At 65.5% G+C, this 56,252-nt stretch carries 52 protein-coding genes (2 of these 52 running past the window's edge); 18 read left to right on the plus strand and 34 right to left on the minus strand.

What is annotated here, in order from left to right:
* Positions 1-192, plus strand: the end of a protein-coding gene (locus tag P8T11_RS24145; RefSeq protein WP_268079679.1) for an acyl-CoA dehydrogenase. The gene continues 2,163 nt to the left of window position 1, outside the view; only the last 192 of its 2,355 coding nucleotides appear in the window; its start codon lies beyond the left edge, outside the window; the stop codon is at positions 190-192.
* Here the strand turns inward: P8T11_RS24145 and def are convergent.
* The 7 genes from def to glyQ form a co-directional block, all read right to left on the minus strand.
* Complete coding sequence (gene def, locus P8T11_RS24150; protein ID WP_259252438.1) at positions 189-722, minus strand: peptide deformylase; 534 nt, start codon at positions 720-722, stop codon at positions 189-191. The genes P8T11_RS24145 and def overlap by 4 nt on opposite strands.
* 15 nt (positions 723-737) lie before the next feature.
* Positions 738-1,133 (minus strand): lactoylglutathione lyase, encoded by a 396-nt coding sequence (gene gloA / locus P8T11_RS24155; protein WP_268079678.1) that lies wholly within the window; start codon positions 1,131-1,133, stop codon positions 738-740.
* Positions 1,134-1,206: 73 nt separating this feature from the next.
* Positions 1,207-2,244, minus strand: a complete 1,038-nt coding sequence (locus P8T11_RS24160; RefSeq protein ID WP_268079677.1) for a YgjP-like metallopeptidase domain-containing protein — start codon at positions 2,242-2,244, stop codon at positions 1,207-1,209.
* Complete coding sequence (locus P8T11_RS24165; RefSeq protein WP_264616598.1) at positions 2,237-2,959, minus strand: lysophospholipid acyltransferase family protein; 723 nt, start codon at positions 2,957-2,959, stop codon at positions 2,237-2,239. Before P8T11_RS24165 ends, P8T11_RS24160 begins: the two co-directional genes overlap by 8 nt.
* 4 nt (positions 2,960-2,963) lie before the next feature.
* Positions 2,964-3,503 (minus strand): D-glycero-beta-D-manno-heptose 1,7-bisphosphate 7-phosphatase, encoded by a 540-nt coding sequence (gmhB, locus tag P8T11_RS24170; RefSeq protein WP_268079676.1) that lies wholly within the window; start codon positions 3,501-3,503, stop codon positions 2,964-2,966.
* On the minus strand, positions 3,500-5,638 hold the full coding sequence (gene glyS / locus P8T11_RS24175; RefSeq protein WP_268079675.1) for a glycine--tRNA ligase subunit beta: 2,139 nt from the start codon (positions 5,636-5,638) through the stop codon (positions 3,500-3,502). Before glyS ends, gmhB begins: the two co-directional genes overlap by 4 nt.
* Positions 5,639-6,550 (minus strand): glycine--tRNA ligase subunit alpha, encoded by a 912-nt coding sequence (gene glyQ / locus P8T11_RS24180; protein WP_006217557.1) that lies wholly within the window; start codon positions 6,548-6,550, stop codon positions 5,639-5,641. It abuts the gene before it with no gap.
* Between the two features lie 279 nt (positions 6,551-6,829).
* Between glyQ and P8T11_RS24185 the strand changes: the two genes are divergently transcribed.
* Positions 6,830-7,597, plus strand: coding sequence for a crotonase/enoyl-CoA hydratase family protein (locus P8T11_RS24185; protein WP_268079674.1), 768 nt, complete (start codon positions 6,830-6,832; stop codon positions 7,595-7,597).
* Between the two features lie 119 nt (positions 7,598-7,716).
* Positions 7,717-9,240, plus strand: a complete 1,524-nt coding sequence (locus tag P8T11_RS24190; protein WP_006217560.1) for a fumarate hydratase — start codon at positions 7,717-7,719, stop codon at positions 9,238-9,240.
* Positions 9,241-9,694: 454 nt separating this feature from the next.
* On the opposite strand, the gene P8T11_RS24195 is transcribed toward P8T11_RS24190, so the two are convergent.
* The 3 genes from P8T11_RS24195 to P8T11_RS24205 are packed head-to-tail and all read right to left on the minus strand — an operon-like array spanning position 9,695 to position 12,706.
* Complete coding sequence (locus P8T11_RS24195) at positions 9,695-10,927, minus strand: CaiB/BaiF CoA transferase family protein (RefSeq protein WP_268079673.1); 1,233 nt, start codon at positions 10,925-10,927, stop codon at positions 9,695-9,697.
* Complete coding sequence (locus P8T11_RS24200; protein WP_268079672.1) at positions 10,924-11,784, minus strand: MaoC/PaaZ C-terminal domain-containing protein; 861 nt, start codon at positions 11,782-11,784, stop codon at positions 10,924-10,926. Before P8T11_RS24200 ends, P8T11_RS24195 begins: the two co-directional genes overlap by 4 nt.
* A 7-nt stretch (positions 11,785-11,791) precedes the next feature.
* A complete protein-coding gene (locus tag P8T11_RS24205) occupies positions 11,792-12,706 on the minus strand; it encodes an SDR family NAD(P)-dependent oxidoreductase (RefSeq protein ID WP_268079671.1) in 915 nt (304 codons plus the stop codon).
* A 151-nt stretch (positions 12,707-12,857) separates the two neighbouring features.
* Between P8T11_RS24205 and P8T11_RS24210 the strand changes: the two genes are divergently transcribed.
* Together P8T11_RS24210 and P8T11_RS24215 are read left to right on the plus strand one after the other, a co-directional pair.
* Positions 12,858-13,757 carry a LysR family transcriptional regulator gene (locus P8T11_RS24210; protein WP_268079670.1) on the plus strand — a complete coding sequence of 300 codons (900 nt, stop codon included), beginning with the start codon at positions 12,858-12,860 and terminating at the stop codon, positions 13,755-13,757.
* A 257-nt stretch (positions 13,758-14,014) separates the two neighbouring features.
* Entirely contained in the window at positions 14,015-15,010 is a 996-nt protein-coding gene (locus tag P8T11_RS24215) for a Bug family tripartite tricarboxylate transporter substrate binding protein (RefSeq protein ID WP_268079669.1), read from the plus strand.
* A 63-nt stretch (positions 15,011-15,073) separates the two neighbouring features.
* On the opposite strand, the gene P8T11_RS24220 is transcribed toward P8T11_RS24215, so the two are convergent.
* The 5 genes from P8T11_RS24220 to P8T11_RS24240 are packed head-to-tail and all read right to left on the minus strand — an operon-like array spanning position 15,074 to position 20,232.
* Complete coding sequence (locus P8T11_RS24220) at positions 15,074-16,030, minus strand: NAD(P)H-dependent flavin oxidoreductase (RefSeq protein WP_268079668.1); 957 nt, start codon at positions 16,028-16,030, stop codon at positions 15,074-15,076.
* Positions 16,031-16,050: 20 nt separating this feature from the next.
* Positions 16,051-17,025 carry a Bug family tripartite tricarboxylate transporter substrate binding protein gene (locus P8T11_RS24225; RefSeq protein WP_268079667.1) on the minus strand — a complete coding sequence of 325 codons (975 nt, stop codon included), beginning with the start codon at positions 17,023-17,025 and terminating at the stop codon, positions 16,051-16,053.
* A 58-nt stretch (positions 17,026-17,083) separates the two neighbouring features.
* Entirely contained in the window at positions 17,084-18,604 is a 1,521-nt protein-coding gene (locus tag P8T11_RS24230; protein WP_268079666.1) for a class I adenylate-forming enzyme family protein, read from the minus strand.
* 54 nt (positions 18,605-18,658) lie between these two features.
* Entirely contained in the window at positions 18,659-19,831 is a 1,173-nt protein-coding gene (locus P8T11_RS24235; RefSeq protein ID WP_268079665.1) for a thiolase, read from the minus strand.
* Positions 19,828-20,232: a Zn-ribbon domain-containing OB-fold protein gene (locus P8T11_RS24240; RefSeq protein WP_268079664.1), complete on the minus strand. Its 405-nt coding sequence runs from the start codon at positions 20,230-20,232 to the stop codon at positions 19,828-19,830. The genes P8T11_RS24235 and P8T11_RS24240 overlap by 4 nt, the downstream gene beginning before the upstream one ends.
* 272 nt (positions 20,233-20,504) lie before the next feature.
* Between P8T11_RS24240 and P8T11_RS24245 the strand changes: the two genes are divergently transcribed.
* From P8T11_RS24245 to paaG, 3 genes are read left to right on the plus strand one after another with little or no spacing between them, the layout of a single operon-like run.
* Complete coding sequence (locus P8T11_RS24245) at positions 20,505-21,695, plus strand: acyl-CoA dehydrogenase family protein (RefSeq protein WP_268079663.1); 1,191 nt, start codon at positions 20,505-20,507, stop codon at positions 21,693-21,695.
* A 29-nt stretch (positions 21,696-21,724) separates the two neighbouring features.
* Complete coding sequence (locus P8T11_RS24250) at positions 21,725-22,855, plus strand: acyl-CoA dehydrogenase family protein (protein WP_268079662.1); 1,131 nt, start codon at positions 21,725-21,727, stop codon at positions 22,853-22,855.
* A complete protein-coding gene (gene paaG, locus P8T11_RS24255; RefSeq protein ID WP_268079661.1) occupies positions 22,852-23,670 on the plus strand; it encodes a 2-(1,2-epoxy-1,2-dihydrophenyl)acetyl-CoA isomerase PaaG in 819 nt (272 codons plus the stop codon). The genes P8T11_RS24250 and paaG overlap by 4 nt, the downstream gene beginning before the upstream one ends.
* Positions 23,671-23,709: 39 nt before the next feature.
* Here paaG and P8T11_RS24260 read toward each other — a convergent pair whose 3' ends face one another.
* Complete coding sequence (locus P8T11_RS24260; protein WP_268079660.1) at positions 23,710-24,603, minus strand: LysR family transcriptional regulator; 894 nt, start codon at positions 24,601-24,603, stop codon at positions 23,710-23,712.
* Positions 24,604-24,768: 165 nt separating this feature from the next.
* Here P8T11_RS24260 and P8T11_RS24265 point away from each other — a divergent pair, with 165 nt between their 5' ends.
* The 4 genes from P8T11_RS24265 to P8T11_RS24280 are packed head-to-tail and all read left to right on the plus strand — an operon-like array spanning position 24,769 to position 28,512.
* Positions 24,769-25,599, plus strand: coding sequence for an FAS1-like dehydratase domain-containing protein (locus P8T11_RS24265; protein WP_268079659.1), 831 nt, complete (start codon positions 24,769-24,771; stop codon positions 25,597-25,599).
* Positions 25,596-26,789 carry a CaiB/BaiF CoA transferase family protein gene (locus P8T11_RS24270; protein ID WP_268079658.1) on the plus strand — a complete coding sequence of 398 codons (1,194 nt, stop codon included), beginning with the start codon at positions 25,596-25,598 and terminating at the stop codon, positions 26,787-26,789. The genes P8T11_RS24265 and P8T11_RS24270 overlap by 4 nt, the downstream gene beginning before the upstream one ends.
* Positions 26,786-27,619, plus strand: coding sequence for an HpcH/HpaI aldolase/citrate lyase family protein (locus tag P8T11_RS24275; protein WP_268079657.1), 834 nt, complete (start codon positions 26,786-26,788; stop codon positions 27,617-27,619). The genes P8T11_RS24270 and P8T11_RS24275 overlap by 4 nt, the downstream gene beginning before the upstream one ends.
* Entirely contained in the window at positions 27,616-28,512 is an 897-nt protein-coding gene (locus tag P8T11_RS24280) for a sugar kinase (protein ID WP_268079656.1), read from the plus strand. Before P8T11_RS24275 ends, P8T11_RS24280 begins: the two co-directional genes overlap by 4 nt.
* Positions 28,513-29,124: 612 nt before the next feature.
* On the opposite strand, the gene P8T11_RS24285 is transcribed toward P8T11_RS24280, so the two are convergent.
* Genes P8T11_RS24285 through hda form a run of 4 tightly spaced genes read right to left on the minus strand, consistent with a single transcriptional unit; the run spans position 29,125 to position 32,397 of the window.
* The gene (locus P8T11_RS24285) at positions 29,125-29,613 is read right to left on the minus strand and encodes a 2-amino-4-hydroxy-6-hydroxymethyldihydropteridine diphosphokinase (RefSeq protein WP_268079655.1); all 489 of its coding nucleotides are present in this window, start codon (positions 29,611-29,613) and stop codon (positions 29,125-29,127) included.
* A gap of 4 nt (positions 29,614-29,617) precedes the next feature.
* Positions 29,618-31,000 (minus strand): polynucleotide adenylyltransferase PcnB, encoded by a 1,383-nt coding sequence (gene pcnB, locus P8T11_RS24290; protein ID WP_268079654.1) that lies wholly within the window; start codon positions 30,998-31,000, stop codon positions 29,618-29,620.
* Entirely contained in the window at positions 31,001-31,699 is a 699-nt protein-coding gene (locus P8T11_RS24295; RefSeq protein ID WP_100853006.1) for an HAD family hydrolase, read from the minus strand. It abuts the gene before it with no gap.
* Complete coding sequence (gene hda / locus P8T11_RS24300; RefSeq protein ID WP_268079653.1) at positions 31,696-32,397, minus strand: DnaA regulatory inactivator Hda; 702 nt, start codon at positions 32,395-32,397, stop codon at positions 31,696-31,698. Before hda ends, P8T11_RS24295 begins: the two co-directional genes overlap by 4 nt.
* Positions 32,398-32,789: 392 nt before the next feature.
* Between hda and purM the strand changes: the two genes are divergently transcribed.
* Complete coding sequence (purM, locus tag P8T11_RS24305; protein ID WP_268079652.1) at positions 32,790-33,839, plus strand: phosphoribosylformylglycinamidine cyclo-ligase; 1,050 nt, start codon at positions 32,790-32,792, stop codon at positions 33,837-33,839.
* Between the two features lie 73 nt (positions 33,840-33,912).
* Here purM and miaA read toward each other — a convergent pair whose 3' ends face one another.
* A complete protein-coding gene (gene miaA, locus P8T11_RS24310) occupies positions 33,913-34,857 on the minus strand; it encodes a tRNA (adenosine(37)-N6)-dimethylallyltransferase MiaA (protein WP_268082511.1) in 945 nt (314 codons plus the stop codon).
* A 38-nt stretch (positions 34,858-34,895) separates the two neighbouring features.
* Positions 34,896-36,938: a DNA mismatch repair endonuclease MutL gene (gene mutL / locus P8T11_RS24315; RefSeq protein ID WP_268079651.1), complete on the minus strand. Its 2,043-nt coding sequence runs from the start codon at positions 36,936-36,938 to the stop codon at positions 34,896-34,898.
* A 101-nt stretch (positions 36,939-37,039) separates the two neighbouring features.
* Here mutL and P8T11_RS24320 point away from each other — a divergent pair, with 101 nt between their 5' ends.
* Positions 37,040-37,675 carry a VTT domain-containing protein gene (locus P8T11_RS24320; RefSeq protein ID WP_268079650.1) on the plus strand — a complete coding sequence of 212 codons (636 nt, stop codon included), beginning with the start codon at positions 37,040-37,042 and terminating at the stop codon, positions 37,673-37,675.
* Between the two features lie 128 nt (positions 37,676-37,803).
* Here P8T11_RS24320 and P8T11_RS24325 read toward each other — a convergent pair whose 3' ends face one another.
* Positions 37,804-39,174, minus strand: coding sequence for an N-acetylmuramoyl-L-alanine amidase (locus P8T11_RS24325; protein ID WP_268079649.1), 1,371 nt, complete (start codon positions 39,172-39,174; stop codon positions 37,804-37,806).
* A complete protein-coding gene (gene tsaE, locus P8T11_RS24330) occupies positions 39,102-39,641 on the minus strand; it encodes a tRNA (adenosine(37)-N6)-threonylcarbamoyltransferase complex ATPase subunit type 1 TsaE (RefSeq protein ID WP_268079648.1) in 540 nt (179 codons plus the stop codon). The genes P8T11_RS24325 and tsaE overlap by 73 nt, the downstream gene beginning before the upstream one ends.
* Before the next feature lie 162 nt (positions 39,642-39,803).
* On the opposite strand from tsaE, the gene fumC reads away from it, so the two are divergent.
* The gene (fumC, locus tag P8T11_RS24335; protein ID WP_268079647.1) at positions 39,804-41,198 is read left to right on the plus strand and encodes a class II fumarate hydratase; all 1,395 of its coding nucleotides are present in this window, start codon (positions 39,804-39,806) and stop codon (positions 41,196-41,198) included.
* Positions 41,199-41,309: 111 nt separating this feature from the next.
* Here fumC and P8T11_RS24340 read toward each other — a convergent pair whose 3' ends face one another.
* On the minus strand, positions 41,310-42,203 hold the full coding sequence (locus P8T11_RS24340; protein ID WP_268079646.1) for an AEC family transporter: 894 nt from the start codon (positions 42,201-42,203) through the stop codon (positions 41,310-41,312).
* A 244-nt stretch (positions 42,204-42,447) separates the two neighbouring features.
* Here P8T11_RS24340 and P8T11_RS24345 point away from each other — a divergent pair, with 244 nt between their 5' ends.
* Positions 42,448-43,440: a tripartite tricarboxylate transporter substrate binding protein BugE gene (locus P8T11_RS24345; protein WP_268079645.1), complete on the plus strand. Its 993-nt coding sequence runs from the start codon at positions 42,448-42,450 to the stop codon at positions 43,438-43,440.
* 99 nt (positions 43,441-43,539) lie between these two features.
* Here the strand turns inward: P8T11_RS24345 and P8T11_RS24350 are convergent, their stop codons facing one another.
* Positions 43,540-44,445, minus strand: coding sequence for a LysR family transcriptional regulator (locus tag P8T11_RS24350; RefSeq protein ID WP_268079644.1), 906 nt, complete (start codon positions 44,443-44,445; stop codon positions 43,540-43,542).
* A 114-nt stretch (positions 44,446-44,559) separates the two neighbouring features.
* Here P8T11_RS24350 and ggt point away from each other — a divergent pair, with 114 nt between their 5' ends.
* Positions 44,560-46,317, plus strand: a complete 1,758-nt coding sequence (gene ggt / locus P8T11_RS24355; protein ID WP_418910275.1) for a gamma-glutamyltransferase — start codon at positions 44,560-44,562, stop codon at positions 46,315-46,317.
* A 37-nt stretch (positions 46,318-46,354) separates the two neighbouring features.
* Here the strand turns inward: ggt and P8T11_RS24360 are convergent, their stop codons facing one another.
* From P8T11_RS24360 to P8T11_RS24375, 4 genes are all read right to left on the minus strand, one after another.
* Positions 46,355-47,761 carry an APC family permease gene (locus tag P8T11_RS24360; RefSeq protein WP_268079643.1) on the minus strand — a complete coding sequence of 469 codons (1,407 nt, stop codon included), beginning with the start codon at positions 47,759-47,761 and terminating at the stop codon, positions 46,355-46,357.
* A gap of 1,006 nt (positions 47,762-48,767) precedes the next feature.
* The gene (locus P8T11_RS24365; protein ID WP_268079642.1) at positions 48,768-49,880 is read right to left on the minus strand and encodes a CaiB/BaiF CoA transferase family protein; all 1,113 of its coding nucleotides are present in this window, start codon (positions 49,878-49,880) and stop codon (positions 48,768-48,770) included.
* 12 nt (positions 49,881-49,892) lie between these two features.
* Entirely contained in the window at positions 49,893-50,876 is a 984-nt protein-coding gene (locus tag P8T11_RS24370; protein WP_268079641.1) for a Bug family tripartite tricarboxylate transporter substrate binding protein, read from the minus strand.
* A 50-nt stretch (positions 50,877-50,926) separates the two neighbouring features.
* Complete coding sequence (locus tag P8T11_RS24375) at positions 50,927-52,627, minus strand: acyl-CoA dehydrogenase family protein (protein WP_268079640.1); 1,701 nt, start codon at positions 52,625-52,627, stop codon at positions 50,927-50,929.
* A gap of 114 nt (positions 52,628-52,741) precedes the next feature.
* Here P8T11_RS24375 and P8T11_RS24380 point away from each other — a divergent pair, with 114 nt between their 5' ends.
* Positions 52,742-53,653: a LysR family transcriptional regulator gene (locus P8T11_RS24380; protein ID WP_268079639.1), complete on the plus strand. Its 912-nt coding sequence runs from the start codon at positions 52,742-52,744 to the stop codon at positions 53,651-53,653.
* Between the two features lie 11 nt (positions 53,654-53,664).
* Here P8T11_RS24380 and purU read toward each other — a convergent pair whose 3' ends face one another.
* The 4 genes in view from purU to pdxH are tightly spaced (at most 46 nt apart) and all read right to left on the minus strand, a layout consistent with a single transcriptional unit that may run on beyond the window.
* Positions 53,665-54,519, minus strand: a complete 855-nt coding sequence (gene purU, locus P8T11_RS24385; protein ID WP_268079638.1) for a formyltetrahydrofolate deformylase — start codon at positions 54,517-54,519, stop codon at positions 53,665-53,667.
* A 46-nt stretch (positions 54,520-54,565) separates the two neighbouring features.
* The gene (locus P8T11_RS24390; protein WP_268079637.1) at positions 54,566-55,675 is read right to left on the minus strand and encodes an NAD(P)/FAD-dependent oxidoreductase; all 1,110 of its coding nucleotides are present in this window, start codon (positions 55,673-55,675) and stop codon (positions 54,566-54,568) included.
* Entirely contained in the window at positions 55,672-56,196 is a 525-nt protein-coding gene (locus tag P8T11_RS24395) for a flavin reductase family protein (protein ID WP_050448957.1), read from the minus strand. The genes P8T11_RS24390 and P8T11_RS24395 overlap by 4 nt, the downstream gene beginning before the upstream one ends.
* A gap of 39 nt (positions 56,197-56,235) precedes the next feature.
* Positions 56,236-56,252: the final stretch of a pyridoxamine 5'-phosphate oxidase gene (pdxH, locus tag P8T11_RS24400; RefSeq protein ID WP_268079636.1), read on the minus strand. It continues 613 nt past the right edge of the window; 17 of the gene's 630 nt are visible here — the last part of the coding sequence; its start codon lies off the right edge, out of view; it ends in the stop codon at positions 56,236-56,238.

Consider the following 56,252-nt stretch of genomic DNA (forward strand, 5'->3'; position numbering starts at 1 on the left):
ACCGACGCGCAGGCCGCGCAGCTGGAAGCGGCCGAGGCCCTGGTGTTGAAGGTCTTGCAGGTGGATGATTTTGCGCCGGAAGCGCTGTCGCCGCAGACGGCACGCACACCCGATGCGGCCACCGGGGCGCATCCCGGAGCGAACCCCGAAGCAAATCCCAAGACGAACCCCGACCCCGAACCGGATGCTTAATCGTCCGCGTTCGGGTCCATGCCGGGGAACAGGATTTCCGTGAAGCCGAACTTCGAGAAATCCTGGATGCGCGACGGGTACAGGCGGCCAATCAAGTGGTCGCATTCATGCTGCACCACGCGGGCGTGGAAGCCTTCGGCTTCGCGCTCGATCAACTGGCCGTACGGGTCGCGGCCGCTATAGCGGATGTGACGATAGCGCGGCACCAGCCCGCGCAGGCCGGGCACCGACAGGCAGCCTTCCCAGCCGTCCTGCATCTCGTCCGAGAGCGGCGTGATGACCGGGTTGCACAGGATGGTCTGCGGCACGGGCGGTGCGTCCGGATAGCGCTCGTTGCGCTCAAAGCCGAAGATCACCACTTGCAGGTCCACGCCGATCTGTGGCGCGGCCAGCCCCACGCCCTGCGCGGCCGCCATGGTTTCAAACATGTCGTCGATCAGGGCGTGCAGTTCGGGCGTGTCGAAGCGTTCCACCGGCGGGGCCACACGCAAGAGGCGCGGGTCGCCCATTTTCAGGATGGGGTGGATCATGGCGGGCTTTCCTGCTTAGTCCTGACGGTCTTTCTTCTGGATGAACTCGATCTTGTAGCCGTCCGGATCTTCCACGAACGCGATCACGGTCTTGCCGTGCTTCATCGGGCCGGCTTCGCGGGTGACCTTGCCGCCGCGTTCCTTGACCTTGTCACAGGCTTCGTAGGCGTTGTCGACTTCCAGCGCGATGTGGCCGTAGCCGTTGCCCAGGTCGTACTTGTCGGTGTCCCAGTTGTGGGTCAGTTCAATGACCGCGCCTTCGGACTCGTCCTGATAGCCCACGAAGGCCAGCGTGAACTTGCCGTCCGGGTAGTCGTTGCGGCGCAGGACGCGCATGCCGAGCACGTTGGTGTAGAAATCGATGGACTTGTCGAGGTTGCCGACTCGCAGCATGGTGTGGAGCATACGCATGGAAATCTTCCTTAAAGCGATGAGGGGTGGGGGAAAGAACCCGGGGCGTCGGTGCTTTCCAGAATAATGCGTCTTAGAACTGAGGCAGCGAAGCCGGATCGTGACGCCGCAGGATGTTCTTGGCGTCTTCGAAGTCGGGCAGGATCTGGCCCACTTCACGCCAGAAGTCCTGGCTGTGGTTCATCTCGCGCAGATGGGCGAGTTCATGCGCAATGACGTAATCAATGATGCCGGGCGCGAAATGAATCAGGCGCCAGTTCAGCATGATGTTGCCGTCGCTGGTGCAGGAACCCCAGCGCGTGGCCGCGGACGACAGCCGCCAGCGGCGTATCTTCAAACCGCTGATCTGTAAAAAATGCGCCAGCCGCGCGCCAAACCAGGCGCCGGCGCGCTGCTGCAACCAGGCTTGCGCGGCGTCGCGGATGCGGCTCTGATCCGCCGTGGACGGCAGCGCCAGCAACAAGGTGTCGCCGTCTTGCGGCGCGTCGGCATCGCCGGACAAGCGGGACTGGCGGCTGTCGCCACCCACGCCAAGCACAATGCGCTTGCCCAGGTAAGGCAGTTCGCCACCGGTCTGCCAGCGCGTATGCGCGATGGCCAGTTGCTGCTTGCGGGCATGCCATTCGCGCAGCTTGGTGAGGATCCAGCGGGCTTTCTCGCGCACCGCGTCGTCAATCTGTGTCAGCGTGACCCAACTGGGCGCCGTCACCCGCAGGCCGTCGTCGGTAATGACAAAACCAATGCTGCGCCGACGCGAGCGCAGCAGCACGAAGCCAATCGGCTGCTGCTCGGTGGGCACTTCACGCCAGCGCGCGCCGGGCGGCAGCGGGTCCGGACAGGGCGTGGGCACGCGCGACGACGCATTGGGCGACAGCGTCAGCAGCGGCTCGCCCTTGGGCGTGTCGGCCGTGGCGGCGTCGGGAAACAGGTTGGTGGGGGTGACGGGCTGCGGGCTGTCCGCCTGGGGGGAGGGCACGGGCCGCGCGGCAGGCGGCTTCGGCGTGGCGATCAGCGGCGACGCGCCGTGGAGCGCGATCAGTGGCGACGCGCCTTGGGTCGCGTCGTGGTCTTGTACGTCGAACAGGAGTTCGAGCTGATCAGTGCTAGGCATACCTTTCGGGGTTGAGACGCCGCATTTCCCCTTCGATCCAGTCCTGAACCTTCTGGTTCAGTTCGTCGGGGGAGAGTCCTTTGGATTCTATCGCGGGACCGATGGACAGGGTAACCATGCCGGGATATTTGACGAAAGCATTGCGCCGCCAGCACTCGCCGGCGTTATGCGCCACGGGAATGACGACCGCGCCGGTGCGCGACGCCAGCAGCGCCCCGCCCATCTTGAAGCGCGCCGTCTTGCCCGGGGGCACGCGCGTGCCTTCGGGAAACAGCAACGGCCAGCGGCCTTCGTCCATGCGCGTCTGGCCTTGCTTGACCACCTGGTCGAAGGCGTCCCGGCCCTTGGAGCGGTCAATGGCAATCATGCGCAGCAGCGCCAGGCCCCAGCCGAAGAACGGCACCATGTGCAGTTCTTTTTTGTAGACGAAGCAGACTTCGCGCGGCATGTGCGCCGGGAAGAACAGGGTTTCCCAGGCCGATTGGTGCTTGGACAGGATCACGGCCGGGCCGTCGGGCAGGTTTTCCCAGCCCTTGACCTGCCAGCGGATCCCGCAGAACACCTTGGCGCCCCAGATGGCCAGGCGCGGCCAACCCACCGTCAGCTTGTAGCGCCAGTGCAGCGGCAGCGGCGCCCACAGAATGCATAAGAACGCGTAGGGGATGACCGTGATGGCCAGGAACAGGAAATACAGCAGCGAACGTAGCCGGGCCATTGAATCAATTGTCCTGAAGCAGAATGTCGACCACGGCCGACAGGTCTTCGCACACGCGGGTGTTCTCGGGCAGGCCGCCCTTGGCCAGCGTCTTTTTGCCGTTGCCGGTTTGCACCAGCCACGGCGCGCAGCCAACAGCGGACGACGCCTGCAGATCACGCAGCGAATCGCCCACCGCCGGCACGCCGGCCAGGTTGATGTCGTAGCGGTGCCCGATCTGTTCAAACAGCCCCGGACGCGGCTTGCGGCAGGTGCAGTTGTCATCCGGCCCGTGCGGGCACAGGAACACCGCGTCGATCGCGCCGCCCACGGCGGCCAGTTCACGCCGCATCTTGGTGTGGATGGCGGTCAGAGTGTCCATGTCGAACAGGCCGCGCGCCAGGCCGGACTGGTTGGTGGCAACCACCACCTTCCAGTCGGCCTGCGTCAGCCGGGCGATGGCTTGCAGGCTGCCGGGCAGGGCGATCCATTCGTCGGGATTCTTGACGAACGCATCGCTGTCCTGATTGATGACGCCGTCGCGGTCTAGGATGATGAGTTTCACTGTGCCAACCTGGAAATGTCGGCCACCTGGTTCATCAGGCCATGCAACTGGCTCAGCAGAGCCAGTCGGTTGGCGCGCACGGCCGGGTCTTCGGCCATGACCATGACGTCGGCAAAAAAGGCGTCCACCGGTTCGCGAGCTTGCGCCAGCGTGGACAGGCTGCCGGCAAAGTCGCCCGCGGCCAATTGCGCTTCGGCTTGCGGGCGCAGCTGGGCGACGGTGGCGGCCAGCGCTTTTTCCGCGGGTTCGACCAGGGCGGCCTCATTCACCGCGCCGATCTCGCCTTCGGCCTTCTTCAGCAGGTTGCCGATGCGCTTGTTGGCGGCGGCCAGGCTGGCCGCTTCGGGCAGTTGCGCGAACGCGGCGGCGGCGCGCACGCGCTCGGCTACCTGGTGCAGCGGCGGCGTCAGCGCAATCACCGCTTCCACCGCGTTGCGGTCGAAGTCGTTGATGAGCTGGTTGCGGTAGCGCTCGTAGATGAACGTGCGAACTTCAGCCAGCGTGTCGGCCGGGATCTTGCCGGCGGGGAACGTGCCTGCGGCCAAGTCCAACAGGCCGTTGAGCGACAGCGGGCCGTCCTGGCTGACCTTCAGCCAGCCACCAGCCGCCAATTGCTCAAACGCGCTGATCAGGCCAAGCGCCGCGCGGCGCAGGCCGAAGGGGTCGCGTTCGCCCGTGGGCGCCAGGCCGATGGCCCAGATGCCGACCAGCGTTTCCACGCGCTCGGCGATGAACAGCGTGGCGGCGGTCAGGGTGTCTTGCGTGACGGGGGCGTCGTAGCGGTTGCGGTATTGCGTGCGCAGCGCCTCGACGACGCTGGCGGGCTCGCCGTCGCCGGCTGCGTAGTAGGCGCCCATGATGCCTTGCAGCTCGGGGAATTCGCCCACCATGTTCGAACCCAGGTCGGCCTTGGCCAGCATGGCGGCGCGGTCGGCTGCGCTAACGTCGCCGCCCAGTTGCTCGGCCACGCCACGCGCGATGGCGCGCACGCGCTCGACACGTTCAAGCTGGGTGCCCAGCTTGTTGTGATAAACGATGGAACCCAGCTGTTCCACGCGCGAGGCCAGCGGTGTCTTGCGGTCGGTTTCAAAGAAGAACTGCGCATCGGCCAGGCGCGGGCGCACCACGCGCTGGTTGCCTTCAACGATGTTCACCGGCTTGTCCGTGTGCATGTTGCTCACGATCAGGAAGCGGTGCGTCAGGCGGCCGGTGGCCGGGTCGAACAGCGGGAAGTACTTCTGGTTCAAACGCATGGTCAGGATCAGGCATTCCTGCGGCACTTGCAGGAACTGCTCTTCAAACTGACCCACGTAGACGGTGGGGTGTTCGACCAGCGCCGTCACTTCGTCCAGCAGCGCGGCCACTTCTGGGTCGTCGCCCAGCGTGGCCGACAGGCGGCCGGCGTGGTCCAGCAACTGGCGCTGGATGTCATCGCGGCGGCCTTCGAAGGACGCGACGACGCGGCCCTTTTCAGCCAGCGTGGCGGCGTAGGAATCGGCGTCGGTGAACGAGACGGGGCCGGCGCTCATGAAGCGGTGGCCCAGCGTGTCGCGGCCGGCCTGCATGCCCAGCGCGGCGACCGGCACCACGTCGGCGCCAAACAGCGCAACCAGACCGTGGGCGGGGCGCACGAACTTGACGGTGGTGACGCCGTCGGCCAATTGGTAACGCATCACCTTGGGGATCGGCAGGCTGTTCAACGCCGTGTCGATGCCTTCCTGCAAACCGGCGGCCAGCGACGAACCGGGGGCGGTGCCGCGAGCCACCAGGTAGTCCTGCTTGCCATCGGATTCGCGGTCCAGGGTGGCCAGGTCGATATTTTCCAGGCCCTTGGCGGCCAGCTTCTTTTGCAGCGCTGGGGTAGCCTTGCCGTCTTCGGTCAGGCCGATCTTGGCGGGCATCAGCTTTTCGGCATAGGGCTGGTCAGGCGCCTGCGCCAGCACGGCGGACAGGTGCACGGCCAGGCGGCGCGGCGTGGAATACGCGGTGACCGCGCAGCCTTCGGCCAGCAGGCCGTGGCGTTCCAGCGTGGCGCGCACGCCTTCGGCAAAGGCCTGGCCCAGCTTTTGCAGGGCCTTGGGCGGGAGTTCTTCGGTCAGCAGTTCGACCAGCAGGGGGCGGATGTTCGTCGTCATTTATGCAGCCTCCCCGGCGGCCTGATTGCGGCGCAGCATGGGAAAGCCCAGTCGTTCGCGGGAATCGAAATAAGCCTGCGCGACGGCGCGCGACAGGTTGCGGATGCGGCCAATGTAGGCGGCGCGCTCGGTCACGCTGATGGCGCCTCGCGCGTCCAGCATGTTGAAGGTGTGCGCGGCTTTCAGCGCGGCCTCGTAGGCCGGCAGCGCCAGCGGCACGTCCATCAGGCGCTTGGCTTCGGCTTCGTAGTCGTTGAAGTGCGCAAACAGCATGTCGGCCGACGAGTGCTCGAAGTTGTAGGTCGATTGTTCGACTTCGTTCTGGTGGAACACGTCGCGGTACAGCACGCGGTTGCCGTTGGCGCCCTCGGTCCAGACCAGGTCGTACACGCTTTGCACGTCTTGCAGGTACATGGCCAGGCGTTCCAGGCCGTAGGTGATTTCACCCGTGGTCGGCGTGCAATCCAGGCCGCCCACTTGCTGGAAGTAGGTGAACTGCGTGACTTCCATGCCGTTCAGCCAGACTTCCCAGCCCAGGCCCCAAGCGCCCAGCGTGGGATTTTCCCAGTCGTCCTCGACGAAGCGGATGTCGTGCTGGGTGGGGTCGATGCCCAGCGCCTTCAGCGAACCGATGTACAGGTCCAGGATGTCGGGCGGCGCGGGCTTGAGCACCACCTGGTACTGGTAATAGTGCTGCAGGCGGTTGGGGTTTTCGCCGTAGCGGCCATCCTTGGGGCGACGCGACGGCTGCACGTAGGCGGCGCGCCACGGCTCCGGGCCGATCGCGCGCAGGAACGTAGCCGTGTGCGAGGTGCCGGCGCCGACTTCCATGTCGTAGGGTTGCAGCAGGGCGCAACCCTGCTTGTCCCAGTATTCCTGGAGCGTAAGGATGATTTGCTGAAAGGTGAGCATAGGATTCTTGGAATTCGACTCGCCAGGCAGGCCTGCCGTGGGCGTGGGAAACCGGGCATTTTAACTGGCCTGGGGCCGTCCCGTTTGGCGGGCGCCGCCGGGCAGTTACATCTATGCCAGAACGGCATCCCCCGGGCGGGCCGAGTGTGCCCCTGGCGGACGCTCAGGAAGCAGCCCGGCTGCGCCTGGAAACCAATGGTCGTATGATTCCAGGTTACGTCCCAAGTCTTATATAAAACCCGGAACCCGATTCCGAGAAATCCCGGAAGGAGCAGTCCTATGTCAGACCTGATCACGGTGGAAGTCACCGACGGCATCCAGATCATCACGATCAACCGCCCCGAAGCCAAGAACGCCATCAACCTGGAAACCGCCCAGGCCATGGCCGCCGCGCTGGACCAGCTGGACAGCCGCGACGACATCCGCATCGGCATCCTGACGGGTGGCGGCGGCACGTTCTCGTCGGGCATGGACTTGAAGGCATTCGCCAAATCCGGGCAGCGTCCCTATGTTGACGGCCGTGGTTTCGCCGGCCTGAACGAACGCCCGCCCAAGAAGCCGCTGATCGCCGCCGTGGAAGGCTACGCGCTGGCCGGCGGCTGCGAAATGGCCTTGGCGTCCGACCTGATCGTGGCCGCCAACAACGCCAAGTTCGGCCTGCCTGAAGTCAAGCGCGGCCTGGTGGCCGGCGCTGGCGGCATGCTGCGCCTGCCGCGTCGCCTGCCGTACCACATCGCCATGGAAGTGATCCTGACGGGCGAAATGCTGACCGCCGAACGCGCGCATTCGTTTGGCCTGGTCAACCGCCTGACCGAACCGGGCGGTGCGCTGGCCGGTGCGCTGGAGCTGGCGCGCGCCATCGTTGAAAACGGCCCGCTGGCCGTGCAGACCGCCAAGAGCATCGTGTCGCAGGCCGTTGATTGGGAACAGGACGGCATGTTCGACCGCCAACGTCCGTTGATTGCGCATATCTTTTCGTCGGCCGACGCGAAGGAAGGCGCGACCGCTTTCGCTGAAAAGCGCAAGCCGGTCTGGCAGGGTAAGTAATGAGTATCCCCGGCCGCAAGGCGGCCGGGCAGCAATAACGATCTGTGCTCCCTTGTGGTTGGCTTCACCCGCCAGCCGCGTTTTCAATATCCAGTTTTCATCTAGACCCGCAAATCGCCATGTCCGTCATCATTAAAGAAGAAGACTTCATCCAGTCGATAGCCGATGGCATCCAGTTCATCAGCTACTACCACCCCGTCGACTACATCCGCCATCTGGCGCGCGCCTACGAGCGCGAGGAAAGCCCCGCCGCGCGCGACGCGATGGCGCAGATCCTGACCAATTCCCGCATGTGCGCCGAAGGCAAGCGTCCGCTGTGCCAGGACACCGGCATCGTCAACGTCTTCCTGAAGATCGGCATGAGCGTGCGCTTTGACACCAAGCGCACCCTGCAAGAGCTCTGTGACGAAGGCGTGCGCCGTGGCTACCTGAACCCGGACAATCCGCTGCGCGCTTCCGTGCTGGATGACCCGCTGTTCGCGCGCAAGAACACGCGCGACAACACGCCCTGTATCCTGCACGTCGAGCTTGTCCAGGGTGACAAGGTCGACGTGCAAATCGCTTCCAAGGGCGGCGGTTCGGAAAACAAATCCAAGTTCGCCATGCTGAACCCCAGCGATTCGCTGGTGGACTGGGTGCTGAAGACCGTCCCGACCATGGGCGCCGGCTGGTGCCCCCCGGGCATGCTCGGCATCGGCGTCGGCGGCACCGCTGAAAAAGCCATGCTGATGGCCAAGCAGTCGTTGATGGAAGACATCGACATGTACGAACTGCTGGCCCGTGGCCCGCAGAACAAGCTGGAAGAACTGCGCATCGAGCTGTACGAAAAGGTCAACGCGCTGGGTATCGGCGCGCAAGGCCTGGGCGGCCTGACCACCGTGCTGGACGTCAAGATCAGCACCTTCCCCACGCACGCCGCGTCCAAGCCGGTTGCGATGATCCCGAACTGCGCCGCCACGCGCCATGCGCACTTTGAACTGGACGGCACGGGCCCCGCGCGCCTGGATCCGCCGTCGCTGTCCGAATGGCCGGAAGTGCATTGGGCGCCGGACTACAACAAGTCCAAGCAGGTAGACCTGAACACGCTGACCAAGGAAGAAGTGGCCAGCTGGAAGCCGGGCCAGACGCTGCTGCTGTCCGGCAAGATGCTGACCGGCCGCGACGCCGCGCACAAGCGCATCCAGGACATGCTGGCCAAGGGCGAGCCGCTGCCCGTGGACTTCACCAACCGCGTGATCTATTACGTGGGCCCGGTGGATCCGGTGGGCGACGAAGTGGTCGGCCCCGCCGGCCCCACCACCGCCACGCGCATGGACAAGTTCACCGACATGATGTTGGAGAAGACGGGCCTGATCTCGATGATCGGCAAGTCCGAACGCGGCCCGGTCGCGATTGAAGCCATCAAGAAGCACGGCTCGGCGTATCTGATGGCGGTGGGCGGCGCGGCGTATCTGGTATCCAAGGCCATTCGTGGCGCCAAGGTGCTGGGCTTTGCCGACCTGGGCATGGAAGCCATCTACGAATTCGACGTGAAGGACATGCCGGTAACCGTGGCGGTAGACGCCAAGGGCACCTCGGTCCACACGACGGGTCCGAAGGAATGGCAAGCCAAGATCGGGAAGATTCCGGTCGCGGTTGCGTAAACGGTGTTTTTGGTGGGTGGGTATGACCCACCCATTTTTAATTCGGCGATGGACGTGCAGGCCATCGTAGGATGGGTGAAGCGCGCACGGACGCGGAGAAGAACACCGACGTTTAACGCGCGTAACCCATCATGCAACGGCGGTGCTGTGGCTGATTTGGTTAAGGATTCCGGCGGTGCTTGATGGGTTTCGCGCGGCCGGCGGTGGGGTTCTTGTATCGGGTCTGTCGCGCTCCACCCATCCTACGTGCTATCTGCCGATTTTTCGGTAGGGGCAATGTAGGATGGGTGAAGCGCGCACGGATGCGGACAAGAACGCTGATGTCTATCGCGCGGAACCCATCATGCTGCCGTGGTGCTGTGGCTGATTTGGTTAAGGACCCCGGCGCTGCTTGATGGGTTCCGCGCGATCGGCGTTGGGGTTCTTGCCCTGGGCCTGCCGCGCTTCACCCATCCTACGTGCCATCTGTCGGTTTTATTAATTCGGCGATGGCGGTGGGGGATTTGTTCAGTACCTCGCGCAGGACCTCTTCCGTGTGTTCGCCCAACAATGGCGGGGCGCGGCGGTAGACCACCGGTGAATCCGAAAATCGTAACGGGCTGGCCGTGACGGGGGCCGTGCCGCCCAAGGGATGCGGCAAATCGCGGCGCAACTGCCGGGCTTCGGCTTGCGGGTGCGCGAAGGCCTGTGCGATGTTGTTGATCGGGCCGCACGGCACTCCCACCGCTTCCAGCTTCGCAATCCAGTCGTCGCGACGGCCTTCCTGCATGATCCCCGTCAGTATCCCGATCAATTCCTCGCGGTTCGTGACGCGCAAGCGGTTGGTGGCAAAGCGCGGATCATCGCCCAGTTCCGGCACACCGATGGCGCGGCAATACGCGCGGTACTGCGATTCGTTGCCCGTGGCCACGATCAGATGGCCGTCGCTGGCCGCGAACACCTGATAGGGCACCACGTTCTGATGCGCGTTACCCGCGCGCGTGGGTGCCACGCCGGAATTGAAGTAGTTGGAATTCTGGTTTGCCAGCAGCGCCACATGGCTATCCAGCAACGCAATATCCAGATGCTGCCCCAGGCCGCTGCGATGCCGTTCCTGCAGCGCCGCCAGAATCGCGACCGTGGCGTACATGCCGGTGACGATATCCGTCACCGCCACGCCCGCCTTCTGCGGGCCGCCGCCGGGCAGGTCGTCGCGCTCACCGGTAATGCTCATCAGCCCGCCCATGCCCTGGATCATGAAGTCGTACCCAGGGCGTTGCGCAAAGGGCCCGTCCTGCCCGAAGCCTGTCACCGAGCAATAGATCAAACGCGGGTTGATGGCTTTCAGGCTGTCGTAGTCCAGCCCATATTTCTTCAGCCCACCCACCTTGAAGTTCTCGACCAGGATGTCGCTGACAGCCGCCAGTTCGCGAATCAGCGCCGCGCCAGCAGGCGTGGCCATGTCCGCTTCCACCGAACGCTTGTTGCGGTTCGTGCTCAGGTAGTAGGCGGATTCGCTGGTGTCCTGGCCGTTCGCATCCTTCAAATACGGCGGCCCCCAAGCGCGCGTGTCGTCGCCCACGCCCGGGCGTTCGATCTTGATGACGTCGGCACCCAGATCAGCCAGATTTTGCGTGCACCAGGGGCCAGCCAGAATGCGCGACAAGTCCAATACGCGGATGCCGTCCAACGCGGGCGGCCGCGTCATGGTTGCACCGTCGCGGTACCGTGGCTCATCACCACCACATTGCGTTCGCGCGAGCGCGCCAGAAACTGGATCTGCCCGTCCGGCTGTCGCCAGATATCGCATTGCAGCGTTTCACCGGGATACACCGGCGCCGAAAAGCGCGTGTTCAGGCTGGTCAGCCGCGAGGCGTCGTAGTCGCAGCAGCTTTTCACGATGGCGTGCGCGGCCACCCCGTATGAGCACAGCCCGTGCAGGATGGGGCGCGGATACCCCGCCTGATGCGCCACCTCGGGGTCCACATGCAGCGGGTTGGGATCGGCGTTCAAGCGATACAACAGCGCCGCGTTAGGCGCGATGCGCAGTTCGCAGCGCAGGTCCGGTTCGCCATCGGGCGTGGCGGGCAGCGGCTCGGGGCTGGCGTCGCCCTGGCCGAAGCCGCCGTCGCCCCGGCAGAACGTGCTTTGCCGCAAGGTGGCCAGGCAGGCGCCGTCTTCGTCATGCAGCGTGCGTTCATTGATGATGATGGCACCCTTGTCCGCGCCCTTGTCGATCACATGCGTGTTGCGCGTGCGGCTGACGACCATGCCCGACGCCGGCAAGGGCGCGTGCACCGTGAGCCGCTGCTCGCCGTGCACCACCTTTACCCAGTCGATGCCGGTGCGCGGGTCACGCACCCAGAAACCGGGGTAGGCCAGCACCACGCCCATGGTGGGAAACGCCTGCAAGCCCTCTTCGTACACGTAGCGCAACTGGCGGGTGTCCTCGGGGTCTTGGCCCAGCCCGATGCCCAGCGCGTACAGCATGGTGTCTTTCTGGTCGTAGCGCTGACGGACCTCGTCAAAGCGCCAGTCTTTCACGGTGGCGTAATCCAGCGGCATGGCGGTCTCAGATAGGGTCCCAGTCGATCACGTCGGGCGAACGCTCCAACGCGTAGAAATGCTTGCGCATCGCCGGCACGGCAATGTCGGCAATGCGCTCGGGCGTCCAGCCTTCGCTGTGATGCACCGTGCGCAGCGGACGCGGCTGGCTGATCAGCATGATTTCGTTGGCGCGCACCGCGAAGATCTGCGCGGTGATTTCGCTGGCCGCATCACTGGCCAGGTACACGGCCATCGGCGCGACCTTGCCGGCTTCCATCTTCTTCAACTTTTCGACGCGTGCCTTCTCTTCGTCGGTTTCCGCCGGAATGGAACTCGTCATGCGGCTCCAGGCGAAGGGCGCGATGCAGTTCGAGCGCACGTTGTAGCGCGCCATGTCCAGCGCGATGGATTTGGACAGCGCCACGATGCCCAGCTTCGCGGCCGCGTAATTGGCCTGGCCGAAGTTGCCGATCAAGCCCGAGGTGGACGTCATGTGCACGAACGCGCCCGATTCCTGCTCGCGGAAGTACGGCGCCGCCGCGCGGCTCATGAAGAACGAACCGTTCAGGTGCACGTCGATCACCTGGCGCCATTCCTCTTCGCTCATCTTGTGGAAAACGCGGTCGCGCAGATTGCCCGCGTTATTGATGACCGCGTCGATGCGGCCGAAGGCGTCGATGGCCGTCTGCACGACGCGGCTGGCACTGTCGTAGGCCGCCACGCTGTCGGTGTTGGCCACGGCCTGTCCGCCTGCCGCCACGATTTCGCGCACAACCTCTTGCGCCGGGCCTTGCGCGCCGCCTTCGCCCGTGAGCGACACGCCGATGTCGTTCACCACCACCTTGGCGCCCGCTTCGGCCATCGCCAGCGCAATGCTGCGCCCGATGCCGCCGCCCGCGCCGGTGACGACCACTACCTTTCCGGAAACGATGCCGCTCATTGACTCTGACTCCTTTGCTGCGGCGCACGCGCCGTCGTTGGAAAACAGTTCCGCATCAACCGGTCTGGTTCATGGGAATGCCCCATGGTAGATTCGTGACGGCATTCGAAGAATTCAAAATTAGAAATGCCCCCCTTCTGCGTGGTGGAACATGAGACATGATCTGACCGACCTGCGTTTGTTTTTGAACGTGGGCGAAACCCTTAACCTGACCCGGGCGGCGGAACGCACGTTCCTGTCCTTGCCGGCGGCAAGCGCCCGGGTCAAACACATGGAAGAAGCCTTCAAGGCGCGCCTGTTGGTGCGGCTGGCCACGGGTGTGGCGCTGACGCCGGCGGGCGAGGTGCTGCTCAAGCACGCCAACGCCGTCTTCCGTCAACTGGAATGCCTGAACGCTGATCTTCAGCCCTACGCCAGCGGCCTGAAAGGGCGCTTGCGCTTGCTGGCCAACACCACGGCCACCAATTCCTTCCTGGCCGATGCCTTGTCCACGTTCCTGGCGGAAAACCCTGACGTGGATGTCGAACTCGAAGAAAAAATCTCTGGCGACATCGTCATCGCCATCCGCGCGGGCGCGGGCGACCTGGGGCTGGTGGCCGGCAATATCGACGTGGAAGGGCTGGACGTCACGCCGCTGTTTCGCGACGAACTCACTGTGGTCACGGCGCTGGACCACCCGCTGGCCGCCTCCAAGTCCGCGCACTTCGCGGATCTGGTCGACGCCTATCAGTTCGTGGGCATCCACCCGGACAGCGCCATCCAGACCTTCCTGGAAGACATTGCCAGCGGCCTGGGCAAGCGTATCTGCCAGCGCGTGCATGTGGGCAGCTTTGAAGCGGTGTGCCGCATGGTGGAAGCAGGCGCCGGCATTGCCGTGGTGCCACGCGCCTGCGCCGCGCGCTACAGCCGGCCCGATGCGCTGCATGTGCTGAAGCTGGAAGACCCCTGGGCGCTGCGCGACCGGCTGCTGTGCCGGCAGCGCGGCCGAGACCTGCCCAGCTTTGCCGAGTGCTTCATCGAACACGTGCAACGCGCCGCGCGCGGGCAGTAGGCGCAGGGGCGGCAGTCCGACTTGTTTGTCGTCCCTTTGGCCTGCGCCGGATGTCGTATCCGCGCCAGGCCCTAGGGAAAATCCTGTCCGCTCATCGAACATTCAATTCGTGCGAAAGAGGGGCTTTTGAAAATGTGTAGCGGCGAATCCGGGCGCTGGGCAAATAATAAAAAAAGCGCAATCAGCAAGCGCGCATAAATACGGCGGGCGGCAGTACCAAGCTTGACCGTGAATAACACCAAGACCTGGAGACTGCAGTGATTGATCCTCAACGCCGCCGCGTGCTCGCGGGGCTGGGCGCCACGTGTGCCTCGGCCGTACTGCCCACCTTGTTCCCTTCCGTTGCCCGCGCCGCCACCTGGCCCGGCCATGCCGTGACGTTCATCGTGCCGTTCCTCGCCGGCGGCCCGGTGGATACCACCGCGCGCTTCACCACGCAGCCCCTGGGCCAGATGTGGTCCGTGCCCACCGTGGTGGACAACAAGTCAGGAGCGGGCGGCATCGTTGGCGCGCAGTTCGCGGCCAAGGCGGCACCGGACGGCTACAACTTTTTCTTCGCTTCCATCCACCACGCGGTTTTGCCCAGCTTGCGCAACAACCTCACTTACGACATCACTACCGACTTCGTGCCGGTGGGCATGGCGGCGGTGTTTCCCATCGTGCTGGTGGTGAACGCGTCGGTGCCGGTGAACACGGTGAGCGAACTGATCGCCTATGCCAAACAAAACCCCGGCAAGCTGTCGTTCGGCTCATCGGGCACGGGCGGCGGTACGCACCTGGCCGGTGAGCTGTTCAACGCCATGGCCGGCACGCGCATCCAGCACGTGCCCTATCGCGGCAGCGCACCCGCCATGCAGGACTTGCTGGGCGGACAGGTGCAAGTGATGTTCGCGGATGGCCCATCCGCCGTGCCGCACTTGAGCGGTGGCAAGGTGCGCGCGCTGGGCGTGGGCAACCCCACGCGGTCCAGCATGTTGCCCAACGTGCCCACCATCGCCGAGTCGGGCCTGCCCGGCTACGAGGCCTATTCGTGGAGCGGAATGATGGCGCCCAAGGGCACGCCGCCCGACATCGTCAAGCGCATGAACGCCGACATGGTGAAGGTGCTGTCGGACCCGGGCACGGCCAAGGGAATGATCGCCGCCGGCGCCGAACCCAAGCCCGGCACGCCCGAGCAGTTCGGCGAGTTCGTGCGCAACGAAATCGTGAAATGGCGGGACTTGATCAAGACGGCGAATATCAAGCTGGAGTGAATCAGGAAGAAGGCGGCGAGCAAGCGAAAGCAAGCACGCCGCCTTTTTTTTGCGCCCTTCGGGTCAGCGCAACGCCGCCCGCGCACTGCGATATTCTGCTTCCAACTGATCCACCAACGTCGCTATCGACAGGATCTCTTGCGCCGCGCCCACGCCTTGCCCGGCGCTCCAGACGTCCTTCCAGGCCTTGGGCCGTGAGTTCTTGTCCATGTTCGCGGGGGGCGCTTCGCCATTGCGGGACAAGGCCACGGGGTCCAAGCCCGCCGCCAGAATGCTGGCCGACAAGTAGTTCGCGGGCACGCCCGAAAAGTACGGGGTGTAGGTCACGTCGGCCGCTTGGGCTTGCAGCACCATTTCGCGATAGGCGTCGCCCGCCAGTGATTCCTGCGTGGCGATGAAGCGCGTACCCATGTAGGCGAAGTCGCAGCCCAGGACCTCGGCGGCAAGCACGTCCTTGCCGTGGCTGATGCAGCCAGATAGCGCCAAGGGGCCATCGTAGAACGCGCGGATTTCGTTGATGAGCGCGATGGGGTTGATCTGGCCCGCATGGCCGCCCGCGCCCGCCGCCACCAGGATCAGGCCGTCGACACCGGCCTCCAGCGCGCGCTTGGCGTGCCGCACGTTGGTGACGTCGTGATAGACCAGCCCGCCGTAGGGGTGTACGGCTTGCACCACGGCTTCGGGCGCATGCAGCGACGTAATGATGAGCGGCACACGCCGTTCGGCGCAGATGGCCAGGTCGCCCTGCCACCGCGGGTTGCTGGGGTGGATGATCAGGTTCACGCCGTAGGGCGCCACCTTGGCCGTGGGGCGGGCGCGTCGCGTGGCGGCCAGGCCGTCTTCGATGCGGGTGAGCCAGTCTTGCAACTGTTCCTGCGGACGGGCGTTCAGGGAGGGAAACGTGCCGATGATCCCCGCCGCGCATTGCGCCACGACCAGCTCGGGCCCAGAGACCAGAAACATGGGGGCGCCGATGATCGGCAGGCGGGTCTGAGCGCGTAGCGCAAGCGGAGGATGCATCAGTGGGCTCCGGTAAGGGTCTAGTTGGCCTGGATGTTGGCGCTTTGGATAACGTCGGACCACAAGGCGTACTCGCGGTCGATACGGGCTTGCAGGGCTTTGGAATCCCCCGTGTTGATGGCGTAGCCGCCATCGGTCATGGCTTTGCGGAACGCGGGATCTTTCGACACGTCTTGCAGCGCGCGGGTCAGGCGGGCCGAGACCGCGTCAGGCAGTTTCTTCGGGCCGACCAGCGCGTACCAGCCCACGACTTCGTAGTCTTTCATGCCGGCTTCAATCATGGTGGGCACGTCCGGCAATTCCGGGTTGCGGGTCTTGGACGTGACGGCCAGCGCGCGCGCCTTGCCGCTCTTGATGAAGGGAATGGCGGTGCTGGTGATGTCGAACATGAACGTCACCTTGCCGCTGACCACGTCCATCATGGCGGGCGAGTTGCCGCGGTAGGGCACGTGCAGCATGGGCGCGTCGGCCTGCTTTTTCAGCAGCTCGGCCGACAAGTGGTTCGAGGCGCCGATGCCGGCCGATCCGAACGACACGGCATCGGGATGCGCGCGGGCGTAGTTGACCAGGTCGCCGACGTTCTTGGCGGGAATCTGCGGGCCGATCAGCAGCACGTTGGCGTAATCAACCACCAGCCCGATCAGCGAGAAGTCGCTGCGCGGATCGAACAGCTTGCTGCGCTGGACCAAGGGCGACATGGTCAGGGTGGGGCTGGCGGCAAAGCCCAGCAGGTAGCCGTCGGGCGTGGCCTTGGCGGTGGCGTCCGACGCGATCATGCCGCTGGCGCCCGCGCGGTTTTCCACCACGACGGTCTGGCCCAGCTTGTCGCCCAGGTACTTGGCGAAGACGCGGGCCGTGGTGTCGACGGGGCCGCCGGGGGCGTAGCCCACCAACAGGCGGATGGGGCGGTCGGGATACGCTTCTGCACTGGCCGAGGACGCCATGGCGAAGGCCGCCGTGGCGGCGGCCGCGGCAAAGAGGGTCTTGAGTTTCACGCTGTTGTCTCCTTGTGGTTAAGAGGCCGGTCGTGGAGCGGAAACAGCGAGTCCGCGCCTACGCCAGCCTTTCTTTCAGCGGTTGCTTCAGGATTTTTCCGCTGACGGTCGTGGGAATGGTGTCGATGGGAATGATTCGAGCGGGCCGCTTGTACGGCGCCAGTTGCGCGCGCAGGTGCAGCATCAAGAGTTCGGTGTCGACCTTGGCGCCCGGCAGGGGCTCGACAAAGGCGATGACCTCTTCGTTCTGGTCGGCGGTGTCGCGGCCCACCACGGCGGACAGGCGCACGCCGGGGAACGCGTTGATGACCGACTCGACTTCGATGGGATAGACGTTGAAGCCCGAGCGGATGATCAGGTCCTTGGAGCGGCCGGCGATGAACAGCGCGCCGCTGTCGTCGACGTAGCCGATGTCGCCGGTGTTGAGCCAGCCGCCGGGCAGCAGCGCTTGCGCCGTTTGTTCGGGATTGCGGTAGTAGCCCAGCATGACGCCGGGGCCACGGATCAGGATGTCGCCGCGTTCGCCGGGCTTGGGCGCGTCGGCATCGGGGCTGCCCAGGCGTAGCTCGACGCCGTCCACCGCATAGCCCGCCGAGCAGTCGTCGCGCGGTTCGTCGATGCGGGTGATGAACATTGAACCCGCGTATTCGGTGATGCCGTAGCCGTGGTGCATGGCCACGCCGAAGTAGCGTTCGGCATCACGCTTCAGGGTGGGGTCCAGCGCCGCGCCGCCGGTGTACAGGTAGCGCAGGGCGGGGGCGCGCAGGTCGGCGCGGGGTGGGGCCACGGCCATCATGCGGCTGAACATGGTGGGCACGCCCTGCAAGATGCTGACGCCGGGATGTGCCAGGGCCTTGAAGGCGTCTTCCGCGTCGAAGCGGCTGCGCAGCACCAGGCTGGCGCCCGCGTATACAGTCGCCATCAGCACGGTGGCGATGCCGAAAATGTGCGACATGGGCAACGCGGCATAGCCGATGTCGTGCGGCGTCAAGCGCCGTGACGCGGCCGACACGCGCGCGAAATGCAGCAGGCCCCGATGTGGCACCAGCACGCCCTTGGGCGCGCCGGTGGTGCCGGACGTGTAGATCACCGTGGCCACTTCCGATGCCAGCGCATCGGTTTCCGCAAGGGTGGGGGTGGCGGCGCGCGTGGCCTGCACGCCCGGTCCCCAGACGGCTGGGTCCGCATCCACCGCGCCGGTGGTGGCGGCGTGGGCGGCGGCCGCAGGCGATACACCCGTGGTGTAGAGCAGCAGTTCAGGTTGGGCGTGTTGGCGGATGTTGTCGACTTCGCGAGCCGACAGCCGCGCGTTCACGCCCACCGGCCAGGCGCCCGCCACACCGCCTCCGAACAGCGCCGCGATCATCGCCGTGCAGTTTTCCCCGACCATCAGCACGCGATGGCCCGGTTGCACCCCCTGCCCGCGCAGCCATTCGGCCACGGCCTGCACGCGCTGCCACAGTTGCGCGTAGGTCAGGGCGCCGCCGCCTTCTTCGTAAAGCACAACAGCGTCGGGTTGCTGGCGCGCTTGCCGCGCCAGCAGTTCATGGATGCGAGTGTAGGGTTCTGCGTGAGACATCAAGAGTGCCGTGGAGGTCAAGGTGCAATACGTGCAATACGTGCAAATCAAAGATCAAAGCGTGGCCTGGGTGCCCAGGATGGCGGTCGATTGGCTGGACAGCGTGCCGCCGTTGCCGTGCACCAGCGCCAGTTGCGCGTCGGCCACCTGCCGGTCGCCGCATTCCCCGCGCAGTTGTCGCACCGCCTCGATCATGATGAAGACGCCATACATGCCGGGATGCACGCAACACAGCCCGCCGCCGTTGGTGTTGACGGGCAGCCTGCCACCCGGCGCAATGGCGCCGTCCGCGATGAAGTCCTTGGATTCCCCCTTGGCGCAAAAGCCCAGGTCTTCCAGGAACAGCAAGGTGTTGATGGTGAAGGCGTCGTAGAGTTCGACCACGTCGATGTCGCTCGGCGACACGCCCGCCATCTCGAACGCCTGTTTGCCCGATTGCGCGGCGGCGGTAACGGTCAGGTCGTGCATGGACGAGATCTGCCGGTTCCATACGGCGGTGGCGTTGCCCAGCACGTAGACGGGCGGGCGTGGCAGGTCGCGGGCGCGGTCGGCGCGCACCAGCACAAAGGCGCCCGCGCCGTCGGTGACCAGGCAGCAATCGCGCACGCTCAAGGGGTCGGACACCATGCGCGCTGACAAAATCTGGTCCAGCGTGGTGGGTTCACGCAGTTGCGCCTCGGGGTTCAATTGCGCCCATTGGTTGGCCGCCAGCGCCACCTGCGCCAGATGTTCACGGCGCGTGCCGTACTGGTGCATATGGCGCGCGGCCGCCAGCGCATAGGACGACAGCGGGCTTAGCGGGTCGTAGGGCGTTTCATAGGGCTGCGGGTCGAACTGCTTGCGCACGCGGCCCACTTCGGCGCGGCTCAGCGTGGAGGTGCGCTGCGTGCTGCCATAGCAGACCAGCACGGCGTTGCATTGGCCGGAGGCCAGCGCGTGCATGGCCGGCAGCAGGTGCGCCACGAAGCTGGAGCCGCCCAGCATGGTGCTGTCGATGAAGGTGGGGCGGATGCCCAGGTGTTCGATCACCGGCATGGCCCACATCGGCGCGGCGACGCTGGCGGTGCAGAGGCCGTCGATGTCGCGCAGGGTCAGGCCGGCGTCGGCCACGGCGCGCTGCGCCGCCTGCACCAGGATCTCCATTTCGGTAAAGCCGTTGGCCTGCCCCAGGCCGGCATGGCCCACGCCGGCCACGGCGACGGCGCCGCGCAAATCGTTAAGCGTCATGCCGCCTCCTGGGTGGGGTCGAAGACCACAAGGCCGTGGCCGTCTTGTTGGATCACGCGGGCGCGCACAGGCATGCCGATACGCACGTCGGCGGGGGCGACGCCTTCCACGCGGCTCATCAGCCGCACGCCTTCTTGCAGGTCGATCAGCGCCACGTTGTAGTCGCCCCCAGCATCGGGCTTGCGGCGCACGACGGTGGTGGAATAAACAGTGCCGCGTCCGTCGGCGGGTGCAAAAGTCAGTTTGTCGGCGCCGCAGTGCGGGCAGACCATGCGCGGATAGAACACCGCGCGGTCGCAGCCGCCGCAGCGTTGAATAAGAAAACGGCCCTGGTCGAGCGCCTGGCGGTACTGCGCCTCGACGCCCTGCGACACGCTTTCCTTGGGATCGGAAACAGTCATGGTGCGATGGGATTCCAGTGGATGACGGCTGCTAGTGTCGGCACTGCGGCAGCGTTCTGCCATTCTTCATTGCTGAAGCAGGCCTTTTGCGAAGCGATAGTGGGCGCTGGTTGCGCCGGGCGCCGCTTGCGCCGGGCGCCGTTTGCGCCGGGCGCCGTTTGCGCCGGGCGCCGTTTGCGCCGCCCTACATCCAGCGCGAAGCCGGTCTTCGGAAGAGGCAGATTGTCCGGCCGCGCGCGCCATGGCTAGATACCGGGCAAAGGAGGTAGACCATGAACCTGACCTGGACGCCGCAAGAGCGCCAATTCCGCGACGAGGTGCGCGCGTTCGCCACCACCCAGTTGCCCGCCGATATCCGAGACAAGGTGTTGCGCCATCAGCGCCTGGAGCGCGACGATTACGTGCGATGGCACAACATCCTGGCGGACCACGGCTGGGGCGCGCCCAACTGGCCCGTGGAGCATGGCGGCACGGGGTGGAACGCCTTGCAGCGCCTGATCTTCGAAGTGGAATGCTCCAAGGCCGGCGCGCCGCGCCTGCTGCCATTCGGCTTGTCGATGATCGGCCCGGTGCTGATGAAATACGGCAGCGCGGAACAGCAGGCGCGCCTGTTGCCACGCATTCCGCGCGTGCAGGACTGGTGGTGCCAGGGCTATTCCGAACCAGGTTCGGGTTCTGACCTGGCGTCGCTGAAAACGCGCGCCGTGCGCGATGGCGATGACTACATCGTCAATGGCCAGAAGACCTGGACCACGCTGGCGCAGTACGCCGACTGGATGTTCTGCCTGGTCCGCACCGACCCTGACGCCCGCGCGCAGCGCGGCATTTCGATGCTGCTGCTGGACATGCGCGCGCCGGGCGTGACGGTGCGCCCCATCCGCACGCTGGACGGCGGCCACGACGTGAACGAAGTCTGGCTGGAAAACGTGCGCGTGCCGGTGGCCAATCTGGTGGGCGAAGAGAACCAGGGCTGGACCTACGCCAAATACCTGCTGGGCCATGAGCGCACCGGTATCGCCGGCCTGGGCCATTGCCATCGCGAACTGGGCATCTTGAAACAGATGGCGGCGCAAGCGCAATCGCGCGGCAAGCCGCTGCTGGCCGAAAGCCGTTTCCGTGACCGCATTTCGCGTATTGAAGTCGACATCATGGCGCTGGAAATGCTGCTGCTGCGCGTGGCTTCCAGCAACGACGGCACGCCGGGTCCGGAAGCGTCGGTGCTGAAGATACGCGGATCCGAGATCCAGCAGGATCTGGCCATGCTGCAAATGGAAGTGGCGGGGCCGGACGCCTGGCCTTACGACCCCGACTGGCTGCTGGCCGACAACGACACCCACGGACCCGGCCCCGAGATGGCCGCCGCCGCCGGCGCGGGCTATGCCGATATGCGCAAGACCTCCATCTACGGCGGCACGACCGAAGTGCAGAAGGGCATCATCGCCCGCCTGGTGCTGGGCCTGTAGGCCCCACGCAACCCGACAGGAAGACACGCATGGATTTCCTCTATACAGAAGAACAGCGCATGCTGGCCGACAGCCTGCGCCGCCTGGTGGACCAGGCATGGACAACTCCCCAACGCCGCGCGCGCCAAAGCTCTGGCGTGCTGGACCCCAAGGCTTGGGGCGCATTGGCCGAACTTGGGGTGCTGGGCCTGACCATTTCGCAAGACTTCGGCGGCTTCGGCGAAGTTCCCGCCAGCCTCTTGCCCGTGCACTTGGAGCTGGGCCGTGGGCTGGTGTCCGAGCCGGTCATCCCCAGCGCGGTCATGGGCGCGGCGCTGCTGGATGCTTGCGGTGACGCCGCGCGCGGCCGCTGGTTGCCAGCCATTGCCTCGGGCGAGGCGCTTGTCAGCGTGGCCTATCAGGAACCCGGCCGCCGCTACGACACCCGGCCGCAGGATTGCCGCGCTGCCAAATCCGCCCAGGGCTGGCGGCTGGACGGCGTCAAGCACCTCGTGTGGCACGGCGCGGCGGCAAGCGCATGGCTGGTCAGCGCGTTGGGGGCGGACGGCCAGACGGTGCTGCTGGCGGTGCCTGCTGATGCGTCGGGCGTGCGGGTTACCGACACGCCCACGCTGGACGGCGCCCGCTGCGCCCGGCTGGATTTCAACGCGGTGGGCCTGCCCGCCGACGCCTTGCTGGCGGAAGGCCCGCAGGCCGACGAGGCCTTGGCCCAGGCCTTGCAGTGGGGCACGGCGGCGCTGTGCGCGCACGCGGCCGGCGCCATCGACCGCCTGCTGGAAATCACCGTCGATTATCTGAAGACCCGCGAGCAGTTCGGCCAGCCGCTGGCGTCGTTCCAAGCCTTGCAGCACCGCCTGGCCGAGATGCTGGTGGCCAAGGAACTGGCCTTGTCGATGGCCTATGTGGCCGTGGCCGCGTTGACGGAGCCCGATGCCGTGCAACGCCGCCGCATGATTGCGTCGGCCAAGCTGGAGGCCGCACGCGCCGGACGCCAGGTGGCGCAGATGGCGGTGCAATTGCATGGCGGCATGGGCATGACCGACGAACTGGACGTGGGCGACTACTTCAAGCGACTGACCATGGTGGATCAGTTGCTGGGCGACACCGCCGAACAACTGGCGGTTCTGGAGGAATTGGCGATTCTTGAGGAGCAGGCATGAGCGCGACGCAGAACACCACGGGCGAAGATTTCACGCAGATTCAGTTCACGCTGTCTGACGGCGTCGGCGTGATTACGCTGAACCGGCCAGACCGGCTCAATAGTTTCACCGAGGTCATGCACGCCGAACTGGCGCGCGCGCTGGATGTCATGGAGGCGCACGCGGGCTTGCGCGGGCTGGTCATCACCGGCGCGGGCCGGGGCTTTTGCGCGGGGCAGGACTTAAGCGAGCGCAAGCCTGCCGAAGATGGCGCGCGGCGCGACCTTAGCCAGATGCTTGAGAAGTGCTATCGGCCCTTGATCACCCGCTTGCGCGCGCTGCCGGTGCCGGTGGTGTGCGTGATGAACGGCGTGGCGGCGGGCGCGGGCGCCAGCCTGGTATTGGCGTGCGATGTGGTGTTCGCCGTGCAGTCGGCACGTTTCGTGCAGGCCTTCAGCAAGATCGGCTTGTTGCCCGATGCGGGCGGCACGTGGTTCTTGCCGCGCCTGGTGGGTTCGGCCCGGGCCATGGGCGCGGCCTTGTTTGGCGAGTCGGTCAGCGCCACCCAGGCGGAAGCGTGGGGGCTGATCTGGCGCGTGGTGCCGGACGAGTCTCTGGCGTCAACCTTGTCGGACATCACGGCCACCTTGGCCACGGGGCCCACGCGCGCGTATGCGGCCACCAAGGCCGCGCTGCATGCGTCCAGCGGCAATACGCTGGCGCAGCAGTTCGACCTGGAATGCCAGTTGCAGCGCGAGCTGGGCTACACCGACGACTACCTGGAAGGCATGCGCGCCTTCGCTGAAAAGCGGCCGCCCGCGTTTACCGGAACCTGAGCGCCGAGCTTGACCGCGGCTGCCCGGCGCGTTGTGCGCTTAGGGCTTGCGCGGTGTCTGGATCTGTTCTATCAGTTCGCGCGCGCAGCCGGGCAGGGCGTCGACGTCGCGCACCAGCAGCTTGCGTTCGCGCACCACCCAGGGTTCATCAAGCTCCACCACGCGCAACTTGGTGTCGGCGCCATAGCGGCGGGCGGCGGAATCGGGAATCACGCCGATGCCCACGCCGGCCTGCACCATGCGGCAGATGGAATCAAAGCTGTACAACTGGATGCGCTGCGGCAGGCGTTGGCCGCCGCGTTCCAACTGGTCGCGCAAAAAGGCCACCAGCGTGGAGCCTTCGTGCATGGTGATGAATGGGTAGCGCACCGCGTCCACCAGCTTGACCTTGTCCTGGTCTTGCAGCGGATGGCCGTTGGGCACCACCAGCACCAGCCGGTCGGTGCTGAAGTGAATGGCTTGTAGCTCGGGGGCGTCCACCGGGCCGGCGACGATGCCCAGGTCGGTGGTGCCGTCCAGCACGCCGCGCACGATGTCGCGCGTCAGGCGTTCTTGCAGGTCGACCGTGACCCCCGGATGCACCGACAGGAATTGCGCCAGGATGTCCGGCATGAATTCGGTGACGGCCGTGGTGTTGGCGAAGATGCGGATATGCCCGGCGTCGCCATCGGACTGTTCCTGGAAGTCATGCTTCAGGTGGTCGACCTGCCGCATGATGACGCGGGCGTGCTGTAGCAGCTTCTGGCCGGCGGGCGTGATTTCCACGCCCCGGCTGTCGCGGTACAGCAAGCGGGAATTGAGCTGGTTCTCAAGTGCCTTGATCCGCACGCTGACGGCGGCCAGGGACAGATGCGCGCGTTTCGCAGCCTGGGTCAGGCTGGGAGATTCAGCGATGTGGATGAACAGGCGTAGGTCGGCGAGGTCGAAGTGCATGCGGCATAGTTTACGGCGCGCCGCGTCGGGGCTGGGCCTGGCTTGTCGATTCAGGCGCCGCAAACCCCGCCTTGAGGAAAAACGAATTCACAACGGGGACGGCTTGCGGGCATGCTTGATGCCTGAGTAAACCCCAAGCTCGTGAACCCACCAAAGGATATAGGCATGACTTCTACGGATCCGGCAGCCTGGATCGGCAGCGGCGAACGCAAGCCGGACGCCATGGACCCCGGCCACGCCGCGCGCATCGCGGCCACCCTGGGCGGCATTGCCCCGGCCCAGGGCGACGCCTTGCCGCCCTTGTGGCAGTGGGCGTTTTTCATCAGCACGGTGGGCATGGATGGCTTGGGGACAGATGGCCACCCTTCGCGCGGCGGCTTCCTGCCGCCCGCGCAGGACCGCAACCGCATGTGGGCGGGCGGCCGGGTGGAATTCCGTCAGCCCTTGAAGGTGGGCGTGCCTGCCGAGCGCGTCTCCACGGTGCTCAAGGTGGAAGAGAAAGCGGGCCGCACCGGCGCCTTGCTGTTCGTCACCGTGCGCCACGAATACCACCAGGCGGGTGAAATCGTCATCCAGGAAGAGCAGGACATCGTCTACCGCCAGCCGTCGCCGCCCAAGCTCGTGGGCAGCGAACCCGCGCCAGACGCCCAATGGCGAGACACCGTCAACCCCACGTCCGTGCTGCTGTTCCGCTATTCGGCGGTGACGTTCAACGGCCATCGCATCCATTACGACCACCCCTATGTGACGGAAGTCGAAGGCTATCCAGGCCTGGTCGTCCACGGCCCGTTGATCGCCACGGAAATGGTCGCGGCGTTCACCCGCGCCCATCCGAAGGCACGCCCCACGCACCTGAGCTACCGCGGCCTGCGTCCGCTGATTTCGCCCACCCCCTTCCAGGTGGCCGGCCGCTTGACCGAGCCGGGCGTCGCCCAGTTGTGGGCCGAGCAGGACGGCACGCTGGCCCACCAAGCCGAACTGAGGTTTACCGAATGAGCACACCGGCATCCCGCCCCTTGGACGGCATTACCGTCGTCAGCCTGGAACACGCCATCGCCGCGCCGTTTTGCACCCGCCAATTGGCGGACATGGGCGCGCGCGTCATCAAGATCGAACGGCCGGGCAGCGGCGATTTCGCGCGTGGCTACGACGAGCGCGTGCGCGGCCTGTCTTCGCACTTCGTCTGGACCAACCGTTCCAAGGAAAGCCTGACGCTGGATCTGAAACGCGAAGAGGCTGGCGACGTCATGCAACGCCTGCTGGAGTCGGCCGACGTGCTGGTGCAAAACCTGGCGCCCGGCGCGGCGGCGCGCCTGGGCCTGTCGTTCGACACCTTGCACGCACGCTTCCCGCGTCTGATCGTTTGCGACATCTCGGGTTACGGCGAAGGCGGCCCGTACCAGGACAAGAAGGCGTATGACCTGTTGATCCAGAGCGAAAGCGGCTTTCTGTCGGTCACCGGCACGCAGGACGATCCGGTCAAGGCCGGGTGTTCCATCGCCGATATCGCGGCGGGCATGTATGCGTATTCAGCCATCCTGAACGCCTTGCTGCTGCGCCAGAAAACCGGCCTGGGCAGCCGCCTGGACGTGTCCATGCTGGAGAGCATGGTCGAGTGGATGGGCTTTCCCATGTACTACGCCTTCGAAGGCGCCAAGCCGCCCGTGCGCGCGGGCGCGGCGCATGCGTCCATCTACCCCTATGGCCCGTTCCCGGTGGGTGATGGGTCGACCATCATGCTGGGCCTGCAGAACGAACGCGAATGGCGAGTGTTCTGCGCGCAGGTGCTGCGCCAGGCCACGCTGGCCGAAGACCCGCGTTTCATCTCGAATTCGCAGCGCACCGCCAACCGCGACGCCCTGCGCGATTTGATCGTGGCGGCGTTTGCGGACTTGTCGATTGAACAGGTTACGCAGCGGCTGGAAGACGCGCAGATCGCCAACGCCCGCGTCAACGACATGGCGGGCGTATGGGCGCACCCGCAATTGCAGGCGCGCGCGCGCTGGAGCCAGGTCGACAGCCCGGCGGGCATGCTGCCCGCCTTGCTGCCGCCCGCCAGCAGCAACGCCTTCGCGCCGCGCATGGCGGCGGTGCCCGGCGTGGGCCAAAACACGGATGCGGTGCTAGCATCGTTGGGATACGCGCCGGATCAGGTGGCGCAATTCCATGCATCGGAGGTCGTGTGACGCATTCCGTCGTTCGTAGCGCCCTGTTCGTGCCGGCGTCCCGCGCCGAGCGCATCCCCAAAGCGCTGGCCGCGGGGGCCGACACCGTTATCGTGGACCTGGAAGACGCCGTCGAGCATCTGGCCAAGGCGTCCGCCCGCGAGGCACTGTGCGACTTCCTGGGGACGCATCGCGACGTCCGCCTGTGGGTGCGCATCAACGATGCCTCCACGTCCTGGCACGACGATGACTTGAAAGCGTGTCGCGGCCGGCCCAACATTGCCGGTATCCTGCTGCCCAAGGCCGAAACGCTGGCGCAGGTGCGGCATGTGGCGCAGACCGGGCTGCCGGTCATTCCCCTGATCGAAACCGCGCGCGGGATGTTGAATGCCGGCGAGGTCGCGGCCACACCCGGCGTGGCGCGGCTGGCGTTCGGCAGCCTGGACTACGCGCTGGACATGGGCCTGACGCCCGACACGCCCGGCGCCGAGACGGTGCTGGACCACGCCCGCGTGCAGGTGTTGCTGCATACCCGTTCGGCGGGCCTTGAGCCTGCGCTGGACGGCGTATTTCCCGGCGTGCAGGACACGTTCGGCCTGAGTCAGGCGGCCAGCCGCGCCCAGCAGATGGGATTCGGCGGCATGCTGTGCATCCACCCGGCGCAAGTGCCGGTCATCCACGCCGCCTTCGTGCCGGCGCGCGAAGAGCTCGACTGGGCGCGCCGCGTTATCGCCGCGCATCGCGATACGGCGGCGGGCACCTTCATGCTGGACGGCAAGATGGTCGATGCGCCCGTCATCGCGCGCGCGCGCCTGGTGCTGGCGCAAGCCGGCGAACAGGCGCCCACATGAGCGATGCGCTCTTCATCGGGCACACCTACATTGACGTCACCGTGCTGGCGGACCAATGGCCAACCGGTGACGAAAAAAGCGTGGCGCGGGACTACGCCGTGTCGTTCGGCGGCAACGCCGTCACGGCGGCATTCGCCTGCGGCCGGCTGGGCACGCCGCCCGATCTGATCTGTTCGCTGGCCCCCGACTGGCTGGGCCATATGTACACCGACATGGCGGCCGCGCACGGCATCACGCTGCATTCGCGGCATGTGCGCCGTTCGTCGCTGTCGTTCATCATGCCCAGGCACGGCAAGCGCGCCATCGTGCGGGCGCGGGACGTTGAATACCTGAATGAGTTTCCGAAGCTGGATATCGGCGGCTATCGCGCACTGCACCTGGACGGCCACCAGCCCGACGCCGCGCTGCATTACGCGCGGGCGTGCCGTCAAGCGGGCGTGCTGACGTCGTTGGACGGCGGCGGCATGCGCGAGAACACCGACGAGCTGCTGCGGTTTATCGACGTGGCGGTCTGCGCGGAGCGCATGTGCGAACAATTGGGCTTGAGCCCGGAAGGCTTGCTGGACCTGCTGAAAGCCCGAGGCTGCCGTATCGGCGCCGTCACGATGGGCGAGCGCGGCATGCTTTGGTACGACGAGACGGGGCGGGTGGATACCTTGCCGTCGTTGGACGTGCCAGGCGATCGCATTGTGGACACGTCAGGGGCGGGCGACGTGTTTCACGGCGCTTATGTGTGGTCGTACTTGAACCGGCCCGAATTGCCTTGGCTGGAACACTTCACCTTCGCGCGCGCGGCGTCTGCGCACAAGATTCAATTTTTGGGGAACGAGGCCGGGTTGCCGCGGGTTGAGGATGTGGAGCGCGCGATGATGGGGTTCGCGGCGAAGGGGTGATTGTTTGGGGGGCGTAGGGCGGGGGTGGTGGGACCGGTTGCAGCGCAAGCCGAACGACCTCCATTCGGTAGGACATAAGGCTTGACTCATTCCACGGCATCGCTCGTTCCTAAAAACGACCATACCGTGATGCTAGAAGTGTTACCTATGTCCCCGAACACCCGTTACCCATGTCCCCGGTCCGTACATGGTGGGACTCGGCCGATGGGTTCCGCGCGATGGACGGTGGTTTTCGCGTGACGATCATGCCGCGCTTCACCCATCCTACGGTGTGGGTTGGTGTTCGTTGGCGACCCGTCGGTACGTGGGGGTGTGGCGTATTGGCGTGGCAGATGGGTTGCGCGCGATGGGGGGCTTGGGCTTTTCTGATCTGGTTCTCGCGCTTCACCCATCCTACGGTGGGGTGCTGTTCGTTGGCGACCCATCGGTACGTGGGGGTGTGGCGTATGGGCGTGGCAGATGGGTTGCGCGCGATGGGGGCTTGGGCTTTTTTGACCCGGTTCTCGCGCTTCACCCATCCTACGGTGCATGCTGGCGCCCTGTCCTTACGTAGGATGGGTGAAGCGCGGGTTGGCCGTTACGCGAAAATCACCGTCTATCGCGCGTAACCCATCACCCCACCACCCGCTCAATCGCTTGATCCCGAATCTCATCAATCCATGCCGAAATCGGCCGGCCTAGCACCACCATGTCCGCCACCAGATCACGCAGCGGCAACAGCACGAACGCGCGTTGATGCATCCGTGGATGCGGCAAGATCAGCCGTTCGTGATTCAACGCCACGTCCCCATACATCAGCAGGTCCAGGTCCAGCGTGCGAGGCGCGTTCCTATACGGACGCTGCCGCCCATGCAGATTTTCCAGCGCCTGCAGCGTATCCAGCAACGCCAGGGGCGAAAGATCCGTGTCCAGCGCCGCGACGGCATTCACGAAATCTGGGCCGGCGGCCTCGACCGGGGCGCTGCGGTAGAACGGTGACGCCGCCACCGCCTTGATGCCGTCCGAGGCCTGCAGTTCGGTCAGCACGCCACGCAAGGTGGCCGCGCTGTCGCCCAGGTTGGCGCCCAGGCCGATATAGGCGCGGACCAAGGGGGGCGACACGAACTTACTCGGGGGTGGACGGGCCGCGCGACGGCGAGCGGCGCGGGCGCCGACGCTTGCGCGTGGACGACGACGAGGCCGGGCCGCTGGGGCCACCGTCGCCGGCTTCGCGCGGCAGCCGCGAGACTTCTTCGATCATGTCGGCGCGGGTGACGTCGTCGGCATTGGCCAGGTCCATCCACCACTGGGCCAACACGCTGTCGAACTCGCCGGCGGCGGCGCGCAACTGCAGGAAATCGCAGGAGGCGCGAAAACGCGGTTGTTCGATCATGCGGAAAATCGTCTTGCCCATGCGGCGTTCAAAACGCGGCTGCATGAACCAGATTTCGCGCATGTCCGACGAGAAGCGGCGCTGGATGGCCAGCTTTTCGGTCTGCTCGTCCAGCACGGAATCCGCCGCTTGCGAAAGCGCCGGAATGGTGTGTTCGCCTTGTGCGCGCAACTGTTTCCAGCGCACATCCACCTGCTGCCACAGCAGCGCGGCAAACAGGAAGCTGGGGCTGATCGTCTTGCCGGCGCGCACGCGCGCGTCGGTGCGTTCCAGCGCCAGTTCCACGAAGTGCTCGCCACCGGGCTGTTCCAGCACCACGTCCAGCAAGGGCAGCAGGCCGTTGTGCAGGCCGTCGGCGCGCAACTGGCGCAGGCAGTCCATGGCGTGGCCGCAGGTCAGCAGCTTGAGCATCTCGTCGAACAGGCGCGAGGCCGGCACGTTTTCGATGAGCTCGGCCATGGTGCTGATCGGCTGGCGCGTGGCCGGGTCGATCGTGCCGTTGAGCTTGGCGGCGAAACGCACGGCGCGCAGCATGCGCACCGGGTCTTCGCGGTAACGCTTGACCGGGTCGCCGATGATGCGGACCTGGCGCTTTTTCAGGTCGGCCACGCCGTCGTGGTAGTCAATGACTTCCTCGTTGTGCGGGTCGTAGTACAGCGCGTTCATGGTGAAGTCGCGGCGCTTGGCGTCTTCTTCCTGCGAGCCGAATACGTTGTCGCGCAGGATGCGGCCGTGCTCGTCGGTTTCCTGGTCTTCGGACGCGGGGGCGCGGAAGGTGGACGTTTCGATGATTTCCTGGCCGAACACCACGTGTACCAGCTGGAAGCGGCGGCCAATGATGCGGGCGCGGCGAAACAGCGGGCGGATCTGTTCGGGCGTGGCGTTGGTGGCCACGTCGAAATCCTTGGGCTCAAGGCCCACGATCAGGTCGCGCACCGCGCCGCCCACGATATAACCTTCATAGCCGTGCTGGCGCAAGACTTCGCAGACCTTGATGGCGTGGCGCGAAACGTTACGGCGGTCGATGCCGTGCTTGTCGCGCCCAATGCGCAACGGCCCCCGAGGTGCCGGCGCGAACAAGCGGCCGACGAATTTTTTTATGGTTTCAGTGATCATTTATGACTTCGAGTCTTCCATGTGGTCGAACAAGTCGATCACTTGCCAGCCACGGTCTTGCGCGATGGTGCGCAGGGTTGGGCTGGGGTTGGCGGCGATCGGACGGGTCACCTTTTCGAGCAGGGGTACATCATTGACCGAATCGCTATAGAAAAACGATTCGGGGAAATCCGCAAGCCCAAATCCCATATTGGCCAGCCAATCGTTCACACGGACCACCTTGCCTTCCTTGAAACTGGGCGTGCCCAGGATGCGGCCGGTGTAGCGGCCGCGCAGGTATTCGGCGTCGGTGGCCACCAGGTGCGGCACGCCGAAGGCGCGCGCGATGGGGGCGGTTACGAAGCTGTTGGTGGCCGTGACGATGGCGCACAGGTCGCCAGCGTCCAGGTGAGATTGAACCAGCGCGCGCGCGTCGGCGGTGATGGACGGGCGGATGACTTCGCGCATGAATTCCTCATGCCAGTCGGCCAGGTCGAACGGCGAATGCGCCGCCAACAGGCCCAGCATGAACTCGGCGGCCTGTTCGGCGGTGAGTTCGCCGCGGTTGTAGCGGTCCATCAGGTCGTCGTTCTGGCGGCGGGCTTCGTCGGGGTCTCCCGCGCGGCCTGTACGGGCCAGATAGTCGGCCCATTGATAGTCGCTATCCAGCGGCAACAGGGTGTGGTCCAGGTCGAACAGGGCGAGACGTCGGGATGTCATGTGCGTTGCGAATCAGGATCTGCGAGCATGGCGCGCAGCAATGGCAGGGTGATGGGACGGCCGGTGGCCAGGGAGTAGCGGTCAAGCGCGTCGATCAATGCGGCCAGCTTGCGGATGTCGCGCTCGTGGTGGATCAGCATCCAATTGATGATTTCAGGCGCCAGGTGCATGCCGCGTTCAGCGGCCTGCGCGGACAGGGCCGCCAGCTTGTCGGCGTCTGACAGCGGGTCCAGGCGGAACACCAGGTCCCAGCCCAGGCGCGTGCGCAGGTCTTCACGCAGCGGCATCGAAAGCGGGGCGCGGTCGCCCGCCAGTGCCAGCGCAAAGGCGCGGCCCGTGGCGGCGGATTCACGCCAGCGGTTGTAGAGCGCAAACAGGGCGGCCTGGCGGCTGTCGTCCATGCGGTGCACGTCGTCAACGGCCACGAACTTGGGCATGGGCGATTTGGAATCGGCTTCGGCCAGGCGGCGCAGCATGGTTTCGCCCTTGGCTGGGTCGATGAAGACGGCGTCCGGGCGCGCGGTCAGTGCACGCAGCAGGTGGGTGCGGCCGCAACCGGCGGCGCCCCATATATACAGGGCGCGGCCGGGATTCAGCGCGCGCACGGCTGCCAGCGCTTCCCCGTTGGGGCCGGCGATATAGTTGTTCAGCGATGGCGCTGGCGCGGGAAGAACGTCAAGCAACAGCTGGCGGTTCATGAGAGGTTATCAATCAGGCTTGTTCGGTACTTCCAAGGCCCTGCGTGGTACTGGGTACGCGGGGCCCGCTGCGGCGCGATGGGCAGGCCGATGTTGCCGGAAAAGCCAAAAAACGGTGATGCACGGGGCCGATTCGGGTATTGCCCGCCAGAAACTGGCAAAATCCAACCCGGCCAACCCAACACTTTAAACCACCTGGGGGCATGGTGTCGCGCTCAAGGGCTTTGCCAGGCTTGGGTTTGCGCCCTTTTGGCCCCGGCGGCGGCCCGTCCCGCCCGCATTGCTTTCGCGATGCGCGACCGGCCGGCACCCTGCACAAGCCCACAACATCGTAAAATGCGGGGCGTTCCACCAAATTCCCAGCAATTGTTACATACCCCACGGCATTTCTCATGACGAATCAACCTAAAGCCCCCTTGACCTACCGCGATGCCGGTGTCGACATCGACGCAGGCGACGCCCTGGTCGACCGTATCAAACCCCTCGCCGCGCGCACCATGCGCCCCGGGGTGCTGGCCGGTATCGGCGGCTTTGGCGCGCTGTTCGAAGTGCCCAAGAAGTACAACGAACCCGTGCTGGTGTCGGGCACCGACGGCGTGGGCACCAAGCTGCGCCTGGCGTTCGAGTGGAACCGCCACGACACCGTGGGTATCGACCTGGTCGCCATGAGCGTCAACGACATCCTGGTGCAGGGCGCCGAGCCCCTGTTCTTCCTGGACTACTTTGCCTGCGGCAAGCTTTCGGTGGACACGGCGGCGTCGGTGGTGGGCGGCATTGCCAAGGGCTGCGAATTATCCGGCTGCGCGCTGATCGGCGGGGAAACCGCTGAAATGCCGGGCATGTACCCGGACGGCGAATACGACCTGGCCGGCTTCGCGGTGGGCGCGGTGGAAAAATCCGCGATCATCGACGGCAAGTCGATCAAGCCGGGCGACGTGGTGCTGGGTCTGGCCTCCAGCGGCGTGCATTCGAACGGTTTTTCGCTGGTGCGCAAGATCATCGAACGCGCCGGCGCCAAGCCCACCGACGACTTCCACGGCCAGCCGCTGGTTGACGTCGTGATGGCGCCCACGCGCATTTATGTGAAGCAAGTGCTGGCCGCGCTGGCCAAGCATGGCACCGACATCAAGGGCCTGGCCCACATCACCGGCGGCGGTTTGCTGGATAACGTGCCGCGCATCCTGCAGGCCGGCCTGTCGGCCAAGCTGCATCGCGATGGCTGGGAAATGCCCAAGCTGTTCCAGTGGCTGCAAGAGCAGGGCGGCGTGGAAGATACCGAAATGCACCGCGTCTTCAACTGCGGCATCGGCATGGTGCTGGTGGTGGACGCGGCCCAGGCCGACGCCATCGCCGACACCTTGCGCGAGCAGGGCGAAACGGTCAGCAAGATCGGTGAAATCGTCGAGCAGACCGAAGGCATGGCGCAGACCTTCGTGGTGTAAGCCCGACCGGTTCCGCGCGAACGAAAAACCCGCCGCTGGCGGGTTTTTTAATGGGCGGACGGCACGCTCGTTGCTACGAGCGCTTGCCGGCCAGCGCCATCGCCACCGCGTCGATGGTTTGCGCCACCGCGTCGCTGGCCAGGCAGTCCACGATGACGCGGTCGGGCTGGGCGCGCAGCCAGGTGATCTGGCGCTTGGCCAACTGGCGCGTGGCGGCAATGCCCTGTTCGCGCGCGGTGGCCAGATCCACCTCGCCATCCAGGTGCGCCCACATCTGCCGATAGCCCACGCAGCGCACGGACGGCAGGCCAGGATGCAGGTCGGGGCGCGCGCGCAAGGTGCGGACCTCATCAAGCAGGCCCTTGGCCAGCATGGCGTCAAACCGCTGTTCGATGCGCGCGTGCAGCGCGGCGCGGTCGGACGGTTCCAGGCTGATGGTCAGGTAGTGGTTGGCGTCGTCATCCGGCTTTTGCTCGCCGCGCCGCAAGAGGGCCGACATGGGCTGGCCAGTCAGTTGGCAGATTTCCAGGGCGCGCTGGATGCGCTGGCTGTCGTTGGGCGCCAGGCGCGCCGCGGTGACCGGGTCCAGTAGCGCCAGTTCGGCATGCAGCGCGGGCCAGCCTTGGATGGCGGCGCGGGCCTCGATCTCGGCGCGCAGGGCGGGGGCGGCCTGGGGCAGGTCATCCAGCCCCTCACGCAGCGCCTTGTAATACATCATGGTGCCGCCCGCCAACAGCGGAATGCGCCCGCGCGCGCGGATCTCGTCGATCAGACGGAGTGCATCAGTGCGAAATTCGGCGGCCGAATACGATTGCGCGGGGTCCAGGATGTTCAGCAGATGTTGGGGGACGCGCGCCTGCTCCTCGGGCGAGGGCTTGGCCGTGCCGATGTCCATGCCACGGTAGATGGTGGCCGAATCGACGTTGACGATTTCCATGGGCCAGCGCTCGGCCAGCGCCAGCGTGGACGCGCTTTTGCCGGCGGCGGTGGGGCCGGCCAGGCAGATGACGGGCGGCATGTCCGGGGGCAGCGAAGAAGGTGGGGACGAGGGCAAGCTTATTGTCCGCGCAGAAAGAGCTTGTCCAGGTCGGACACGGACCATTGCACCCAGGTCGGGCGACCGTGGTTGCATTGGTCGGCGCGTTCGGTGGCTTCCATCTGCCGCAGCAGCCCGTTCATTTCTTCGATGGTCAGCTTGCGGTTGGCGCGCACGGAACCGTGGCAGGCCATGGTGGACAGCAGCTCGTTGCGTTGTTCGGTCAGCAGGCGCGACACGCCCACGGCGCCCAGGTCGCGCAGCACGGCGCGCGCCAGCGTTTCGATGTCGCCGCGCGCCAGGATGGCGGGCACGGAGCGCACGGCGATCGACGTCGGGCCGGACGGGCGCATTTCGAAACCCAGATCGTTCAGTTGGGTGTCGAATTCCTCGACCAGGGCCACGTCTTTTTCCTGGGCGTGGAACACCACGGGCACCAGCAGGTCCTGGCGCGGCAGGCTGCGGGCGTCCAGCGCCTGCTTCAATTGTTCGTAGACGACGCGTTCGTGAGCGGCGTGCATGTCCACCAGCACCATGCCCCGGCGGTTCTGCGCCAGGATGTAGATGCCGTGCAATTGCGCCAGGGCCATGCCCAGCGGATGCTCTTCGTCGACGGGCAGGGTGGGGGCGGACCGGGGCTCGCTGATCGGCGTGACCTTGGTGGCCGTGTCGTCATTGAGCGGCCGGTACAGCGACTGCCAATCGGCGGCGGGTATGCCGGCGGGTTCGGCATGCAGGCGGAACGGCACCTGGGTGTGGGCGCGTTGCGGGGCGGGCGACGGGCGCAGGCCATAGGCGGCGTTCTGGCCGGTGTAGCCGGGGCGGGGAGCGTTCGGGGCGGCGGCGTCGCCGTCTTGGGGGCGCGCGTGGGCGGAGGCCGAGGTGGCGTCGGCGATGGCACTCGCACCGTCGGCCACGCCTGAGCCCGAGGCCTGGCCCGGACCCGAGCCCGAGGGGGAGGTCTGGTTCGAACCCAAACCCGAAGCCTGGCCCAAGCCAGGGCTGCCGGACGCGACGGTTTCAAAGCCGCCGTCTTCGCCTTGATCCTGTCGCATGGGCGCAACCGCCGACGAGCCACCGGTCTGCGCCAGCGTCTGGCCAACCGCGTGAGACACGAAGCGGTGCACGGCGCCACTGTCGCGAAAACGGACCTCGTGCTTGGCCGGGTGCACGTTCACGTCCACGGCGGCGGGGTCGATGTCCAGGAACAGCACGTAGGCGGGTTGGCGGTCGCCGTGCAGCACGTCGGCGTAAGCGGCGCGCAGCGCGTGGCTGACCGTGCGGTCGCGCACGTAGCGGCCGTTCACGTACAGGTATTGGCGGTCGGCGCGGGCGCGCGCGGCGGTCGGGCGGGTGATCATGCCAGCCAGGCTGACGGCGCCGACCGAGTGCGACAGCAAAAGGCCGTGTTCGGCGAATTCCGCGCCCAGCACGTCGCGGATGCGCTGAGGGGGTTCGGCCGGCAGCCACTGGCGCTGTGCGCGATCGTGATGGAACAGGCGGAACGCAATCTGCGGGTGTGCCATCGCAATCCGCTCCATCGCATCCACGCAATGGCCGAACTCGGTGGCCTCGGACCGCAGGAACTTGCGCCGGGCGGGCACGGCGTCGAACAGCTGACGTACGTCCACGGTGGTGCCGGGCGGCCCGGATGCCGGGCTGACCTGCATGCTGCCGGCGTCGATCTGCCAGGCGTGCTCACCGTCGCGGGTGCGCGAAATGATGGTGACCTGGGCCACGGACGCGATCGAGGCCAATGCTTCGCCACGAAACCCCATCGACGCCACGGATTCCAATTCGTTCAACGACCGGATCTTGCTGGTGGCGTGGCGGGCCAGCGCCAGCGGCAATTCGTCGGGCGGAATGCCACCGCCGTCATCCGTCACGGCGATACGGCGGATGCCGCCGCCCTCCAGGCGCACTTCGATGGCGCGGCCGCCCGCGTCAATCGCGTTCTCAAGGATTTCCTTGAGCACGGAGGCGGGCCGCTCGATCACCTCACCAGCGGCGATCTGGCTGATGAGCAGGTCGGGAAGCGCAAGAATGGAACGGCGTTCTGTCATTAGGCGTAGGTCTGGTGGTGCTGTGTGGAGGATTTTAGCGTCATGGGCCGGTGGGCTATAGTCGCGAAGGTTTAACCCTTCTTTCGAATTCCGGGCTGCTGATGCTTGAATTTTTCAATATGGTGCTCCACATCGACAAGACGCTGGGCGTCTGGGTCGCGCAATATGGCGTGTGGGTGTACCTGGTGCTGTTCCTGATTGTCTTTGCCGAGACGGGGCTGGTCGTCATGCCCTTTCTGCCCGGCGATTCGCTGCTGTTCATTGCGGGCGCGTTCGGCGCCACGGGGCATATCGACCCGGTGCTGATGGCGGTGCTGTTGATCGTGGCGGCCATCACAGGCAATACGCTGAACTACATGATAGGGCGCTACATCGGCCCGCGCGTGTTTTCCATGAACGTAAGATTCCTGGACCGCGGCGCGCTGATGCGCACGCACGCGTTCTATGAAAAGCATGGCGGGAAAACAATCGTGATGTCGCGCTTCATCCCGGTCGTGCGCACGTTCGCGCCATTCGTGGCGGGCGTGGCGGACATGTCGATGTCGCGCTTTCAATTGTTCAATATTCTGGGCGCGCTATTGTGGGTGATCAGCCTGGTTGCGGCCGGATACTTCTTCGGCAACATCCCCTTGGTGCGCGAACACCTGAACACCATCGTCCTCTTGGGCCTGGCCGCGGCCATCGTCCCCGTGGTAGGCGCCGGCATTTTCAAGCTGATCAAATCCCGTCGGTCGTAGGATGGGTGCAGCGCGGCAAAACGGATGCAAGAACACCACCGTATGCCGCGCGAAACCCATCAAGCAGCGGTGGAGCGAACAACGCACCCCCCACATGAACGACGTAACCTATCACCACCGCGCTGATATCACCCCAGCCGCGCCAGCGGCGGGTTTGCGGTGAAGTAGCGTTGGATGCCGGTCATCATGGCTTGAGCCAGCTTCTCTTGATGCGAATTGCTGCGCAACAGGGCCTCTTCCTGCGGGTTGCTGATGAAGGCCGTCTCAACCAGCACGGACGGAATGTCCGGTGCCTTCAGCACGGCGAAGCCGGCCTGTTCGACGCTGTTCTTGTGCAGACGGTTGATCTTTTTGATCTCGTCCAGGAAGGCGTTGCCGACCTTGAGCGAATCATTGATCTGCGCGGTGGTGGACAAGTCCAGCAGCACCTTGGCGACCTGGCGGTCGTGGCTGCCCAGGTTGACGCCGCCGATCAGGTCGGCCGCGTTTTCCTTGTTGGCCATCCAGCGCGCTTGAGCACTGGTGGCGCCGCGCTGCGACAGCGCAAACACCGATGAGCCATTGGCTGACGGCTTGACCCAGGCGTCCGCGTGGATCGAGATGAACAGGTCGGCGTTCACCCGGCGCGCCTTCTGCACGCGCACATGCAGCGGCACGAAATAATCGTTGTCGCGGGTCAGGTAGGCACGCATGTGAGGCTGGCTGTCGATCAGCGCCTTCAGGCGCCGCGCAATGCGCAGCACCACGTCTTTTTCGCGTAGCCCGCTACGGCCGATGGCACCCGGGTCTTCGCCGCCGTGGCCCGGGTCCAGCGCGATGGTCAGCGTGCGTGGCTTGCGGCTGGCGGTGCCGGTAGGCGGCTTGGGCGCGGTGGGCAGGGGTGGGGCGGGTTGCTGGCCGCGCACGCGCGGCGCTTCGGGCGGATCGGCGCGCGTGACCGGGTTGCGTTGGATGTCTTCAAGAATGCGCGCCAACGGGTCGTCGACGTCGGGGCCGCTTTGATTCAGGATGGCAATAAGCGGATCCTGGGCGATCTTCGGATACAGGTCCAGCACCAGGCGGTACTGGTAGTCGGCCACGGGCTTGAGCGTGAACACCTGGGGCGCCACGGGCTGCTTCAGGTCAAATACCAGCCGCACCACGTTCGGGCGGTTCTGCGCCACGCGCAGGCTTTGGATGTAGGGATCATCAGGCCGGACCTTGGACACCAGGTCGTTCAGGGCGGCGCTAAGGGTCAGTCCCTCGATGTCGACCACCAGCCGGTGGGGATTTTCAAGGGTGAATTGTTCCGCCTTGAGTTCGCTGTCGAGCTCCAGCGTGACCCGGGTGTATTCGTCGGCCGGCCAGGTCCGGACAGCCAGAATCGTTGCCGCCTGCGCCAAGCGAGGCAGGACCGGCAAGACGAGCAGCGTGGCGGCGACGCTGATCAGGCGGCGCCGGGTGGCGCCTGTGGAGGGGAGGGCGCCGTCTTGGGCGGGGGGACAATCGCGTTCAACCATGTTTGTCCTCGAGCGGTGTACGCGGTCAGGGTGGCATCGCGGCCGTCATCGGCATAAGCCAGGGAAATGAGCAAGTCGGGAGGGGGCAAAAGGCCCTCGGCCCGCTCTGGCCATTCGATCAAAACCACCGCGTCTTCACGCAGTAAATCCCGAAATCCTGCGTCTAACCATTCGCGCGAATCACTAAATCTATAAAAATCAAGATGATAGAAGTATAAGTTAAAAACTTTATAGGATTCAAGCAGCGCGTAGCTGGGACTTTTGATTCGGCCCGTGACGCCGCATTCGCGCAACAGGGCTCGGGTGAAGGCTGTTTTGCCTGCGCCGAGGTCCCCTTGAAGGTGGATGCAAGCGCCCGCGGGGCCAGTCTGTCCCCCTGAAACCAAGGGGGCAAGCTGGCGCGCAAGCGATTCCGTGGCGGCTTCGTCGGGCAGGTGCAAGGTCAGGGTGCAAAGAGGGGCGGACATGGCGCGGGGCGAGTGGTAAAAAACGATGAAGAGATCTCGGATTGCCGCAATTATAGGAATGCGGGTTTCTGCTAATCTTATAAGTGATTGCTATTCTCAATATGTCGCTTCGGGCGGACACCGCCACTTGCGACTGACAGCCGCCACGGAGTTGTACGCGCCATGAAGACCCGCATCGAAAAAGACACGTTTGGGCCCATCGAAGTCCCCGAGGATCACCTCTGGGGCGCCCAAACGCAACGTTCGCTGCATTTTTTCGCGATTTCCACCGAAAAGATGCCTGTGCCGCTGGTCAACGCCATGGCCCGCCTGAAACGCGCGGCCGCCAAGGTCAACGCCGAACTCGGCGAGCTGGACCCGAACATCGCCGATGGCATCATCCGCGCGGCCGACGAGGTCATCGCCGGCAAATGGCCCAACGAGTTTCCCTTGTCGGTCTGGCAAACGGGCTCGGGCACCCAAAGCAACATGAACATGAACGAAGTGCTGGCCAACCGCGCGTCCGAACTCTTGGGCGGCGTGCGCGGCGAAGAACGCAAGGTGCATCCGAATGACCACGTCAACCGCGGCCAATCGTCCAACGACACCTTCCCGACCGCCATGCACGTGGCGGCCGCCGTCGAAGTCGAGCATCACCTGCTGCCCTCGCTGAAACAGTTGCGCGCCACCCTGGCCGAGAAAAGCGCCGAGTTCTATGACATCGTCAAGATTGGCCGCACCCACCTGCAGGATGCGACGCCGTTGACGCTGGGCCAGGAACTGTCGGGCTATGTGGCGCAACTGGACCTGGCGGAGCAGCAGATTCGCGCCACCTTGCCGGGCTTGCATCAATTGGCCATCGGCGGCACGGCGGTGGGCACGGGCCTGAACGCGCATCCGCAATTCAGCGCCAAGGTGTCGGCCGATCTGGCGCATGCAACGGGCACGGCTTTCGTGTCGGCGCCCAATAAGTTCCAGGCGCTGGCCTCGCACGAAGCGCTGCTGTTCGCGCATGGTGCATTGAAGTCGCTGGCGGCCGGCTTGATGAAGATCGCCAACGACGTGCGCTGGCTGTCCAGCGGCCCGCGCTCGGGCCTGGGCGAGATCAGCATTCCGGAAAACGAACCGGGCAGCTCCATCATGCCGGGCAAGGTCAATCCGACGCAATGCGAGGCCATCACCATGCTGGCCGCGCAAGTGTTGGGCAACGACGTGGCCATCAATATCGGCGGCGCCAGCGGCAACTTTGAACTGAACGTGTTCAAGCCGCTGGTGATCCACAACTTCCTGCAATCGGTGCGCCTCTTGACCGACGGCATGGCCAGCTTCAATGCGCATTGCGCGGCCGGCATCGAGCCCAACCACGAACGTATCGCCGAACTGGTGGATCGTTCCCTGATGCTGGTGACGGCGCTGAACCCGCACATCGGCTACGACAAGGCCGCGCAGATTGCCAAGAAGGCGCACAAGGAAGGTTTGTCGCTGAAGGAATCGGCCCTGGCGCTGGGTTATGTGACCGAAGCGCAGTTCGCCGAATGGGTGGTGCCTGGGTCCATGACCAACGCGCACAAGTCGTAATTGGCGCGATCGCAGCCGCTGTTGCCGCTGGGGTCGCCCTGATGGCAGCCCCAGATGGCCGGGACAGATGGCCGCCCTTGATGGGCGGCCATTTTTTTGCAGAGATCCGGCCTACGCGGTCAGCATCAGCCACAGCGGAATCGTGGCGGCCGAGAACAGCGTGCCCAGCGAAATCAGCACCGCCACCATCCGCCCGTCTCCGCCCATGCGCATGGCCAGCACGTAAGCGGCCGATGCGGTCGGCAAGGCGGCAAACAGCAACAGCATGCGCGCTTCAAGCGGCGGCAGGCCCACTAGCCGCGCCACGCCCAGGGCCACCGCGGGCAGCGCCACCAGCTTCACGGCCAGCATCCATGTGATCAACGCGCCGTAGCCCTTGCCGCCCTCCCACGCGAGGCTGGCGCCCACGCACAGGATGCCCAGCGCCAAGGCCGCCGCGCCCAGGCGCGCCAGCACCGTGTCCACGGGCCCGGGCAGTTGCAAGCCGGCCAGGTTGCAGGCCAGCCCCAACAGGGTTGAGACAACCAGCGGATTGCGCGCCAGTTCACGCAGCAGATTGCCGCCGTTGTGGCGAGCCAGCCCGTAGACCGCGGCTACGTTGGCCATGGGCACCGCGAAGCCGACGATCAGCGCCATCACCGTCTGCCCTTGCGAACCGGCCAGGCTGGCCGACAGCGCCAGCCCAATATAGGTATTGAAGCGGTACCCGCACTGCGCCGACGACGCCAGCCCCAGCGAGGACGGCCGCAGCACCAGGCCCGCCAGCCAGGCCATGGCCACGCCCGCCACGATCACGGCCGCCGTGGCCTGTAGCAGCAGGGCGGCGTTGCCGGCCGTGATGGGGGTACGAAGAATGGATTGGAACAGCAGCGCGGGGAACAGCACGAAGTACACAAGGCGTTCGGTGCCCGCAAAGAATTCGCGTGAAAAACCCAGCTTGTGACGTAGCGCCCAACCCAGCGCAACCAGCATGAAATCAGGGAAAACCAGAAGGGCAACCGACATGGGACCAGGGTGTTTTTGTAGGGGCGCGGGCCGGGATCGGCGCGCTATGCGGGTGTAAGCATTTGCTGCTATTCTCCGTCATTCTGGCGGGCGCGTCTGCCACAAGCAATTCATAAAAGCAGCGCCACACACGCTGCACAGAAGCAAAGCGCTCCCACCGTTATCTGCTGGCCCGTCTACAGACGAGACCATCTCAAAACGGTCCGTTCACATACGGGCTCGCAATCTTGGAGGAAACACACCTATGAATAAAGTTCGCTCCCTGGCCTTGGCTATCGCCGTGGCGACTGGCGCCGCCGGCACGCTTGGCGCCTCCGTCGCGCATGCCGCCGACAAGTACCCCAGCAAGCCGATCCGCGTGATCGTTCCCTTCGCGCCTGGCGGTTCCACCGACATCATCGCGCGCCTGGTGACCCAGCGCATGAGCCAGGAACTTGGTCAGCCGATGGTTGTGGAAAACAAGGGTGGCGCGGGCGGCGCCATCGGCGCGTCGGAAGCCGCACGCGCTGATGCCGACGGCTACACGCTGTCGATCGCCACGGTCTCGACCATGGCCGTCAATCCGGCCTGCCGTCCGAAGGACCTGCCGTACGACCCGATCAAGGACTTCCAGCCGGTCACCAACTTCGCCAACACGGCCAACGTGGTTGCCGTGAACCCGAAGTTCCCGGCCAAGGACTTCAAGGGTTTCATCGAAGAACTGAAGAAGAATCCGGGCAAGTACTCCTATGGCAGTTCGGGCACCTGCGGCGTGCTGCACTTGATGGGCGAATCGTTCAAGATGGCCACGGGCACCGACATCGTGCACGTGCCGTACAAGGGTTCGGGCCCGGCCGTGGCGGATGCCGTCGGTGGCCAGATCGAAATCCTGTTCGACAACCTGCCGTCGTCGATGCCGCAGATCCAGGCTGGCAAGCTGCACGCCATGGCCATCGCCTGGCCTGAACAGATTTCCTCGATCAAGGGCGTGCCCACGTTCAAGGAAGCCGGCTTCCCGGTGCTGAACCAGCCGGTCTGGTATGGCCTGTTGGCGCCCAAGGGCACGTCGATGGAAATCGTGAACAAGCTGCGCGACGCCGCTGTCGTGGCCCTGAAGGACCCGAAGGTCATCAAGGCGCTGGACGACCAAGGCTCGGCACCGTCGGGCAACACGCCGGAAGAGTTCGCCAAGGAAATCAAAGAGCAGTTTGACTGGGCGCAAGGCGTCGTGAAGAAGCAGAACATCAAGCTGGATTGATGCGGCATGGGGCCGGCCCGTGGGCCGGTTTCCAACGCCAGTAAAAACGGGCGCCTTGAACTTCAAGGCGCCCGTTTTATTTTGGCATCGCCGCGCCCTTCAAGCGGGCACGTCCAGCGACGCGATGCGCGCGGCGCAGGCGGCGCGCAGCCGGTCGATCAGATCGCGGTGCAGGGCGGACAAGGGGTCCTGGTTGCGCACCATGATGCTGATCGGCACGCGCAGCGCGGGGTCCAGGCGGCGCAGGCTCATGCCGGGGCGCAGCATCGCCTGGGCGGTAATGGCGTCCACGATGGCGTCGCCGCAGCCGGCATCCACCAGCGCGCAGGCCACGTAATGCGTCTGCACCTGGATGGCGACCTGCGGCGCCAGGCCCTGCGCATCCAGCGCCATCTGCAGCAGCGCGCCCGAGGCATCGCCCGCGTCCAGCACGATCAGCGTATCGCCCGACGGGTCGGCCAGTTCAGACAGTCGCATCGGCCCCGTGGCGGGCCGCCGGCTCAGGTGTACCAGCTCGGTATGGCCCAGGCCCATGCGCGTCAGTCCGGGGTAGTCGTTGGTGTCGAAGGTAATGGCCAGGTCCAGTTCGCGCGTCAACAAGCCCTGCACCAGCTCCGCGCTGTGATGCGTGTGGATGTCGAAGGTGATGCCGGGTTGCGCATCCCGGCTTTCGCGCACCACGTCGGGCAGTAAGCCAAGGCCCAAAGCGGGCGCGCAGCCCAGCCGCAAGTGCCCGTTCGGCCGGTCACGCAGGCTGGCGACCAGCCGGCGCACGCTGTTCAGGTCCTGGTTCAGGCGCGCGACCTCGGGCGTCAGGATTTCGGCCTCGCGCGTGGCGACCAGCCGCCCCTTCACGCGCTCAAACAGCTTGAAGCCGAGTTGGGTCTCGGCGTGCGCCAGCAGTTTGCTGGCGGCGGGCTGCGAGATATGCAGCGCGGCGGCGGCCTCGGTCAGGGATCCGGTACGGCGGATCGCTTCGAAAATCTCGATGTGGCGCAGGCGCATGTCAGGGCAGGGAAGAGGGACCGGAACCGCGATTCTATGTCGGGTTGACGGCGCGGGACACCCAGGCCGATGATGGACGCCTGCCGGCATGCCGGCGCCACCTTGGAGTTGACCATGCGCGCTTGCCGCCACGCCGCCGCCATTCTTATTGCCGCCACCCTGGCCGCCATGCCGGCCGCCTGGGCGCGAACCCCCGCGGCGGTTGAGGATCTCAACCCCGAGGCGGCCACCGGCGCGCAGGCGCGCGAGCTGGTCCGCGCGTCGCAGTACATGATGGTGTCCGCCAACCCGCTGGCCACGCAGGCGGGCTACGACATGCTGCGCGCGGGGGGCTCGGTGGTGGATGCCGCCATTGCCACGCAACTGGTATTGAATCTGGTTGAGCCGCAATCGTCTGGCATCGGCGGGGGCGCGTTCCTGGTGCTGTATTCGGCCAAGACCGGCCGCATCCAGACCTATGACAGCCGCGAAACCGCACCCGCCGCGGCGCGCCCGGACCGCTTTCTGGACGCCGATGGCAAGCCGCTGCCTTTCGCGCAGGCCGTCAACAACGGCATGGCGGTTGGCGTGCCGGGTTTGCTGCGCGGCCTGGAACTGGCGCACAAGGAGGCGGGTGTGCTGCCCTGGGCCGACCTGTTCCAGCCCGCCATCCGGCTTGCCGAACAAGGCTTTGCCGTGTCGCCGCGCTTGCACACGCTGCTGGCGGGCAACAAGGCGTTGCCGAAGCAGGCGGCGGCCGCCGCGTATTTCTATGCGCCGGATGGCTCACCCTGGCCGGTGGGGCATGTGTTGAAGAACCCCGAGTTTGCGCGCACCTTGCGCGCGGTGGCCGCGCAGGGCGCCGACGCGTTCTACCAGGGCGAGATCGCTCGCGACATCGTGGCGGCGGTGCACGGCCACGCCACGCCGGGCGACCTGAGCCTGGCGGACTTGGCGAACTACCGCGCCAAGACACGCGACCCGGTGTGCGGCGCGTATCGCGGCTACCAGCTGTGCGGCATGGCGCCGCCCAGTAGCGGCCCCATCGCCGTGTTGCAGATGCTGGGCGAGCTTGAACAGTATCCGATGTCGACGTATGCACCGGGTTCGGTGCAGGCGGTGCATTATTTTTCTGAAGCCGGTCGGCTGGCGTTCGCTGACCGAGACTTCTATGTGGCGGATCCCGACTTCGTCGATGTGCCGGTACTCGCCTTGTTGGACCCCGCCTATCTGCGTGCGCGCGGCAAGCTGATTCAGCCTGATCGCAGTATGAAGGTTGCGCTGCCGGGCGACCCGGAAGGCAAGCTGCTGACGCTAGGGCGCGACAACGCGCTGGAGCTGCCGTCCACCAGTCATCTGGTGGCGGTGGACAAGCAAGGCAATGCGCTGTCCATGACGACCACCATCGAAAGCGAATTCGGCAGCAAGATCTTCGTGCGCGGATTTTTGTTGAACAACGAAATGACGGACTTCTCTTCGTCGTTCAAGGACCCGGAAGGCAGGCTGGTGGCCAACCGCGTTGAAGCGGGCAAGCGGCCGCGCAGCTCGATGGCGCCGATCATCGTGCTGCGCGACGGCAAGCCCGTGATGCTGGTGGGGTCACCTGGCGGCAGCGCCATCATCAACTACGTAGCCAAGACGATAGTGGGCGTGCTGGATTGGGGCTTGGACATCCAGGCCGCGATTGCGCTGCCCAACATGGGCAGCCGCAACAAGGACACGGAACTGGAAAAAGGCACGCCGCTGGAAGCGTTGGCCCCTGCGCTGGAAGCCAAGGGGCACCCGGTGCGGATTACCGAATTCCCCAGTGGCATCCATGGCATCGTCATCGACGCCAACGGCCTGCAAGGCGGGGTGGACCCGCGCCGCGAAGGGCTGGCCAAGGGGGGCTGAGGCGCGCGTCAAGTCCGGTGGGCCAGGTCCAGCGGGGCTAGTCCAGCGAAGACGGGTCGATTTCCATGCGCGCTTCCTTGCGATGCGCCAGATAGGTCACGCCCCACATCACCACTCCCAACAGCAAGAGCCAACCCGCCACTTGATACTGGATCACGTCGCGGCCGGTCAGCGGCGTGACCAGGAACAGGCAGGCCGCCGCGCCCAGCCACGGAATGATGCGGTTGATGCGGAAGTGTTCATGCTTGACCTCGTCGCGACGCAGGACCAACACCGCGACGTTGACGAAGGCGAATACGCCAAGCAGCAGCAACGCCGTGGTGCCGCCCAACGCGCGGATGGCTTCCGAATCCGCCAGGGCCACCAGGATGATCAGGCCAAACGCAAGCGCGGTGGTGAACAGGATGGCCGTCCAGGGCGTCTGGTTCTTGCGATGCACGTGCGCCAGGAACGACGGCAGCACGCCCTGGCGCGACATGCCGTAAAGCAGGCGGCTGGCCATCATCATGTTGATGAGCGCGGAGTTGGCCACGGCAAACATCGAGATCACGGGCATGATGTACTCCACCGGCAGGTTCGGCGCGGCGCGCTTGACCACCAGCACCAGCGGCGTCGAGCTCTTGGCCAATTCACCCACCGGCACCAGCGCCACGGCGCAGATCGACACCAGCACGTAAATCACGGCGGTGATGCCCAAGCCGGTCAGCATGACCTTGGGAAAGATGCGGCTGGGTTCGTGCGTTTCTTCGGCCATGTTGACCGAATCCTCAAAGCCGACCATGGCGAAGAATGCCAGCGCGGTGGCTGATGTGACCGCCAGGAAGACGCTCTTGTCTTCGGGCGTGTCGAATGCGATTACCCGCGAGAAATCCGCCTGCCCACCCGCCATGGCGTAGAAGCCCAGCAAGATCACCATCAACAGGCCCGACAATTCGATCAGGGTCAGCACGACGTTGGCCTTGACGCTTTCGGCCGCGCCGCGCAGGTTCACCAACATTACCAGCAGCATGAAGCCGAGCGCGCCGAACGTGATCCAGGTTTTGTCGGCCTCGATGCCGAAGGCCGCAAACAGGTTGGCCGCAAAGGCCTGCGAGGCCGTGGCAGCGGATGTCAGCCCCGAGCTCATGACGGTGAAGCAGACGATGAAGGTCAGGAAGTGCACGCCGAAGGCTTTGTGCACATACAGCGCCGCGCCGGCGGCCTTGGGGTATTTGGTGACAAGCTCCAGATAGGACAGCGCGGTCAGCAACGCCACGCCGAAGGCCACCAGGAAGGGCACCCACGCCGCACCACCGACTTCGGCCGCCACCTGGCCGGTCAAGGCATAGACGCCGGTGCCAAGGATGTCGCCAATAATGAATAGCAACAATAGTTTCGCGCCCATCACGCGCTTGAGCGGCGCGTTCTCCGTTGCGGACGGGGCGCTCGTTTCGTTCGTGGCCATATTCTTTTCTCCTCTTTCTTGGACTTTGTGGGGGGGGAGGCGACCCGAAAAGTCTAAGGCGGGGAGGGTGCAGACAGTGCTACAACGGTGCAACGAAATGTCTTAGTTGTTGAGATTCGTAGGATGGGTGCAGCGCGAGAGAAAGGGCAGAAAAACCCAAGTGCGATTCGCGCGAAACCCATCATGCAGCGTTGGAAATTGCGGCACCTTAGCCACACCTATGTATGGTTAAAACGGTTTTGGCTTCAGCGCCGCCTGATGGGTTTCGCGCGAACGGCTTCAGTGTTCTTCTGCCTCTTCCCGCGCGCTGCACCCATCCTACGTTTTCCTATCCGGCTGGCATTCGTAGGATGGGTGTAGCGCGAAAGAAAGAGCAGAAAAACCCAAGTGATATTCGCGCGAAACCCATCATGCAGCGGTGGAAATTGCGACACCTTAGCCACACCTATGTATGGTTAAACGGTTTGGGTTTCAGCGCTGCCTGATGGGTTTCGCGCGAACGTCGTCAGTGTTCTTCTGCCCCTTCCCGCGCGCTGCACCCATCCTACGTTTTCCTATCCGGCTGGCATTCGTAGGATGGGTGCAGCGCGAAAGAAAGAGCAGAAAAACCCAAGCGCGATTCGCGCGAAACCCATCATGCAGCGTTGGAAATTGCGGCACCTTAGCCACAGCTATGTATGGTTAAAACGGTTTGGGTTTCAGCGCCGCCTGATGGGTTTCGCGCGAACGGCTTCAGTGTTCTTCTGCCTCTTCCCGCGCGCTGCACCCATCCTACGTTTTCCTATCCGGCTAGCATTCGTAGGATGGGTGCAGCGCGAAAGAAAGAGCAGAAAAACCCAAGTGATATTCGCGCGAAACCCATCATGCAGCGTTGGAAATTGCGACACCTTGGCCACACTTATGTATGGTTAAAACGGTTTAGGTTTCAGCGCTGCCTGATGGGTTTCGCGCGAACGGCTTCAGTGTTCTTCTGCCCCTTCCCGCGCGCTGCACCCATCCTACGAATTCACGCCTTCAGTTCTGGTGGCAGTTTGCGCAGGCTAGCCGGGGTACGCGATAGCTTGATGGGCGAGCCTACGCCTTTGTATTCGCCTTGTTCCAACACCATCCCGCGATGTTTCGTATGCGGGTGTGCCAAGGCTTGGTCCACCGTTTGTACGGCGGCGGCGGGGACGCCTGCGCGCAGCAGGCGGTCGGCCAGCGTGGCGGCATTCTGGCTCGCCAGCAGACTCGACAATTCATCGCGCAAGGCTTGCCGGTTTTGCAGGCGGTCGGCGTTGGTGGCATAGCGTGCATCCGCTGCCAGACCCGGCGCTTCCAGCACCTGCGCCATCAACGCAAACTGCCGGTTGTTGCCCACGGCAAGAAACAGCGGGCCGCTGGCGGTGGGCAGTGTTTCGTAGGGCGCGATATTCGGGTGCGCGTTGCCGCTGCGCTTGGGCACCGTGCCGCTGTAGAAAAAGTTGGCGGCGTGCGGGTGCAACAGCGAAAGCGCGCAGTCGTACAGCGTGATGTCCAGGAATTGGCCCAGGCCGCTGCGCTGGCGTTCGTTGAGCGCCAGCAGCACGGCCACCGCGGCGTTCAGCCCGGTCACCATGTCCACCACCGGCAGACCCACGCGCGTGGCCTCGCCGTCGGCTTCGCCGTTCACGCTCATCAAGCCGCACATGGCTTGCGCGCAGGCGTCGTAGCCGGGCAACCCGCCCAAGGGCCCATCGGCGCCGAAGCCGCTGACACGGCAATGCACCAGCTTGGGAAAGGCCTGGCTCAAGCTGTCATAACCCAGCCCCCACTTTTCCAGCGTGCCGGGTTTGAAGTTCTCAACCAGCACGTCGGCGTCGGCCAGCAGATGGCGCAGCAGTTCCTGGCCCGCCGGTTGCGACAAGTCCAGCGTCATGCCTTCCTTGTTGCGGTTCACGCCGATGAAGTACGACGCCGTGTCGCCCAGGAAGGGCGGGCCCCAACCTCGGGTTTCGTCGCCGCCCGGGGGCTCGATCTTCAGCACGTCGGCGCCGTGGTCGGCCAGTATCTGCGTGCAGTACGGGCCGCCCAACACGCGCGACAGGTCGATCACTTTGCAGCCGGCCAGCGCGCCGGCGTTCGGAAGAGTAGGGGCCATGGATTCTCTGCTTCAGTCGATGGAAACGTTGGCGCTCTTGATGAGTTCGCGCCACTTGGGGACTTCGGCGGCGATGAAGTTGGCCAGGCCTTGCGGCGTCTGGTCCTTGGCCGCCACGATGCCTTGAGAACGCAGTGCCTGCTCGACGGCGGGATCCGACAGCGCGGTCTTGAACGCCCGGTTCAACGTGTCCACCACATCGGCCGGCGTGCCCTTGGGCGCGACGATGCCGAAGAAGACGCTCACGTCATAGCCCTTCAGGCCCTGCTCGGACAAGGTGGGCAAATCCGGCAGCGCGTCCGATCGTTGCGCGCTGGCCAGGCCGATGGCGCGCAGCTTGCCGGCCTTGACGTGGGGCAGGGCCGTGAGGATGTCGGTGAACGACATGGACACCTGCCCGCCCAGCAGGTCGTTCAGCGCCGGCCCCGTGCCCTTGTAGGGGATGTGCATGATGTCGGTGCCGGCCATCTTGTTGAACAGGATGCCGGCCAGATGCGACGACGCGCCGTTGCCCGACGACGCGTAGCTGAGCTTGGTGGGATTCTGCTTGGCGTAGGCGATAAGCTCTTGCACGTTCTTGACCGGCACAGAGGGGTTCACCACCAGGATGTTGGGCAGATGGCCCAGGCGGATGATCGGCGCGAAACTGGTTTCAGGGTTGTAGCCCTGGTTCTTGTACAGGCTGACGTTGATGGCCAGCGGGCCGGACGTGCCGAACAGAATCGTGTAGCCATCGGGCTTGGCCCCCGCTACGTATTCCGATCCGATATTGCCGCCCGCGCCGCTGCGGTTTTCAACAATCACGTTCTGCTTGAGCGGTTCGCGCAGTTTCTCGGCCAGGCGGCGCGCCATGGCGTCGGTCGGCCCGCCGGGCGGGAACGGCACGACCAGCGTGATGGGGCGGGCGCTGGGAAAGGCGTCGGCCGCCAGCGCGGACGTGACCGGCATGACGGCGGTGGTCGCGGCCAGCAGCAAGGGGGCAATAAAGCGTTTCATGGTGGTGTCTCCTGTGGGGAAGGCGCGCCGGCTGTGCCGCCGGCGTCGGATTACAGCGCGTATTGCAAGATGGCCTGGCAGGCCGCGCTTTCGTTGGGGGGAATGGCATAAGGGTCGCGCGGCGCCAGGCGGTGCAGCAGCACCTGGTCGGCCAGTTGCGCACGGCTTTCCAGCCTGGCGCCCGTGGCTTCCCAGCGCAGCGCGGCCATGGACACGGCGTGGTACAGCAGCGATGCGGCCTGGCGGGCCAGTTCGTCATGGTCGCCCGCCGCCGCCTGCTCGGCCAGCGAAAAGCTCTTGGCCAGCGCGTCTGCTTGCAGCGCGGCCAGGGCGGGTGGGCAGGGCACGCCCGCCGCCAGCAACCGGTCGATGTGCGCGCGCAGGGCGGGCAGCGAATTCTCTTTCTTGATGGCGCGCAGCACGTCCAGCGCCACGATGTTGCTGGTGCCTTCCCAGATGGAGCCCAGATGCGCGTCGCGCACCAGGCGCGGCTCGGTCCATTCCTCGATATAGCCGCAGCCGCCGCGCACTTCCATCGCGTCGCCCGTCACCTTGCGGGCGTCGCGGCAGGCGCGGAACTTGATCAGCGGCGTCAGGATGCGGGCAAGCGCCGGGTCGGCAGTGCCCTGGTCGGCGTCCGCCAGCGCGCGCGCCGTCTGGAACATGACGCTGCGCGCCTGTTCGGCCCACACCGTCATCTTGACCAGTTGGCGCTGCATCAGCGGCATGTCGATCAGGCGCTTGCCAAAAGCGCGGCGGTGTTGCGACACGTAGATGGCTTCGGTGACGGCGCGGCGCATCAGGCCGGCCGCGCGCATGCCGTTGGACAGGCGCGAATTGTTGATCATGTCGGCCATCTGCTTGAAGCCGCGGCCGCGTTCGCCCACCAGCCAGGCCACGGCCCCTTCCAGGCGGATTTCGCCGCTGGCCATGGAGCGCGTGCCCAGCTTGTCCTTCAAGCGCAGGATGCGGTAGTGGTTGTGGCTGCCGTCGTCCAGGTCGCGCGGCAGCAGGAAGAGCGATACGCCCTTCAGACCAGGCTGCGGCTCGCTGCGCGCCAGCACCATGGCAAAGCCCGCGTCGGGATTCGAGCAGAACCACTTGTCGCCATGAATGCGCCAGGTGCCGTCGGCTTGCGCTTCTGCGGTCACTTCCGTGGCGCTGACGTCCGACCCCGCGCCCTGTTCCGTCATGAACATGGCGCCTTGGCGCAGCGCGTCGAAATCCTGGCTGGTGACTTGCGGCAGCACGCGCTCGACCAGCGCGGGGTCGCCGAACTTGCGCAACGTGCGCGCCAGCGAATCCGTCATGCTGACCGGGCAGCACAGGCCGAATTCCGCCTGCACGAACAGATGGCTCAGCGCGTACTTGGCGCTGGCCGGCATGGGTTCTGGCCAGCCCAGCACGCCACCGCGATGCGACAGCGCGGCCAGGCCGAATTCGCTGTAGGCCAGGCGTTCCAGTTCTACATAGGCCGGATGTTTGTCGACACGGGATTCATCCGCGCCTGCGCGGCTGCGCACGGACAGGGTGGGCGGATGCTTGTCCGCCGTGGCGGCCAGCTCGTCCATCACGCCGCCGGCCAGGCCGCCCAGCCGTTCCAGGTGCGGCAGCAGATGGGTGTGCAGCGCGGCGGGCAGGTAGCGCTGGCTCAGCGCGGCGGCATAGGGGTCCGCGCGGAACAGATTCAGGCCGCGTGAATCCGGAACGGGCGTGGCGGCGGGGGCAACGGGGCGGGCGGGGGCGTCCATGGCGGCATCCTGCGGAAAACGGAGAAGATGGCCGATGTTGCGCGGGTGCATTAATCTATGCAAATACCGATTTTGTGTAGAACAATCCATAAAAAATATAGATAAGGGGAGACCATGGATCTGGACCCGCGCCTTTTGCGCTACTTCATCGCGGTGGCCGAAGAGCGCCACTTCAGCCGCGCCGCCACCCGGCTGCATATTTCCCAACCCCCGCTCAGCTACGCCATCCGCCAACTGGAAGACAACGTCGGCGCCCGCTTGCTGGCGCGTACCAGCCGCCACGTGGAACTGACCGACGCGGGCCACGTGCTGTACCGCGAGGCCCTGACGCTATTGCGGCAGGCGGAAGAAGTGCGCACGCTGGTGCAGCGGGTGGACGCGGGCTTGCGGGGCCGGTTGCGCATCGGCTTCGTGGGGTCGATGCTGTATCGCGGCCTGCCGACGCTGTTGAATGCGATGCGGGCGGAGTTGCCCGACGTTGAGCACGTGTTGACCGAACTGAATTCCCACGAGCAGATTGAAGCGGTGCGGCGCGGTGAACAGGACCTGGGCTTTATTCACGCCAACCCCGTGCCCGACGAGGTGCTGGCGCGCGATCTGATCGCCGAGCCGTTCGTGGTGTGCCTGCCGGATTCCCATCCGCTAGCCGGCCGCCAGTCGCTGCGGCTGGCCGAACTGGCAAGCGATGATTTCGTCTTTTTCGCCCGGGCGGCGTCCCCCAGCTATTACGAAACCGTGCTGTCCATGTGTGTCGCGGCCGGATTCATGCCGGTGATCCGGCACGAAGTGCGACATTGGCTAAGCGTGGCGTCGCTGGTGTCGCAGGGCTTGGGCGTGTCGATCGTGCCGGCCTGCCTGTCGCGCAGCGGCCTGGCCGGCACGCGCTTCATAGCCTTCGAACATGACGCGCGCTCGGTCAGCCAGGTAATCTGGCACGCCGGTGCGCGCACGCCCTTGCAGCAAAGGGCGATGGCGCTGGTGGAACGCCAGTTTCCAGCGGCCGCGGGCCAGGCCGCGGCTGACTGAAGATCAGCGGATCAGCGGAAAACCACAGTCTTGTTGCGGTTCAGCAGGATGCGGTGTTCCACATGGCTGCGCACCGCGCGCGACAGCACCAGCGATTCAATATCGCTGCCCACCTGGGTCAGGTCGGCCGCCGTCATCGTGTGGTCGACGCGTTCGATGTCCTGGTCGATGATCGGGCCTTCGTCCAGGTCCGAGGTCACGTAGTGCGCTGTGGCGCCAATGATCTTCACGCCGCGAGCATGTGCCTGGTGATACGGGCGGGCGCCCTTGAAGCTGGGCAAGAAGCTGTGGTGGATGTTGATGGCGCGGCCATTCAGCGCGCGGCACATGTCCGCCGACAGAATCTGCATGTAGCGGGCCAGCACCACCAGATCCGCGTTGGACTGGTCGGCAATCTGCAGCACCTGCTTTTCCTGTTCGGCCTTGGTGTCCGGCGTAACCGGCAGGTGGTGGAACGGAATGCCGTAAGACGCGGCCAGGCTGGCGTAGTCGTTGTGGTTGGACACGATGGCAGCCACTTCAGCGTGCAAATGCCCGCTATGCACCCGGAACAGCAGGTCGTTCAGGCAGTGGCCCTGCTTGCTGACCATGATCAGCAGACGCTGCTTGCGGCGCGCGTCGTGCAGCTTCAGGTCCATGCCGTAATCCACCGACAGCGTATCCAGCCGGGCGCGCAGGTCGTCGGGGTTCACGGCCACGGGCAGGTCGAAGTGCACACGCAGGAAGAACTGGCCGGTTTCCTCGTCGCCGAACTGCTGCGAATCCAGGATGTTGCAACCCAATTCGAACAACAGGCCGCTGACGCGGTAGACGATGCCGGTGCGGTCGGGGCAGGACAGGGTCAGGATGTAGTCGTTGTGCTGCATGGTGCGGGAATAGGCCAGGGTAAGGATAAAGGGGGGATGGGCGGAATCAGGCGGCCAGGCGCGCCAGGGCTTCTTCCGCCAGGGCCAGGCTGGAAGTCAGCCCGGGAGATTCAATGCCGAACAGGTTCACCAAGCCCGGCACGCCATGCACGGCGGGGCCGGCAATGACGAAGTCGGCGGCGGGCTCGTGCGGGCCCGAGATCTTGGGCCGGATGCCGGTATAGCCGGGCGTCAGCGCGTTGTCGGGCAGGGCCGGCCAGTAGCTGCGCACGGCTTCATAGAACACGTCGGCGCGGGCCGGGTCCAGCGTGTAGTCCTCGGTGCCGATCCATTCGGTGTCGGGGCCGAATTTGGCCTGCCCGCCCAGGTCCAGTGTCAGGTGGACGCCCAGGCCGGCGTGTTGCGGCACGGGGTAGATCAGGCGCGAGAACGGGGCGCGGCCGGACAAGGTGAAATAGCTGCCCTTGCACAGGTAGTCGGTGGGGATGCTGGCCGGCGGCACGCCGTCGATGCGGCGGGCCAGCGCGGGCGCTTGCAGCCCGGCTGAATTGATCAGCACGTTGCAGGTCAAGGTCATGGCTTCGTCGCCGCCGAATTGCAGCTCGAAGCCGCCTTCGGGCCGCACGCGACCAGATACCAGCGGCGTGTGGAAAACGCACTGGGCGCCGGCGTTTTCGGCGTCGCCCTGGAACGACAGCATCAGGGCATGGCTGTCCACAATGCCCGTGGACGGCGACACCAGCGCGGCGGTGCATTGCAGCGCGGGTTCCAGGCGCATGGCTTCTTCGCCCGAGATGAATTGCAGGTCATCCACGCCATTGGCGCGGGCGCGCTGCGCAATGCCTTCCAGCTGGGCCGCCTGGTCGCGGTCGGTGGCGACGATGAGCTTGCCCAGGCGCTTGTGCGGCACGCCGCGTTCGGCGCAATAGGCGTACAGCAGGTGCTTGCCGCGCACGCACAGGCGCGCCTTCAGGCTACCCGCGGGGTAGTAGATGCCGGCATGGATGACTTCGGAATTGCGCGAGCTGGTGCCGGTGCCGATGGCCTCGGTGGCTTCGGTCACCAGCACTTCGCGGCCAGACTGGGCCAGCGCGCGCGCGATGGCCAGGCCGACCACGCCCGCGCCGATCACGATGCAATCCACATCCGCGCTCATGGCGCTTTCCTTTCAGAGCGGGTGCCGGCGGGCGTCAGGTCGAAGCCGCCCGCGTGAAATACCAGCGGCGGCTCGTGGCTGTGGCCGCAGCGTTCTACTTCGCCCACCATGATGATGTGGTCGCCTTCTTCGTAGCGGCTGCGGTTGCGGCATTCGAACCAGGCGGCACAATGGCCGTCCAGCATCGGCGTGCCGCCCGGCGCGTAGTGCACCGTCAGGCCGGCATAGCGGTCGGGCGTCTTGCCGGTGGCAAAGCGCCGCGCCAGCGCAATCTGTTCGGCGCTCAGCACGTTGACCACGTACCGTTCGCATTGCTCGAAGATCGCCAGCGACGACGAGGCGCGCGACAGGCTCCAGAGGATCAGCGGCGGGTTCAGCGATACCGAATTGAACGAGCTGACCGTCAGGCCGATGGGAGCGCCATCAAGCCCGGCGGCCGTCACGACCGTTACGCCGGTGGCGTAGCGGCCCAGCGCGGTGCGGAAAAAAGCGGCGTCAAAATCAGGGGAGGAGGCGGGCATGCAATCGGTAATTGGGCGGGCGCGACACGGCGCCCGACATCAGGGCGACAGGCGTT

The organism is Achromobacter spanius (genome assembly GCF_029637605.1).
GTDB classification, from domain to species: Bacteria; Pseudomonadota; Gammaproteobacteria; order Burkholderiales; family Burkholderiaceae_B; genus Achromobacter; species Achromobacter spanius_E.

Coding starts and splice junctions, on each gene's coding strand:
- def (WP_259252438.1), bottom strand. CDS start 722: ATGATCCACCCCATCCTGAAAATGGGCGACCCGCGCCTCTTGCGTGTG.
- gloA (WP_268079678.1), bottom strand. CDS start 1,133: ATGCGTATGCTCCACACCATGCTGCGAGTCGGCAACCTCGACAAGTCC.
- P8T11_RS24160 (WP_268079677.1), bottom strand. CDS start 2,244: ATGCCTAGCACTGATCAGCTCGAACTCCTGTTCGACGTACAAGACCAC.
- P8T11_RS24165 (WP_264616598.1), bottom strand. CDS start 2,959: ATGGCCCGGCTACGTTCGCTGCTGTATTTCCTGTTCCTGGCCATCACG.
- glyS (WP_268079675.1), bottom strand. CDS start 5,638: ATGACGACGAACATCCGCCCCCTGCTGGTCGAACTGCTGACCGAAGAA.
- glyQ (WP_006217557.1), bottom strand. CDS start 6,550: ATGCTCACCTTTCAGCAAATCATCCTTACGCTCCAGGAATACTGGGAC.
- P8T11_RS24185 (WP_268079674.1), top strand. CDS start 6,830: ATGTCAGACCTGATCACGGTGGAAGTCACCGACGGCATCCAGATCATC.
- P8T11_RS24190 (WP_006217560.1), top strand. CDS start 7,717: ATGTCCGTCATCATTAAAGAAGAAGACTTCATCCAGTCGATAGCCGAT.
- P8T11_RS24195 (WP_268079673.1), bottom strand. CDS start 10,927: ATGACGCGGCCGCCCGCGTTGGACGGCATCCGCGTATTGGACTTGTCG.
- P8T11_RS24200 (WP_268079672.1), bottom strand. CDS start 11,784: ATGCCGCTGGATTACGCCACCGTGAAAGACTGGCGCTTTGACGAGGTC.
- P8T11_RS24205 (WP_268079671.1), bottom strand. CDS start 12,706: ATGAGCGGCATCGTTTCCGGAAAGGTAGTGGTCGTCACCGGCGCGGGC.
- P8T11_RS24210 (WP_268079670.1), top strand. CDS start 12,858: ATGAGACATGATCTGACCGACCTGCGTTTGTTTTTGAACGTGGGCGAA.
- P8T11_RS24220 (WP_268079668.1), bottom strand. CDS start 16,030: ATGCATCCTCCGCTTGCGCTACGCGCTCAGACCCGCCTGCCGATCATC.
- P8T11_RS24230 (WP_268079666.1), bottom strand. CDS start 18,604: ATGTCTCACGCAGAACCCTACACTCGCATCCATGAACTGCTGGCGCGG.
- P8T11_RS24235 (WP_268079665.1), bottom strand. CDS start 19,831: ATGACGCTTAACGATTTGCGCGGCGCCGTCGCCGTGGCCGGCGTGGGC.
- P8T11_RS24240 (WP_268079664.1), bottom strand. CDS start 20,232: ATGACTGTTTCCGATCCCAAGGAAAGCGTGTCGCAGGGCGTCGAGGCG.
- P8T11_RS24245 (WP_268079663.1), top strand. CDS start 20,505: ATGAACCTGACCTGGACGCCGCAAGAGCGCCAATTCCGCGACGAGGTG.
- P8T11_RS24250 (WP_268079662.1), top strand. CDS start 21,725: ATGGATTTCCTCTATACAGAAGAACAGCGCATGCTGGCCGACAGCCTG.
- paaG (WP_268079661.1), top strand. CDS start 22,852: ATGAGCGCGACGCAGAACACCACGGGCGAAGATTTCACGCAGATTCAG.
- P8T11_RS24260 (WP_268079660.1), bottom strand. CDS start 24,603: ATGCACTTCGACCTCGCCGACCTACGCCTGTTCATCCACATCGCTGAA.
- P8T11_RS24265 (WP_268079659.1), top strand. CDS start 24,769: ATGACTTCTACGGATCCGGCAGCCTGGATCGGCAGCGGCGAACGCAAG.
- P8T11_RS24270 (WP_268079658.1), top strand. CDS start 25,596: ATGAGCACACCGGCATCCCGCCCCTTGGACGGCATTACCGTCGTCAGC.
- P8T11_RS24280 (WP_268079656.1), top strand. CDS start 27,616: ATGAGCGATGCGCTCTTCATCGGGCACACCTACATTGACGTCACCGTG.
- pcnB (WP_268079654.1), bottom strand. CDS start 31,000: ATGATCACTGAAACCATAAAAAAATTCGTCGGCCGCTTGTTCGCGCCG.
- P8T11_RS24295 (WP_100853006.1), bottom strand. CDS start 31,699: ATGACATCCCGACGTCTCGCCCTGTTCGACCTGGACCACACCCTGTTG.
- hda (WP_268079653.1), bottom strand. CDS start 32,397: ATGAACCGCCAGCTGTTGCTTGACGTTCTTCCCGCGCCAGCGCCATCG.
- purM (WP_268079652.1), top strand. CDS start 32,790: ATGACGAATCAACCTAAAGCCCCCTTGACCTACCGCGATGCCGGTGTC.
- miaA (WP_268082511.1), bottom strand. CDS start 34,857: ATGCCGCCCGTCATCTGCCTGGCCGGCCCCACCGCCGCCGGCAAAAGC.
- mutL (WP_268079651.1), bottom strand. CDS start 36,938: ATGACAGAACGCCGTTCCATTCTTGCGCTTCCCGACCTGCTCATCAGC.
- P8T11_RS24320 (WP_268079650.1), top strand. CDS start 37,040: ATGCTTGAATTTTTCAATATGGTGCTCCACATCGACAAGACGCTGGGC.
- P8T11_RS24325 (WP_268079649.1), bottom strand. CDS start 39,174: ATGGTTGAACGCGATTGTCCCCCCGCCCAAGACGGCGCCCTCCCCTCC.
- tsaE (WP_268079648.1), bottom strand. CDS start 39,641: ATGTCCGCCCCTCTTTGCACCCTGACCTTGCACCTGCCCGACGAAGCC.
- fumC (WP_268079647.1), top strand. CDS start 39,804: ATGAAGACCCGCATCGAAAAAGACACGTTTGGGCCCATCGAAGTCCCC.
- P8T11_RS24340 (WP_268079646.1), bottom strand. CDS start 42,203: ATGTCGGTTGCCCTTCTGGTTTTCCCTGATTTCATGCTGGTTGCGCTG.
- P8T11_RS24345 (WP_268079645.1), top strand. CDS start 42,448: ATGAATAAAGTTCGCTCCCTGGCCTTGGCTATCGCCGTGGCGACTGGC.
- P8T11_RS24350 (WP_268079644.1), bottom strand. CDS start 44,445: ATGCGCCTGCGCCACATCGAGATTTTCGAAGCGATCCGCCGTACCGGA.
- ggt (WP_418910275.1), top strand. CDS start 44,560: ATGCGCGCTTGCCGCCACGCCGCCGCCATTCTTATTGCCGCCACCCTG.
- P8T11_RS24360 (WP_268079643.1), bottom strand. CDS start 47,761: ATGGCCACGAACGAAACGAGCGCCCCGTCCGCAACGGAGAACGCGCCG.
- P8T11_RS24365 (WP_268079642.1), bottom strand. CDS start 49,880: ATGGCCCCTACTCTTCCGAACGCCGGCGCGCTGGCCGGCTGCAAAGTG.
- P8T11_RS24370 (WP_268079641.1), bottom strand. CDS start 50,876: ATGAAACGCTTTATTGCCCCCTTGCTGCTGGCCGCGACCACCGCCGTC.
- P8T11_RS24375 (WP_268079640.1), bottom strand. CDS start 52,627: ATGGACGCCCCCGCCCGCCCCGTTGCCCCCGCCGCCACGCCCGTTCCG.
- P8T11_RS24380 (WP_268079639.1), top strand. CDS start 52,742: ATGGATCTGGACCCGCGCCTTTTGCGCTACTTCATCGCGGTGGCCGAA.
- purU (WP_268079638.1), bottom strand. CDS start 54,519: ATGCAGCACAACGACTACATCCTGACCCTGTCCTGCCCCGACCGCACC.
- P8T11_RS24390 (WP_268079637.1), bottom strand. CDS start 55,675: ATGAGCGCGGATGTGGATTGCATCGTGATCGGCGCGGGCGTGGTCGGC.
- P8T11_RS24395 (WP_050448957.1), bottom strand. CDS start 56,196: ATGCCCGCCTCCTCCCCTGATTTTGACGCCGCTTTTTTCCGCACCGCG.